Below are 57,671 nucleotides of genomic sequence, written 5' to 3'. Positions count from 1 at the left end.
AATAGGTTATACCTTGGGAAGAGGAGTTTCCATCTTAATGCATTTATTGAATCCGAGTACCATTATTTTAAGTGGGAGAGGTGCTAGTTTAAGCAAGCTTTGGACAGCTCCTATCCAACAGGCCATCAATGAGCATTGCATTCCTAAGATTGCTGAAAATATTGAAATAGTGATATCTGAACTCGGCAAAGACGCAACATTATTGGGGGCGGCAACCTTGGTGATCGAAAAGTATGATAAGCTATCAAAATTTGAATCGAGGACAAGTATCATTCAATAAATTTTATGACATCGACAAAGCGGTCTTTTGATATTATTTTTAAAATATGAAGGAAATAATGGCCGTTTTATATCCTTGTTTGTTTTCGTCTGTTGGCTTGTTAGATTCTATGTTGTGAATTGTTTTAGTTGCAATAATTGATTGGTTTTATGTCAATATGTCGTTCTTAATTTGGAATGAATCAAAGCTTTTATTTTATTAAATTCGACATCTCATCATGAATTAAAAACCAATGGCTGCCTATAAAAGATTTAAAATACTTGGAGATCTTCATCTGTATTTGGGTTTATTTCTTGGGGTTTTATTTTTTATTATATCCTTATCTGGAGCTCTTCTAACATGGAAGCCAGAGTTGAGTCGAATATTATATCAAGAGAGAGTGGTTAATGAACACAGACCTTATGCATCGATTGCCGAGATTAAATCGAACATTAAAGAGGTCTTCCCCGAGGGAGATTTTCGAACTATTGAATTTAGGGACAGTATATCTGCCGCCAAGGTATTGTTATTTGTACCGGGTACTTATTTTTATGCTTTTGTTAATCCCTATTCAGGTGAGGTTGTCCATATCCAAGATATGAAAAAAGGTTGGCTCAATAAGTTAGTCCCTCTGCATCGAAATCTATTATTGGATAAATTGGGCAGGGAAATCGTCCATTGGGCTACCTTGTTGTTTTTAATTATGATGATTAGTGGGCTGTATCTATGGTGGCCCAAAAACAAGATAGAACGCATATCGGCCACGACCATACAGTGGCGTTGGTTACCGGTGAAGTTAAATTATGATTTGCATAAGGTGTTGGGATTTTATGCCACATGGATAGTATTTTTTACCGTAATTACAGGTTTGTTTTGGGGTTTTGATATTGTCAAAAACGGAATAAAATCGATAACTCATGAGACTGATATAAAGTACGAGATTCCTCAGTCAGATATTAGGAATAAGAACACTTCCGTCGCCACGATAGAAGTAGTAGATAGGATAGCTTCGAATTTGAGAAAGAGATTCAAAAATAAAAATATAAATATCAGTTTTCCTCATAAAGAAGATGAAGCCATTCACGCTACCATTATATCACCTTCTTCATTGGTCTATAATTTAGATCATCTTTATTTCGATCGATATACTGGTTTACCTATTGAAGGAAGGTTTGAAAATGGTCGGTATAGCCAAGCAAGTCTATATAATAAATTACATGGATTGGTCTACGATATTCACTTGGGTAATATATGGGGCTTGCCAGGTCGGTTGCTCATATTTTTTTCTTCTCTAATTATGGCGTCTTTGCCTATTACTGGTTTTCTGATATACTGGCATAAGAGGAAGTATAAACTATCATAGCATCTAGACAAGTATTAGTCGAATACACCGCTGTTTTAGCTTAATATTGATGTTGGTTTGAATCAGGAAAATTCGTCCCATGTTTTAAAACAATGGATTTACTTTTTTACTGGATAAATAATAAACGAGAATAATCCTCTGGTTATCTCTGTATTTGTCTTGTTAATTCGAATTACATTTAATAATGGTCCAATTCATCAATGGTTAAGATCAAATGATACTTGTATTTGGTATTAGGTATTTGTGGAATAAAAAAAGGGAGAAAGTTACTAAGTAACTCCTCCCTTATAAAATCGCTGTATATAAAAAGTCTTTAGTTAAAAGCGATCAACTATGTTATTAAAATGAGTAAGACAATCCCACTTGAAAGTCGGTGCCAGGTTTGTATTTTTCAAAGACTTGGTCTGCAGCTTCAAATGATTGGTATACTCTTTGTCTGGATTGATTGAGGATGTTATTGACAGAAAAACTCGCTCTCATTCTTTTTTGAAGCCCTAGCTTAACTGAAGTTTTGAAATTTAAACTGTGAAAGGGCAGATCAAATACATCTGCATTTCTACCGATTCCTACTATCGATAAACTCTTTCCTTGAACATTGTAACTAAGATTTGATTCTACAATATTTTCAGCAGACTGGAATCCTAAAAATAGATTTAATAAATAAGGAGACTGTCCGACTAATTCACGACTGGATGAAATGTCCTCTCCATCTCTGGCGTTGTCCAACCTTGACTGATATTCAGCATCGCTCATATCCACATTGGATTTGATCAAAGATACATTGGATCCGATGGTGAGTTTGTTGAAATTTTCACTTCCAAAATTAAAATTCTTTCTAGCTTCCAATTCAAGACCGAAAACAGTAGCTTCATCGATATTCCTAGGTTGTACATCATTGGGAGTAGCTTCTGAATAAGCCACCAATTCAATAGGATTGTTAAATTGTTTGAAAAATCCACTAATGGACAAGACTTGTCCAAAGTCGTAGAAATTTTCAAATCTTACGTCAAAATTATTGATTTGGGTTTCTTCCAAATCTATATTTCCGATAAAGGTTCTTCCTGAGATTAGGTCTTGAATCTGGGCTACAGATTTTTCTTTAAATGATGGTCGAGCCAATGTCCGGTTATAAGATGTTCTGATGTTGATTTTCTCAGACAATGCATAGACGATGTTTAAAGAGGGGAGAAGGTCAAATTCATCCAAGACTTTGGCATTGTCATATACCTCATCACCCAAATTGTTTTGTCCAGTATAGAAGTTTGCTGATTGCTCAACTCGTAAACCGTAAATCGTTCTTAAACGGTTGGAAAGCGGCAATTCATTCATTACATATCCTGCAATAACTACTTGTTCGGCATCAAAAGTATTAGCTGGTTCGAAGTTTCCTCTTACATAGGTTCCTGCTCTAGCAGAAGGATCCCAGCTAAATTCATTGGAGAACAATTGATTGGGATCGCCAGTGATGTCAAATTGACCAGCTTGTTCTACTCTGAATAGATAATTGGAGATAGAATAATCTCTTTTTTTCTGAGTATACATGGCGCCAAATTTAAACTTAGATTCTAAATCGTTCCACTGATTGAACTTCCACGTTGCCCCAATTTTTCCACTGATATTGTTTTCTTCCAAATTTCTCCATACTCTAGTAATCCCTGCGCCTACGCTGGCATTTAATTCATAGGATATTTGCTCGCCTTGGTTTACAACTTCAAAGGCGGTAACGCGATTGTCCGGCTCCGTAATTTTGGAGTGCGTAGGAGATACTCTCCAATCCACTTCAAAATCACCTTCATTGAATGAGTGTTTACCAAATACCAATAGATTTTGAATCGATCTTTCTGTATATTCTAGATTACTTTTCAGCAAAGTAGATGGATTGGTTTCATAGACTATTTGTTCCAGTAATGCCGTGTTAGCTGATCCATTCTGGATGGCTAAGGCATTAACCCCTATTTTATGGTTTTTGCTTTTGTACGCAAGTCCAGCCATACCACTGATCAATACATTTTCCTCACTTTGACCTCCTCGGATACTTCGGTCTACATAAAGTTCATTATTCGATTTATTACTTTCTTTGATATAGGTTCCATATTCTACATCATCATAAAAAGTAAAATCAGTCTTGTAATTGATTGAAGCGTTGTATCCGATGGAACCACTGCCCACTTTGTTTTGGTTGCCATAGGAGATGCCATAGGACTGATTCAAGAACTTGGAAGAGCGCTGAGTACTCATTGTCTTACCAAATTTATTGGTAATGTTTGTTAAGTCGGGATTTCGCTCCGATGGATCTGGAATATAATCGTTGATATTGATAGGCTCATCTCTGGCGCCGTTATCAAAACCCAATTTGTCGGTCGATGATCCCTCATACGTTACAAATTCGTTATTGAGGTTCATTTTGGGATTGTATCCCAATGAAGCAGATACGTTAAAAGTTTGACTTTCTGGAAAATCTTTCGTGATAATGTTGACTAGCCCTCCGGTGAAATCACCGGGTTGGTCGGGGGTGAAAGACTTTAAAACAATAATATTGTCGATTAAGTTGGTGGGAAAAATATCCATTTGAATTGAATTGCGATCAGGGTCCAATCCCGGAATATCTAAACCGTTGAGTATGGTTTTAGTATATCTATCTCCTAACCCTCTAACATATACGTGTTTTCCATCTTCAATGGATACCCCTGTAACTCTTTTAATAGCTGAAGCAGCATCGCCATCACCTATTTTTCTAAAGGATTCACTAGATACACCATCGATTACATTGGGAGATTTTCTTTGTAGTGTTAAGATGGCTGATTCTGTATTTCTAGCTTGTGTTGCCGTGATAACAACTTCCGTAAGCATTTCGGCCGCTTCCTGTATTTTGGCATCTAACAATACTACTTTGTCAGCTTCTACAGCCACTCCACTAATGGTTTGCTCAGCATAACCTAGGTATGAAAATTTAATATCTTGACTACCGGCAGGAACGGATAGTTCATATACTCCGTCCAAATCGGTAGTTGTTCCTACACCAGGGTCTGATGCGAGTAATACGGTGGCAAAGGGAATGGTTTCTCCAGTTTCACCGTCAAATACGGTTCCGCGAATGGTTCCCGTTTGAGAAAAGCCTGTAACGAGACCAGCAGATATTATAATTATAGTTAATAATAGGTTTTTCATATACATACGATTTTAAAACAAAAACCAAAAGGGCTGTGATAAAGCAGCCCTCTCGATTATTTAATTTTTAGATAAGATTAATCAAGTAATCCTTGATCTTTACTCCAAGTCCATCCTTCAAATGCTGAGAAGTCTGCACCAAGACCAGCGGTTTCTTGCGTTACCACCTTGTTGTTGTCTGTGTCCAATATAGTTGCTGCTTGCAATAACATTTCATTGGTAATGCTTCCAGCACAAGCTGCTACTCCAGTGTATAGTTTAAATAGTGTTTCAACCGTTTCAGAAGCTACGATTTCATTGTTCTTTAGTACCAATCTAGGATTGTCTTGTACCAAATATGAATAAGCATCTGATTTAGGAGCACAACCGTTTTCACTATCAAAGTTCGCTCTCAATTGGAATGCATCACTACCATATCCTTTGAATACACAGTTTTCAATTGTACCTTGAGTTTTAGATTTAAAGTCAGCAGCAGATCCCTGTCCACCTGTTTTAATGAAAGTCCCATTCTTAAGTGTAAACAATCCATCTTGAGCCGTATTTTCAGGTCCATCCAATTCCAATGCTTCATCAGAATCATCACCACCGTGAATAACCACAACATTTTCAATAGTTCCAGAATAATTCATGTCGATGTCAATGGCGTCATCACCTTGGTAACTAACTAATATATTTTTGGCGTTTACTGTTCCTCCAAAAAACTCAACACCATCATCTAGGTTAGCGATTATTTCTATATTTTCTATAGTAGTACCACTACCTACACCACCTAAAGTCAGACCGTTGATTTCGTTACCATCACCGATAAGGGCTCCACCGTGTCTGATAGAGATATATTTCAATGAACCAGAATTGTCTTCAGGATCAGTACCTCCGAATTTTCCAAAATCTTCGTCACCTGGGATACCTTCGATCTGAGCTACATCATCTCCATCTTCAGCAGAAATAATACTTTTACCCAATACAATAAGTCCACCCCATTTTTCTCTGTCGATTTCAGTAAGGTTGGTACCAAATTTTTCTCCTACTGTGATATTGTCCAATACAGAAGTGAAAATAATTGGTTTTTCAGCCGTACCTTCAGCCATCAATTTTCCACCTCTAGCTACTATAAAAGCAGAAGCAACAGATCCAGTTCCCTGTGCGCCTTTAAGGATAGTCCCTGGCTCGATAGTAACTGTATGTCCGTCGGAAACGACAAATTTTTGATTGATTTGATAAATTTTGTCTGCGGTCAATGTCATGTCGCCAGTAGTTAAACCAGATAAAATAACGGTTTCTACTTCCATAGCTTCAGGTGTCAATTGAATATCGATAGTAGTTGAATTGTTGACATCTTGTACTTTTGATACATAACCTTGCTTAGAAAAAGACAAAAGTCCTTCTTTGGGAGCTACTATAGAATAGCTTCCATCATTGCCACTAGTAGCACTTGTACTACCTGCGTCTATACTTACACCCGCTATAGCACTGGCATCTTCTGAGTCAGTTATTTTTCCTGTAACTGTAATGGTTGTAGGAACTACAGGATCATCTTCTTTGTCATCGTCACAAGAAACGAAAATCATGGAAGTCATTGCTAACATAAGAGCAACTAATAATTTAGTGAACTTCATAAGTAAAATCATTTTAGTTTATTAATTTGCGACAAAAATATATTCCGCCTATTATCGATATATTAACTCAGTATTAACTTTGTGTAAAGTGTTGAATTGGCATGGTTGAGGTTTTTAGTGTTAATGTGTTGTTTTTTAATTATTTAGATATATAAATCTCGCTAATTTGAATTCTTTTTTATTTGTAGTAATGTTTAAATTAAAACAAGAATGGCGTTCCATTAGTGATTGGTTGTCTGCTTTGCAGTTCTTGTTGGCCTCAGTGTTTATCGTTTATCTGATATTCGATAGTCTAAATTCCAAAATGTGGTTGTCTCTGTATTGGGTTATTGCTGTTTTTTCTCTAATTCATGCTTCGTCGCGAGGATTGAAAGAAGAATTGGAAGAAGAATACCAAATGCTTTATCAATTGTTGTCTGCTGAATCCGTTTTACTTTCGGGTTTACTTATTGGTTTTATTCAAAATCTGTTTCTACTTTCCATTCTCTGGGGCGCTATGTATTTTTTATTTGGAAACTTTGTGATAAATTCTTTGTCATTCGTAGTATCCTTGATTTTGGCAGCATTTAATTTTTCGGCCATTACTCACTTGATGAATGGGATTGCTATCCGCAGTAATAAGTCACAATCCCTATATCCAGTATTGACCATTCCATTGATCATACCTATTATTTTAGAATTGTATAATATCGGAGCTATATCTGTTGGGATAAATCCAGTAGCCAATAATTGGGCTTCAGATGCATTTATTTTATCAGGCCTGGGCCTCTGTTTTTCGGTAGCCTCTGTTTTTCTATTTCCCTATATTTGGAGCGATTAGCAGATCTTAATGTAAGCCTTTTCGTATCTCCCCGATTACTCATTGACCTTATTGGAGGTAATCTATATACTAATACAAGAGTGATTTTACTATAATTTTCTTCTCGTGAAAAAATATATTGAAATATATGCTGTATATTATAAAATGATTTGCTGTCCATCTATCATCTATTTCGATGATAAAAATATTTGACCGGACTTTACTTTTGAAATAAAAATATAGTATGTTAGATTTTGGAATCTATGTCAACATTGTCTAAGTCGGTTTGTTAAGCATTGATTGGCCATTATACTTAAAAATTTATAATATATGAAGTGGTGGAAAATATTAGGAGTTGTTATCGTAATCGCAGTACATGTAGCTGGACTTCTTATTCCTATTGGAATCGGTATAACAGGAGTATCTCCATATCAACTGTCGGGAGGAAATAACATCACCTTAAATGTACAAACCTATAATGCCGACTTAAGCCATAAGGCAGATGATATTCGAGCTTGGTTAAAATACGACAATGATCATTTAATTCAAGCTGGTTCGATTTCGGTTTCAACAGAATCTAGTATCGATGCTGCTTTTGAAATACCAAATAATCTACCCAAGGACAAGTTAAAGAGTGATTTAACACTTATAGTAGATTTCCCCGATCAAGGGACGGCTATATTGCCGGGAGCAGTTTATATAATGGAATCAGGTAATAATGTTTCTAATAATGCAGCGTGGACTAATCTTACTTTGTCCGATTTGAATGTCAAGACAATTTTGCACTTTCCCTATCGTTCCATCTTACTAGAGACTATTCGAAATACTTATTTCCATGTTAGTTTATGGATGGCCATGATGTTGTTGTTAATGATAGCTGTATATTATAGTGTTAGAGTATTGAGGTCTAATCATTTGTTGGATGATGCCAAATCAAATGGATATACTGAAGTCGGATTTCTATTTGGGATCTTGGGATTGCTTACTGGTATGGTTTGGGCGAAATACACTTGGGGACGACCTTGGTCTTGGGACATTAAACAGATAACCACAGCAATTGCATTGTTGATTTATGCAGCTTATTTTCTTTTGCGAACCGCCTTAGATGATCCATATAAGAGAGCTCGCATCTCGGCTATATTTAATATTTTTGCTTTTATAGCATTGATTCCTCTATTGTATATTTTACCGAGAATGTCAGAAAGTTTGCATCCAGGTAATGGTGGTAATCCAGCAATGGGAGGGGAGGATCTTGACAATACCATGAGAATGATATTTTATCCTGCCATCATTGGTTGGGCTCTGGTTGGAGCTTGGATAGCGCAACTTAGATATCGTGTGAAAAACTTAGAAAATATTTCTAATAAGATATAAATTAACCCTGTTTTATAAAAAAAACTTTTATTTAAATTTAAAAATAAGATAAAATGATTCAATTGATAACTCTATCCGGTGATTTTATGCATAGTATGGGAAAAATGTATGTAGTAGTCGCAGTAATTTTAGTTATTCTCTTGGGATTGTTTTATTATCTCTACTCACTTGAAAAGAAGATTTCTAAACTTGAAAAAAAGATTAATCATGGGAAAGGAAGGCAATAATAAGTTTTTTGAAAGTGTAAGCGCTAATTTTGATAAAGCTGCAGCTTATACTCACGTCAGTCAGGGAATACTACAACAGATAAAAGCATCGAATGCGGTGTATAAAATGAATTTTCCCGTAAAAATAGGAGGGAAGTACGAAGTCTTAGAAGCATATCGGGTTCAGCATTCCCACCATAGATTGCCGACCAAAGGGGGAATTCGATACAGCTCAAAAGTAAACCAAGAAGAAGTCATGGCCCTCGCCGCTTTAATGACTTATAAATGTGCCCTAGTAGATGTGCCATTTGGGGGTGCTAAAGGGGGAGTTAAAATTAGCCCTAGGGAATATACCCCATCCCAACTAGAAAGAATTACCAGAAGATATACTACCGAGCTTGTAAAGAAAAATTTCATCGGGCCCGGACTCGATGTTCCAGCCCCAGATTATGGTACTGGACCTAGGGAAATGGGATGGATATTGGATACATATAGAATCTTAGCGGGAGACGATATCAACGCCAATGCCTGTGTAACTGGAAAGCCAGTGCAATTGAACGGTATCAATGGTCGGACAGAAGCCACTGGCCGCGGTGTTTATTATGCCATTCGCTGTTTGTTGGAGGACAAGGCAATGGTTAAAAAAGTGGGATTGGAGCCAGGCACTGAAAACAAAAAGATCATTGTCCAAGGATTGGGTAATGTGGGAAGCTACAGTGCTAGTATCTGTCAAGATGAAGGAAAGATGATGGTCATTGCCGTTTCGGAATTTGAAGGAGGAATATACAATCCCGAAGGGATAGATATACACAGTCTTTTGCAGCACAAAGCGAAAACGGGATCAATTATGGATTTTCCCAATGCCCAAAATTTAAAAGATCGCAACGAAGCGCTTTACTTGCCTTGTGATGTCTTAATACCCGCTGCCTTGGAGAATCAAATTCATGAAGATAATGTAGACCGCATTCAGGCCAAAATAATAGCAGAAGCTGCCAATGGTCCGATTACCTCGGAAGCAGAAAAAATATTGTTGGAAAAAAATATTTTAGTGATTCCAGATTTTTATGCCAATGCCGGTGGGGTGACGGTGTCGTATTTTGAATGGTTAAAAAATTTAGATCACGTTAGGTTTGGAAGAGTAGATAAACGGTTTAATGAACAATCTTATTCCAATATTGTAGATTATATGGAGAAGTTGACGGGGAAAACTGTTACAAAAATGGAACGATCCTTGTTAACAAAAGGGGGGGACGAAATTGATTTAGTTCGTTCAGGATTAGAGGAAACCATGATCAATGCTTACGATCAGATCCGAATACAAATGAAAAAGCAGAACATTCCAGACATGAGAACTGCTGCTTTTGTTGTGGCAATTAATAAAGTGGCTATGGACTACACTCAGTTAGGTGTTTTTCCGTAATCTGGTGTTATTGTGCTAGTTTCTTATGATATTATTATGAAATTCCTAATTTTGTTTCTTTTAGACTGTTAAATTTTAATATTATTAACAATATATTATTCTTATAATTTATCAAATACTAAATATTATTCTATATTTGCAGCGCTAATTATAAAACCTTTTAATTATTAAAATTGAGAAAATGTCTGAAGTAAAATTAGATGCAATTGACAAAAAGATTATAAAAATTTTGCAAGAGAATTGTAAGATTACAAATTTAGATCTATCTAAAAGAATTGGATTGTCACCAGCACCCACATTGGAGAGGGTGAAAAAGTTGGAGAATTTAAATGTATTGTCTAGTTACCATGCCAAGGTAAACAATGCGACCATAGGATTGAGTGTTCAAACTTATTTGTTGGTTGATATTGCATGGCATAAAGAAAATGCATTGGACAACTTTCTTAAAAAGATTAATGAAATCGATGAAGTAGTAGAATGTTATATTATCACAGGGGAAGCCGATGCTTTGATGAAGATAGTATGTAAAGATATTCCTAACTACGAAGAATTGTTGTTTAGAACACTATCAAAAATTGACGAAATCGAACGATTGAAAACTTTGATGACTTTGTCTCAAGTTAAAGATTCTAAGGTTTTGCCTTTCGATTACGGTTCTAACTAAAAATTTAAACCAGTAACCATTGAATAATTCTTTGTTGTGGGAAGTAACTTCCAGTAGTGGCATTTCTTCCTTTGTATTTGGAACAATGCATGTGCGAAATGACAGTGCTTTCCACGACATAGAATGGTTACACAACACCATCCTTTCTCAAGATTATTACTATTCCGAAATGGATCTGTCCAGCAGTGATTCTGAACTGTTACAGCAAAGCCATTTTTTACCTCCTGGAATGGATATCCAGCAATTACTGGGTGACAAAAAATACGAAAAGTTACGCCGCATAATATTGAAATCATTTGGAGTGGATATGAATCAATTGATTCATTTTTATCCCATGATAGCTATACATATTTTGTTGGAATCGAGTTTTCACAATTCATCTAGCCTTATTTTGGATCAAGCTCTATACGAATATGCAAAGAGTCGAAATAAAGAAATGAAATACTTGGAAACCAAGGAAGAACAAATGGGGTTATTTCGAAATATTCCAGTCGAAATTCAACTTAAGCAATTAGTTCAATTGGGTAGAAATCCATCAAAAGTCAAAAAAAAATACGCCGATCTCTGTCGTCATTATTCCGAGAAGAATACCAGATTATTGTATCGCAATTCACTTCATCAAATGGGGATATTGAGGAAGCCATTACTGTATAATAGAAATATTAAAATGGCTGATTTATTAGCGGAAAATTTACTTGGTGAAAAAGCATTTATTGCTGTCGGTGCGGCTCATTTATTCGGTAAATATGGGATTTTGAGATTGCTTAAACACCGAGATTTTTCAATAAAAGTAGCGCAACCTTCATTACAAGCCTACTAACCTTTTCTGTAGGTCAAATTTTTGCCTATCTTCTTATTGAATGACATTCGAGGTTTTTCTTTGTCCTGTACACATCAATAGTTAAATAGGAAGGCGGTAAATACTCCATTGGTCATTTGTTTATATTTTATTTTCCCTATCCTAGAAATTTTAATAATTTATCGTTGTCGGTTAATGATCTCATTGTCAAAGAATAATGACATCTGAGATATTTACTATATTTTTTATCCCTGTTTTACAGGATAATTTTTGCGTTTTAGCGCTGTGATTTCACTAATTATTATTACTTTTGCCGTTCGAGAACCATGCGTCCAGCTCCTGCTGAACTCCCCCAGGGTGGAAACGCAGCAAGGGTAGGCGGTTGTAGCGGACGGCATGCGTTCTCGTTTTTACCTTTCAATCTATTAAAATCCAATAAATATGAAGTTTTTCATTGATACTGCTAATTTAGATCAAATTAAAGAAGCAAAAGATCTAGGTGTATTAGATGGTGTAACTACCAATCCTTCCCTAATGGCTAAAGAAGGTATTAGCGGAGAAAAAAATATTCGAAATCATTATGCAGCTATTTGTGATATAGTAGATGGCGATGTAAGTGCTGAAGTTATCAGCGTTGATTTTGATGGCATGGTTGCTGAAGGTAAAGAATTGGCAACTATAGCTGAAAATATTGTGGTTAAGGTGCCGATGATCAAAGATGGTGTCAAAGCATTGAGATGGTTTTCTGACCATGGTATTCGAACCAATTGTACATTGGTATTTAGCGCAGGTCAAGCCATTTTGGCTGCAAAAGCTGGTGCTGATTATGTGTCGCCTTTTATCGGAAGAATCGATGATATCAACTGGGAAGGTATGGATCTTATAGGCCAAATAGCTGAGATATATGCCATCCAAGATTTCGATACTGAAATCCTTGCTGCATCTATTCGTTCTTCTAAGCAAATCGTAGATGCTGCGATCTCTGGAGCAGATGTTGTTACTTGTCCATTGAATTCAATCATGGGATTGTTGAAACATCCTTTAACAGACATCGGTTTGGAGAAATTCCTTGCTGATTACAATAAAAATAATGGATAATCTATCTTTTTAAGATATTTTATTGAAAATATTGAAGCGTAGGTCTTATAAAGATTTACGCTTTTTTTTATGTTAGAATATCTGATATGGTTTCAAAGATTGGGCCTGTGAATAATTCTTCTATATCTAAGCTCGGTCTTCTCTAATGTTAGATTCAATGTATAGATTTTTTTCTATCTCACCATTTGATGGTATTATACTTTCTCTATCCTGAATGAGGTTAGTATTTCAGATTGTAGTTGCTCAGTCATAAATTTCAATTTCTCCAAAATAACTAATACTCTGTCTAATAAAAGTATGAGCTAGCAAAAAAAAATCCTATGCCTTACATGAGAAGACATAGGAATCAATAATGTGATACCGTTCATTGGAATTATACCAAATGCATTTGGTATTACATAGTATCAAAGTTTAAAGTAATCCCACCATTGAAATAATTGGTAATGCTGATGTTCCTTCCACTGGTTACACTACCAAAACCTACACTTACACCTAGCGCTTTGGTGATCGGTACATAGGCTGTAGCACCAAAACGAGTATAGTTTACCTTGGTTTCAGGAAAATTGCCATCAAATCCTGTTCCCATGATATCTACTCCATCAGATGAGGATTGATGATCCATCCAACCTTCAATATAGAAATGCGCGCCTGCATATCCTATTTTGGCCGCAAAGAGAAATGCATTTGGTACATCAAATTTGTTTCCATGTGCTGTTTTAAAAGTGTTTTCTGCTTCACCTCTAAAACTATACCCTGCCATAGCAGTAGCAAATAAGCCCATGTTAAAGTTGTATTGTGCTCCCACATGAAGATCAGTCGAGAAAGCACCATTACCATTAGAAAGGATGCCGTTGGCTTCATACCCTGTAGGGATGCCTATAGTCAATGAAGTAATCCCATCTAGGCTCCCAGCTCCAGCATCTACACTAAAAGGTCTGAGTTTGGCAGCAAGGCTTATGTCTTGAAATCCTGACACCTTGGTTTCCCCGTTTACTGGATCCGCATCGGCTCCACTTTTTGAGGAGATAAATGGAGCATTGACAATAAGTGAAAGATTGTCCATTAATGCATATTTGGCATATAGGGAAACTATGCTTTGTTCAATGGTATTTAGAGCGGGAACTGGACTGGCCTTCGTCGTCCCTACATAGAAGTCTTCTACCTTTGATCCCGTATAGGATGCTGTTAAAGAAAGCTGACCCTTAGTATTGTAAAAACCATCGATCATGCCTTGACTATGAGCTTTCTGTACAGCAAAAAAAGTCATTACCAGCAATCCTAAAATAACATTTTTTAAATTCATAATGAATAATTTTTTTAATTTAAATAATTGATCTTTTCGTAACTAATTTAATACATTATCTGGTTAAGATGCATAGTTTTGACTCTAAATTATAGGTTAGGTAACAAATATTTTTTAATAATTAATTTAAAAACTTATGTTTATATTATGTTGTTTGTGATAATATGTGTTTTAGATATAACAAATGGCTTACTTGTAATTTTTAGTTTATTTCTATATTGTGTAAACTTATTTTAATATTAGTGTTCTATGATTGATTACTTGTATAAGATAGAATTCTTTATTTAAGTACTGTTTGCTGTTATTATTTAACAGTGTTTTAGTCTTTTATTTTGTTATTTCTGACCTGTCATCGTAATATTTGAAGAAAATAAGGTCTTGTAATGAAGATGTCATCATCAGTCATTAATTTTTCATGATTAACAGAGATATGGATTTGTTAAAACTTTTAGACTGACTATTTCCTTAGATCGTTAAAATATATGTTAAATTCATTTTTATAAAAGATTGATTAGGTGTGTCTATTGATGTGTTTGTATTTTAATGCTATGTGTTAAATTTGTTTTTGTTAAATTATGATTTTGTTAGACATAAATTCCATAATTGTATTAATTTGGAGATTGTTTAAGGTATAACAACACATCATGTGATAGATCTTGGAATAATTCATATCATAGCTGTTATGAATTATTTACTTGCAATGATAGAACTTTTGAATAAACGTCCATCATCTATTAATATCCTTTTCAACTAATGTAAGGTGAACTGAATCTTAGTCATTCAATATGAATAGAAGTAGTTTTAAAAATATAAAATAATTAATTATGAGTAATCCAGTAGTTTGGTTTGAAATCGCCACAACAAATCTTGAAAGAGCCAAAAATTTTTATACCGCTGTATTTAAGCGAAATCTGCAGTACATGGAAATGCCAGATACGCAAATGTATATGTTTGAAGGAGATGAAAAGGAGACTGGTGCAATGGGAGCACTAGTACATGCTAAGGAATGTAAACCCAGTTCTGAAGGAACAGTAATTTACTTTAATTCAGATGACGTAAGTGTCGAAATAGCTAGAGTAAAAGCTGCTGGGGGCCAGGTAATATTTCCTAAAATGTCTATTGGAGAATTTGGCTTTATCGCTCAATTTATAGACACTGAGGGCAATACCATTGGATTGCATTCCACTAAATAGGAAATGGTATATTAAATAGGGTAGGGCCAGCGAAAAATTAGACTGCCTTGTTTTTATAATAATATTTGTTTTTCTATTGTGACTGTTATATCTCTATGGTATAAAAGATTGAAGGTCTTATTATTGATCTAATATTTTACGGGATATCTAGGTCGGCTATTCCATATATTTATACTCTTCTTATATAGTAAGTATAAAGAGGAAGGGTTTGTATATCCCAAACTAGTCAATAAATACATGATGACTAGATATATTTGGTATAAGATGATTATAGTTGTTTGCTTAATACCCACGACCTTTGTTTCTATGTATATGGTTGAATACGGTTTCTCCCTTGTTTACTTGAATTTTTTAGATGTATTTTAACCTAAACTAAAGGTTTGTTATTGCTTTGATATTTTTAATTTGAAATATTTTTAATCTTTATCGGACAAATTTGTCCAAGTTTAAAAATAACCCATTATATTTGTATTCAATAAAATAGAAAATTATGTTTTCTAAAGCTTGTGAATATGGCATTAGAGCGACAATATTGATAGCAGTAGAGTCACAAAAGGGGAGAAGAATATCGCTAAAAGATATAGCTAAAGAAATTGATTCTCCAGTTGCTTTTACTGCAAAAATACTACAGGCATTAGCCAAAGAAGATATTGTTCAATCTGTTCAAGGTGCCTATGGCGGCTATGAAATGGATAGTCAACGCCTTCAAAATGTCAATTTAGGCGATATAGTGAGGGCAATCGATGGAGATATTATTTTTAACGGATGCGGGTTAGGGCTTCGAAAATGCAACGATTTGAAGCCTTGTCCTGTTCACTTTAGATACAAGGTTATTCGAGAAAATTTAAAATCTATGTTACAAAATACGACGGTTGAAAATTTGACCTCTGAATTGGAAACAGGGCTTACTTTTTTAAAACTCTAAAAAATTTGACTATTAATCGGATAAATAGGTCGCATTTATAAATGATGAATACAAAATATTAAAATCAATTTCAATGAAAACACAGGCTTTACAACATCATCACGGTTTGTTTTTATGCTGGAATATTAAGACTGGCTTACTAAAGAATATTGATTTATATCGTATTAAAAAGTATGCAGATTGGTTTTACAACCATCAACTAAATGACCATTTTAGATTAGAAGAAGAGTTGTTATTTCCTATTCTAGGTTTAGATAATAAATGGGTGATTCAAGCCCTAGATGAGCATAGTAGATTGCGTTCATTGTTTGAATCTGAGGATCAATTGGATTTAAACCTTAATTTGATAGTCAAGGAATTAGATAGACATATTCAAATGGAGGAAGATGTGTTGTTCCCAGAAATACAAAAAAATGGTACAGTTGAACAGTTGCAAGTTTTAGAGGACATCCATAAGATATGTCCGGAGGCGGATGAATGGGAAGATCGATTTTGGGAATTGGAATATTAACATAAGGAATACATCATGAAATCTCTATCTCTTATTCTAGTAATTCTTCTATGGTTTTCTGGCTGTAAGAATCAAGATCAGCTTGAATTGATCTCTATTTTAAACGAAGAAAGATCAATCTTTTGCCAATTGACAAAGATGAAGGAAAGCATCGCTACGGATTGGGATCAAATGAATATGTTGCTTGAGCAATCACTTTCACCAGATATGCCCGAGGCTGAAAAAAACAATATTTTAAAAGTTCGAAATGCAAGTCTGATAAGAATGTTTGAATCTTTCAAAGAAGTCGATACATCGGTTCAAATGGCCTTGTTAAGTTTAGAAGAGAAAGATCGTAAGATGGTTGAAAAAATCGTGGAATTAAAGGCTCAATTATCCGATCTGTCAAAAAGGAAAAATGTGTTATTAAAGAAAATGGGGGGAAATTTTATGACCGAATTGGCAATTGAACAGACCACTCCTTGCCTTGAATAATCGAAAAATATATGACCAAATTGTAACTAACTCATGAAAACACTTTTACCGATTTTATTACTTTTTTTATGGGTATCCTGTGAGAAGGATGAATTAGTCTATGAAACGAGTTTACCTGCTTCCAATTATTCTCATAAAATTCCCATGTTGTGGAATCAAATGTATTTGGAAATTGAGCGCTATTGTCCAGGGTATAAACCTCCGGTTTCAGCTAGAAATAATGCCTATATCAATCTTATTGTGTACGAGGCTATAGTAGAAGGTAGTGGTTCTAAATACAAGAGCCTTTCTTCCTATTATCCCAATATAGATATTGATCGTCCCAAGCCTAGCTTGGAATACAATTGGGAAGTAGTAGCCAATGCTGCTTATAGTAGAGCATTTGAAATGTTTTTTCCAACTGCGCCTGCTGAACAGCAATTTCAAATGCTAGCGATCGGACACCAGTTGGATGCGGAATTACGACAAGACACTGACCCCGATGTATATGCCCGTTCGAAAGCACATGGAGAAGCTGTAGCCAATGTGATATACCAATGGTCCATTGAGGATGAAATGGGTCATGAGGCGTATTTAAGCAATATTGATCCCAGTTATGTGCCTCCCCAGCGCGAAGGTCTTTGGAAACCTACCTATCCCGATTATCAACCTGCTTTATTGCCCAATTGGGGAAAGGTACGCACCTTCGCGGCTCGGGGATCTGATGGTATCCTTCCACCTCCTCCTTTTCGCACAGATACCAGTTCTGTATTGTATAAAGAAGCTCGGTTTACCTACAATATGGTAAATGAAATTAAATTAGGCCAGCATCAAGAAGATTATTGGATTGCTGAATTTTGGAGTGATGATTGTCCAATTCTTACCTTTAGTCCTGCTGGTAGATGGGTTAGTATTACCAATCAATTAATTTCCATCGAACGCTTGGATTTATTGGAAACAGTAGTGGCCTATACAAAAGTGGGAATGGCCTTGGCCGACGCGGGAATTAAATGTTGGGAAAATAAGTATCGCTATAACTGTTTGCGCCCTATAGATTATATACATGAATATATGGGGGATCGGGAATGGAATACCATTATGTGTCCCGATGGCTCTGGTGGCTTTTATACCCCAAATTTTCCAACCTACCCTTCAGGTCATGCCACCTTTTCTGCCGCGGCTGCTGTGGTCTTGGAAGATATATTTGGAAAAAATTATTCATTTACTGATAGGAGTCATGAAGGAAGGACTGAATTTAAGTCTACACCCCGAAGTTTTTCATCCATTTGGGATATGGCTATAGAAAATGCCTATTCTAGAGTGCCGCTTGGCGTTCATTTTATGTCTGATTCCGAAGCCGGAACAGATTTAGGCTATAAAGTAGGGCATAGAGTTATTCAGTTGCCTTGGCAATAATTCAATAGATAGATTTCAATAAAAACTATTGTTGTGGATTCATGGCAGAATAGTAAATGAGGTACCATTCGTCATTAAACTTGGCAAATCTGCGTTTGATACCGATATTGGTCTTGATATCTATTATCTTTTCAGTGACCAAGGTCGAATCAAAAGTTTGCCTTTCGATCTGGTATTGATCGGGATCGAAGTTGTCAAATGAATGAAATTTCCAATCTTCTTTTGACCATGTAAATTCATCGGGGTCGATCTCTTTACTGATAAGTGCGGGAATACCCTGTAATGGAAAGGTGATATGATTGAGCTGGAATACAGAATCGGAATGAAATTTCAAATAAAAACTTGAAAAATCTTCTGGCACTTGAGTCATTTCTTCAATACCCAATGTATTTTCTTCTTGCTTGGTATTATTGCAGTTTGAAAATAAAAGGATGGAAAGTAATATGGTAAGTTTATAGAGAATTTGCATGAATATTTTTTCTTTCTTTAGTCCAAACGAATAAGAAATCTTTGTGGTATGTATATTCGCCGTAGAAATATAGTTTATCACAGTTTAATGACCCTATGGACCCAGTGAAATCCCCTGATTGAGGATGCCATAGAATAGGATCTATATCAATATCGCGCAACCAATCGATATTCTTCTTCCCCCATGTTTTGTAAGCACTTTCCTTAATTCCCCAGACCAATTGCGTTTTTAAACTAATATCTTCTCCTCTTACCCAGGATTCTTCAGCCTTGCCTATGATTCTGGGTGCAATCCTTAAGATCTTCTCAGGTTGGTATATTTCAATGTCACAGCCCACTTTTTCACTACTGGTGATGGCTGCAATGTAGCTGCTACTATGACTAATTCCGCAGTGTATATCATAGGTTGGAAAGTGAGGACAACCGCAGCTGTCTTTTTTCAATTCACTAATGAAATGCTGATGGGGTAAGCCTAATTGAATTAAATATCTAGAGACCAAATATTCCATTTGTCGCTTGGGGTTAAAATGACGCCAAGGTGAATCCGGGTACTGATGTCCTATTTTAGAAATAAAAAAATCGATTTCCTCGGTTACTTGCCAAATAAGTATCTTGGTATCTAAAGGAAACTGTTCTACATTTACAATGGGCAAACTTATTGGATTTTATTAACTGATTATTATAACCATAGATGATTAAAAGTACAAAGATACTACAAGGACATAATAGTTCTATTTATAAATTATTTTTTGATGAGGAATCAAATGAATTATTTTCTGTAGGAGGAGATGGTTGGTTGGTAAGTTGGGATTGGCAAGATAGTTTAGATGGTCAGTTAGTAGCCAAGGTTGAGGATCAAATTTTTGCCTTGGCCGTTAATTCTCAATATTTTTTCTTGGGTACATTTTCTGGTAATCTATATATATTAGATCGAAAGTCAAGGCAGGAGGTTTTTGCAAAAAAGATTCACCATAAAGGGATTTATGATGTAGTAATTACCGATGAGTATTTCTATACTTTAGGAGGAGATGGCAAGGTTAGAAAATGGAAGATGGATACCCATGACTTTGTTCAAGAAGTTCATTTAACTGCCAAGCCATTGCGCTGTGGTAAAATCGATACCGAGAACTTTCAAATGGCCATCGGTAGTTCTGATGGCAATATCTACATCCTGGATCTTCATAATCTATACCTCAATAAGGTGGTGAATGAAGCCCATGAACGATCGGTTTTTTCATTGGCTTATATTTCAGGTCAGTTAATCTCAGGTGGTATGGATGCCTTGTTAAGGGTTTGGGATTCCAAACTATGGACTCTTCAACACAGTCTACCAGCACATTGGTATACCATTAATGATATTATTGATTTGGGCTCGGTAATGGCCACAGCAAGTAGAGATAAATCTATTCGATTCTGGTCCAAGCAAGATTTTCAACCCATTACTTCTATCAAATGGGGACAGACTACCGAAGCTCATGTCAATTCAGTGAATAGTTTGGCATATTGTCAAAAGGCTAAGGTTTTGTTTTCAGCTAGCGATGATCGAAGTATACGACTTTGGTTTCTATAACTAGTATCAAAATCAGGTGAATCATAGATTATTCAATACTTTAGAACACGAGGGTATTAAATGAATATTCCGAACTAAAGTTGTTCTAGCGCTTGGTCTAAATCTTGAATAATATCGTCTAAGTATTCTATACCTACCGACATTCTAATCAGTCCGTCGGTTATACCCAATTCCATTCTGTTTTCGACCTTCATGTTGAGGTGAGACATGGAAGCAGGATGTAAGACGATGGTGTCTACATCTCCCAGTGTGGGGGCCATGGTGATAAAATCCAATTTTTTCATTAACTGTTTCCCTCGGTCTAGACTGCCGAGATCAAAACTAATCATAGCGCCAAAACCACCATTCATCGTCTTTTTGGCGTTGGAATGAGTAGAGTGACTGATTAAACCGGGGTAGAATACCTTTTCTATTTCTGTATGGTGGTCCAAATAGGAGGCAATAGAAGCAGCATTACTACTTTGTTGATTTACTCTGAGAGACATGGTTTTCATACCTTGGTAACACAGCCAAGCTTCGAATGGACTGCAATTACTTCCATTTAATTTCATAGACATTTCTACATTATCTGATTTTATCATTTCTGTAGGTCCCACAATAACGCCACTAATGCCATTGCCATGTCCGTTGATATATTTGGTATTACTGTGAATAACGTAGTCTATGCCGTGTTTCAGTGGCTGTTGAAGTATAAATGTGGCAAAAGTATTGTCGACAATAGATCTCACATTGTAATGCTTACAGACCTTGGCCAATCCCTCTAGATCGTAACAGGTCAGGGTAGGGTTGGCTGGGGTTTCTATAAGCAAAACAGCTTTTTGAGAAACCTCTTTAATGGCCTGTTCAACGCCTGGGATATCTAGTAGATCGAGGTATAAAACATCAATACCCTTGGTTGCAAAATATTGATCTATTAGACTCATACTTCCCCCGTACAATGCGGGTTGAGTAATTATGGTATCGCCTGGTTGTGTCAATGATGCCAATAAGGTAGATAGGGCAGACATACCAGAGTTGGTGACTACTGCACTTATGTCGGAATCTAATTGGTAGCCTTCAAGTCGGGCTATTTTGTTTTCTAAAAGTTCCACATTGGGATTGGAAAATCGACTGTACACATAACCCTTGCTCGAACCGTTAAAAATATTAATGCCTTCTTCTAGTGTTTCAAACTGAAAGGAAGAAGAAGCGTATATCGGGTTGATGTGAGGGGGATTATATGAAGTTAATTTTTCCTCTTTACTACAGATTGATGGTATTTTCATAGCTCGTGATGTATAGGTATAATATTCTATCAAATATAGATTATCTTTGTGCAAAGATCAATTTAATTTAAACGATTATAGTAAAAAAGGACTTAATGGATTTTGAGGAAAAAATTATTGTGGTAGACGAGGGACAGAGTCCTATGCGAATTGATAAATTTTTAGCCAACAAGTTGTTTCAGGTCACCAGAAATAAAATTCAAAACGGTATAAAAAACGAATGGGTAACCGTCAATGGTAGTTTGGTCAAAGCCAATTACAAGGTACAACCCAGCGATGAAATAATTATGCAAATACCGTTGAATGCAGAATACGATGGCGTGGTTCTGCCAGAAGATATCCCATTGGATGTAGTTTATGAAGACGAGTATTTATTGGTGATTGACAAGGCTCCGGGTTTGGTAGTCCACCCAGGGACTGGCAATTATACGGGGACCTTAGTTAATGCTTTAGTTCATCATCTTCAAAATTCAGATTTACCGGTATTACCTGGCAATAGTATGGATCGTCCCGGATTGGTACACAGAATAGATAAAGATACCAGTGGTTTATTAGTGATTGCTAAGACAGAAGCCGTTCTAAGTCATTTGGCGGCCCAGTTTCACGAACACAGTGTTCAGCGCAGGTATCAGGCCATCGTATGGGGCCAGCCCGATCCAGCTGACGGGACGATAGATGCTCCTATCGGCCGACATCTCAAGAATAGGACAATGTATGCTACCTATGATCAAGAAGAAGCAGAATTGGCCAAAAATGCAGTGACCCATTATTCTACGATCCAGTCCTATTACTATGTATCTTTAATTGAATGCCGATTGGAGACAGGGCGAACCCATCAAATAAGGGTTCATATGGATTCCATCGGTCATACGATATTTAACGATGAAAAATATGGTGGAGATCAAATATTAAAAGGTACCGTATTCAATAAATACAAACAGTTTGTGGAGAATTGTATAAAGATTTGTCCGCGACAGGCTCTTCATGCCAAATCTTTGGGATTTGTTCATCCAGTAACGGAGAAGCCTATGTATTTTGAATCTCCATTGCCTGCAGATATGCAAGGAGTATTGGATAAATGGGATAAGTACGTAGAAGACAGAATTGATAAATTTGAAAACTAAACCAAGAATTTCTTTATGAAATTGAAATCATTACAATATCTTTCACAGTGTATAGCAGATCGAAGTGATTTTTTAGAGGCATATATTCATCAGACCGCTGCCAATAATCTATGGTTCCCCAAAGACAATTATTGGAAGAGTTTAGATGCGATTCGTCAATATATGTTAAATCCAGATGATATAGAAAAATGGTTGTCATACTACCATCTACCGGTAAATGCAGATCAACAGCGGCAAGTGGGTTTGGTTTTTGCTGGAAATATTCCATTGGTCGGGTTTCACGATTTTTTAATGGTTTATCTTTCTGGGCATAAAGCAGAAATTAAATTGTCTTCTAAGGACAAATATGTATTTCCAGCTATCTTGAAATTGATGAGTGAGAAAGATCCTACTATCCTAGATGATTTCAAGGTGGTAGAACGACTAAGTAATTTCGAAGCGGTAATGGCGACGGGATCGAACAATACTTTTCGATATTTTGAAAAGTATTTTGAAAAGGTGCCTAAAATATTGAGAAAAAATCGGACTTCTGTAGCCATTCTTACAGGACGAGAAACAGAGGAAGATTTAAAGTTACTCGGCAGAGATATACTGAGTTATTTTGGATTGGGATGTAGAAATGTAACCAAGGTATATGTGCCGACGGGCTATGATTTCAAACCTTTTATCGATTCCATTGACTGTATGAGAGATGTAGTAATGAACGCTAAATACAAAAATAATTTTGATTACAATCTGTCTATGGAGTTGCTCAATCGCACCGATCACATCAGTACACCGTTTATGGTGATTAAAAAGGCTGAAAGTCTTTTTTCCCCCATCAGTATGTTGCATTATGAGGAGTATTCATCTTTGGATGAATTGGGTTCGGAATTGGGCCAGAAGGCAGAAGATATTCAGTGCATTGTCGGTCATACCTCAGTAGATTCGATTCCTCTCATAGGATTTGGCAAGACCCAACAACCGAGTTTGTTTGACTATGCTGACGGAGTAGACATTGGACAATTCTTAGTATCTATAGCTTAGCATTATGACCAGGAAAGAAAAAGCCGATAGGATTGGTATTATATTGGATGAATTGTATCAGGAGTGGCCGATACCCTTGGATCACAAGGATAGTTATACCTTGCTTATCGCTGTACTACTGTCTGCCCAATGTACAGACAAACGAGTGAATACAGTGACGCCGGAATTGTTCGCTTTGGCGGACAATGCATTCGACATGGCGGTCCAGGACCAAGCCGAAGTTCAACGCATCATACGCCCATGTGGTTTGTCACCCCAAAAATCAAAGGCTATTATTGGCCTGTCCAAGATTTTGGTGGACAAATACCAAGGTGAAGTGCCGGCCGATATGGAGATATTGGAGACATTGCCTGGAGTAGGCCATAAAACAGCTTCTGTTGTCATGGTACAGGCCTTTGGCGTACCAGCATTTCCTGTAGATACCCATATTCATCGATTGGCTTACCGATGGATGTTGAGCAACGGAAAATCGGTGGCGCAGACTGAAAAAGATCTTAAAAAAGTATTCCCAAAAGAAGAATGGAATCGAAGGCATTTACAAATCATCTATTTTGGCAGAGAATACTGTCCAGCTAGGGGACATCGCCGCGAAAACTGTCCAATTTGTAAACAATACGGCCGTAAATCTATGGATTAATTAGAACGGCATGCTAATGGCCAAGTTAAGATTTGATTCTGTGAAGTATTGACCAAATTTGGAAAAGGCCCAATAACTGCCATTTTCTCTTTGATAGGGTAGTTTCAATTTTATACCCCAATCCAATCGGAGGATAAAGAAAGTCATATCTATACGCAATCCAGTTCCGGTTCCCACAGCCAATTCTTTCCAAAAATTATTGGATAATAATGCATTGGGGCTATCGGAGTTGCCCAGAGACCAGATATTACCAACATCCATAAATACAGCACTGTTCAGACGCCAAAACAGAGGGAAACGGTATTCTGCATTCATTTCTAGTTTGAAATCACCCACTTGTGCATAGGGCTGATTGAAGTCGGGATCTAAGGTGCTTTCATTAACAGATGAACCCGGCCCCAATTCTCTTATTTTCCATGCCCTCATACTAGAGGGACCTCCTAAGTAAAACTGTTTGGTAAATGGGATTGATTCTGACCCGGGCAAAGGAACCGCTATCCCGACATTGATTCGGGAAGCAAAAGAGGTAGAAGGGGTGAAGTCCTTGGAAAACCTCCCGTCGAGGTCGAGTTTTACAAACTTGGCAAATTCAAATTTGTCAAAGAGTTGAAATGTATCTCTGAGTTGATTGATAGCGTAATTGGCCAACATCACTTCTAGACCAGACACTTCAAAAGTTCCATTGAAGGTATATTGTCGTTTGGCGTAATCCTTTTGACTTACATGGGTAAACAAAGCACTGTTAAAAAATAGACCAGTAAAAATTTGGGGATCTAGAGATTTTCGGACGAATTCTTGATCGGCAATTTGTTCTTCGAAACTTTGGGCCAGATCAGGAAGAAATACATTGATTCCCAAATTATTCACCCTTAAATTGTTTCTACCCGCTGCCCAGTTAAAGTTATTTCCCAGAGAAAAATTAAAGGAGTGATAGGTATAGAAGCTATCGATCAACACATAGTCGTAGTTGACGTTTACAGAACTTAGTCCATTTTCTTTCAGTGTATTGTGTAAGGTTGGGAAAGGTTTTTTAAGTAGAGAATAGGAGTGGAAATAATCCACAAATTTCTGAATGGTTAAGTTGTTGTGAAAACCGAAGATAAAGGTTTGAAAAACATTTCTATCCTTATCCCAGGGGTTAAACTCTGATAGTAGTTCTATCCCAGTAGTAAAATTTTCCCCTTTGCCCAAAAAATTGCGATTGGTTATTTCTGGCCCCAAAGAAGCACCGATGAGACTTCTCGATGAATATGTAGTATTGTTAAAATCAAAGTTGGAATTGAATTCGTACTTCAGTGATGGAGTAAGTATTAAATATATATTGAGTCGATCGGGATTCTCTGGAGAGGGTATTTCTTGAATAATTACTGAGGAATACACGTTGTAACGCAGGATTTCTGATCGAGCTTGTTCCAATTTACTTCTGCTGAATACTTCACCGGGTCGACAGGGTATAATAGAATTCATAGTTAATCGATCCAGGGACTTTCCCGCATCAAAATTTAAGTGTTGAATATTGTCAATCGTTGCGGTATCTACTACCTGTTGAAATGCAAAAGGAATGTGGTCGTGATTAACTACGATTTCCCCAAAGTAAAATTTTCTCATCGCCACGCTATCGGCATCGTCTTGAATTTCAAATCGAATGTCTACTTCATTGATGTTTTTTATTGCATCTGGACGTTTACTTATATTTAATGAAGAAAAATAGGGATAGCCATTGTCTTGCATAATCTTCACTATCCGTGCTTTTTCCTTTTCATATGCCGTGGTCGACAAGACATCACCTTTTTTTAGAAACGATTGATGATCGTATTTTTTAATTAGAGTTTCTACTTCTTCAGAAGGATAGTTTATGGTTTTGTTGTTGATTTCATATAGAGGTCCAGTAGATATATCGTAAATTATGGTGGCTTTTTTATTTTTTAATTTTTCCGAAAAATATGTCTCGGCATCGTAATAGCCTTTGTCCATTAGATAACGACTAATTTGATCTTTGATGTTCAATCCTTCACCTTCTTGATATATATAAGGCCGACTACCTACCCGTCGATATATGAAATTTTTAATGGTACCTGTATCAGCAGATCCGTATTTATAATGGACCCACACCTTCCAGTTTTGTTTTTCGATTTGTTGTAAGGTATCTAGATAGTAAATTTCATTGGCCAACTTGGTCTCTTCTCTAGCGGATAGGGGACCATTTACATTAATTTCATAGTTTGTGAGTAGAAATTCATCATCTGCTATAAATTTGCTAACATTACACGCCGTAAACAGCACGGTAATTAATAGATAAAAAATACTTTTCGAAATGAATTTGTTCATAAATTTCTAATCGCTCCTAAATTAACAAGGTCATGGATCAAATATTGTCTAAGAATCAAATAAAACTGATTCGTTCATTAAAACAAAAGAAAAATAGATATAAATTAAAAAAATACTTAGTTGAGGGTGAAAAAATGATTTTAGAACTTCTCGAAAAATCGCCTGAAACCATCCAATACATTGTTTTAAATCATTCTGATCCCCTTCCTTTTACTACTCCCATCTATCGAACAGATTCAGTGACTTTTAATTCCCTGTCCAATCTTCAAAATCCTCAAGGTTTTTTGGCAGTATGTGATATGCCGGCGGAATATTTCGGAGAAATGAAGAGTGACCAATCTTTTTACATTTATACCGATGCCGTTCAAGATCCAGGCAACCTGGGTACGATTTTGCGAACTGCAGATTGGTTTGGAGTCAGTACTGTATGGATAGGAGAAGGCAGTGTAGATCCATTTGGATCAAAATGTATTCAGGCAAGTATGGGTAGTGTTTTCAATGTACAGTTAATTCAAGTAAGTCAGGAAGAATTGTTGAAATGTTCTCTCCCGCTTTGGGTTACTGATATGGAAGGACAATCGGTCTACGATTTGGATTGGGATCAACCCGGTGTGTTGGTTTTAGGGAATGAAGGCAACGGAGTATCTCAATATTTAAAAGAAAATGCCGGTCGTGTTTTGACTATTCCCGGTTCTCCCAATCGCATGGTAGAATCCCTCAATGTAGCAATGACTACTGTGTCCATTCTCACATTGAGGGATAAATCCATTCGCAACCTATAGTTAAAGTAATTCTTTAATTGAGGCTTCTAAATTATTTCTTGGATTTATTTTTCTAATGATGCCATTTCTATCCAATAAATATGTGGCCGGTATAGCCCGTACTCCATAGGTCTGAGCTGGTGCTGATTGCCAATATTTCAAATCACTTACGTGGCTTTCCCATGCGAGTTTATCTTGTTCAATAGCGGCTACCCATTTATCCTTTTGACCATTGCGATCTAAGGATACTGAGTATACGGTAAAGCCCTTGTCTTTGTATTTATTATATAGGGAGACTACATGTGGATTGGCCCTTCTACAAGGTGCACACCAACTCGCCCAAAAATCAAGTAAAACGACCTTCCCTCTGAGATCGGACAATTTCATAATTTTGCCATCGGGATTGGGTTGAGCTATTTCAGGAGCTTGATCTCCAATATTGAGTAAACTAGCTTGTTGAGCTCCTTCAACATTCTCTCTCACTTTGCCATCGTAATATTTTACGAATTCTTTAAATTCATTGGCATAGGGAGTATGGCTTAAATCTTCTTCAACTCTAGGAGCCAATGCTCTAACGTTTTTGTACTCATCCGGTGTTTTCATTAAAAACGCTATTCCAGTTTGTAAGGCTACCAAGGTGTTTTCCATATTATTGAAATAATCTAGGACCATTACTTCGGGCCAGTCTTCAGATATTATCTTATGATATGACAATACCTGAGATCCGGTCAATGAGGAACCGGAAAGATCGAAATTGTATTTCTCGAAATCACCGTAATTTCCTTTAATGGTTAGATCCTTGTCTTCGCCATTTAACACAAAAGAAACTTTTTTATGTCCAATGGACAACTGATATATAGCTTCGGCAATGGACTTATTCGTTACCAGTTGAAAATTGCCTCGGGCATCGGTCTGGGTAGAGGCTATTAAAGTTCTTTGGCCCTGCAGTGAAATTTGATTAAGTTGTACTTCCTTATTGGGGGCATCAAAAAGTTGACCAGATAATTTGAATTCTTCACCCGTTGGTTGTTCGCTACATGCTGCAATAAAAAATAGCCCTAGAACGAAATATAAAAATTTACTCATTAATCTAATTTTTGTTCAATTACTTCATTATATAATGTCTTCCATTTACCGACGTTTCCAAAATCTATGTTATCGATTTGAATATTGGTATCTGTGACTTTTCCTAATTCAACTAATTCAACTGAATTTGATTGACAAATGTTTTTTAAGGCCTGTAAATTATTTTTATCAATTGATACTACAATTCTAGACTGGGCCTCTCCAAACAAGAAACTGTCAAGTCGGATATCTTGGTTGCGATGAATGTCAACTCCCAATTCATTTTCATGACAACTCTCTAAAAGGTTGTTCAGCAGTCCACCTTCAGATATATCATGGGCGGACTCAAGAAGTTTATCTTCATTCGCTTTGATGATACATTGTTGAACTCGGTACTCTTGATCTAGTGAAAAACTAGGGGCTTTGGAATTGCTGATTTTATGATTCCATTGCAAGTATTCTGAGCTGTTGAGATCGAATTTGTTTTCGCCAATTAGGACAATAATGTCGCCAGGTTTTTGGAAACTCAATGTTAGAAAATCATTTACATCGTCCAAAATTCCCAACATTCCAATGGTTGGAGTAGGATAGATGGGTTCTACAGAATCCGGCAATACAGTTTGGTTGTAAAAACTGACATTCCCACCTGTTACAGGGGTGTTAAATTTGCGACAGGCCTCACCCATCCCTTTAATCGCATTGACAAATTGCCAGTAAACTTCTTTATTATAAGGATTACCAAAATTGAGACAATTGGTAATAGCCACTGGTTTTCCTCCAGTACAAACAATATTTCTAGCGGACTCAGCCACTGCGATCATACTACCTACATAAGGATCGGCATAAACAAAGGTAGAATTGCAATCTACATTCATGGCCAGTGCCTTGTCTGTACCTTTCACTCTAATCGTCGCACTATCTGCATGGCGGTTGGTCTTCATGGTATTCACCCTTACGGTGTGATCGTATTGTTCATAGATCCACTTTTTGGACGCTAAATTTGGGGAAGACATTAACTTTTCGGCGGCAGCTATATAGTCCTCTGGTTCAGTTATTTGAGATTCAGTATAGTCTATTAATTGACTGTAGTATTTGGCCTCTTCATAAGGTCTGTCATATACAGGAGCTCCTCCTCCCAAAACCAACGGTTCTGCGGGAACATCGGCTACTACTTCACCTTCACTAATAAATTCAAGTCGACCGGTATCCGTTACTTCGCCGATCAATTCACATTCGAGATCCCATTTGTCAAATACTTTTAACAACTTATCTTCTTCACCTTTTTTACATACGATCAACATCCGTTCTTGGGATTCTGAAAGCAAAATCTCAAAAGGCAACATATTACTTTGTCTGGTAGGTACTTTGTCCAGATCAATACGCATACCAGTACCAGATTTGGCACTCATTTCCGATGTGGAACAAGTGATACCTGCTGCCCCCATATCTTGCATACCGATGACAGCGCCAGTAGTATAGGCTTCTAAACTAGCTTCAAGCAATAATTTTTCTTGAAATGGATCCCCTACTTGAACGGCAGGTAAATCTTTGGCACTATCCTCAGTCAAATCTGCTGATGCAAATGTTGCACCGTGAATACCATCTTTCCCTGTAGCAGAACCTACGATAAATACGGGATTACCAGGTCCATCAGCTACAGCTGACATGGTTTCTCCAACTTTAACCACTCCTACCGACATGGCATTGACCAATATGTTTTGGTTGTAACAGTCTCTAAAATATACTTCACCACCTACTGTAGGTACGCCGAGACAGTTGCCATAATCGCCAATTCCTTTGACGACACCTTTGATTAAATGTTTGGTATGAGGACGATCGATATCTCCAAACCGAAGAGAATTTAAAGCGGCGATAGGCCGTGCTCCCATGGTGAAAATATCTCTGTGGATTCCACCCACTCCTGTGGCAGCACCTTGATAGGGCTCTATGGCTGATGGGTGATTATGTGATTCTATCTTAAAGGCACATGCCCAACCATCGCCAATATCGACGAGTCCAGCATTTTCTTCACCTGCTCCTACCAAAAGTTTGCCCCCATCGCGAGGTAGGGTCTTAAGGTATTTTATGGAGTTCTTATACGAACAATGTTCCGACCACATAACAGAGAAAATACTGAGTTCCGTAAAGTTGGGAACCCGACCTAAAATTTCAATTATTTTTTGAAATTCATCTTCGGTAAGTCCAAGTTTTTGGGCGACTGAAAAATCGGGCAATGATACTTTGTCCTTCATATTTTGCTTTTTGTTTTATAAGCGTACAAATATAATACAATTTATATCCATCATCAATCTTCCATTGAGTTTATCACATTAAACAATATGAAATTTATTATCTATTTCTACTATATTGGACTAAAATGCAATAATGGCTATTCTCAATTATATAAATACGGTGATATATTCTGAAAATAAAAGGATTTTGTATATTTGAATTTATTTTAATATATAGGTTTTAACATCGTATCTGAGACTGTTTATCAGTCTGCAGTATATTAAGATTAAAATACATTTACAATTTTTTTATTTTAAAATATATAAATACAATATTTGTAGTTAGAATTCACGTTGTTTTTGTATTAATCAGATCCAAAACATATTTTGATGCGTATATACTCATTTCTCTTTTTGTTATTTTTCGGAATCCAGCAAGGTTATACCCTTAGTGTATTACCCGATAATGGGAAGGCTGATTCAACAGAGCAAAAGGAAGAAAAATTTTGGTCGTACAGCAATCAAGCAACTCTGTATTTATCTCAAATAGCCTATAGTGAATATTGGAAAGGTAGTGGTTATAACAATATCACTCTTGGTGGAGATCTTGGTTGGAAGGCGATATACAAGAAGGATAAAAGTAACTTTACTTTTGCTTCCAGTCTCCAGTATGGTTTGATGAAAAGAGATAAACAAGATTGGGTAAAAAACAGGGATAAATTGGAATTGAATGGTAATTATGGCTATAAATTTTCCGATAAAATGTTTTTGTCAGCTATTGGTAATATGAGAACCTTTATGACTAAAACATATAAAATTAATGCTGATGGCATGAGGGGAAATTTTTTAGGTAGTTTTGCATCGCCCTTGACTATTGATATCGGTACCGGTCTCAATATTAAGAGTTTAGCTGGTAGTGATAGTAAAAATACCTTTGATATTTATTATACCCCAATCAATAGTAAGATAACTATAACGCGAGATTCTACTTCGGCTGCTCAGTATTTGCCAGAAAAATTTAGAGAGGATAGGTATCGGGTGGAGCTGGGTAGTTTGGTTAAATTTGTAATGAGTTTTACCATTATGAAAAATGTAACCCTGCAAAGTAAAGCGGACTTTTTTACTAATCATCTCTCTAACTTTGGAAATTTTGATGTCAATATTGAAAGTAAATTAAAGATGAAGGTCAATTCAAAATTGTCTGTTGATATCTTAGGCAATTTAGTTTATGATGAAGATATCAAGTTTGATATTCTCGATGAGGAAGGAAGTCCTACTGGACGGAGTGGACCTAGAGTGCAGTTAAGTGAATCTATAAACCTTGGTTTAACACATTCCTTTTGAACATCTAGGACTATATAAACTCGGTATTACTGGGTTAATTTTTCTGTTTTTTAATGTTACTAGAAATCGACTGTAGATTGTGATCTATTTGCTGATAATTATTCGTCATCATCTCAATTTCTTTTCTTTCTGTTTCCAATAATTGATCAAAATCAATAAATTGTTCGTCAATTTTTAAACGAATATTGCCTATATATTCTGTCAATTTATCGGTAATCTCTTGCTTTATACGTTGTCGACTGGATGTGATTTCTGCATTGAATTGCTTTAATATTTTATTTCTTTTAATCCCTGTAGTAATCCCAGCAAACAGTAATCCTACGGTAGTTATAAGACCTCCTGTTACATCGAATACTGCTCCATTGGTCACAGCAGTTAGAATAATTCCTATAACCGCTATTCCACTCCCAGTAGCAATACTTGGACTGATGGCTTGGCCGTGAGATATAAGATCTCTGTCTCCAAAATTATCGGTATCCTTTATGAATTTTTGAAATGAAGTTTTTAATTCATCAATGACTAATCGTCTTTTTTCTGCGATATGACCAAATAAACTATGATTATCCTTGAGGATGGTCTTGTTCTTAAGAATTTTCAGTTCCACAACTTTTGCCATGTTTTGTACATTATCAGCCAAATCATTGACCCCATCATGTAATCGATCAGTCATCTCAATTTTCAAATTTGATTCAAGTTCATTGCGGATATCTTCCAACCAAACTTTAGGTGATTCTTTTTTATTGAAAATAGATTTAAATGATTTGCCAATTAAACGCATAAATGACAGTCCTTCTTTAAGAGATCGCTCGCTGATTAGGGTTGCTTTGTCATATCCTGTTAAAAGGTTGTCAATAAGGACTTGAACTTGATTGTCAGTAGATACTACGTGTTCATCTAAAGTAATTTGGATTTCTTTTCGAAATTGTGAATCGTTTTCATATTGAGCTTTGCGAGCTTCTAATCCCGTATTTATTTTATTATTTAGGGTAGATATTAAAGTGATTAAGTTCTCAATTTTTAATATCAGAACTTGGTCACCAGTTATATTGTCATTGATATAAGTTCGCAGCGGTATAAAACCACTTTCTTCTTTTTTATCATTGATTTCTTGTAGGGCAGATACGGCAAATACTTTGGGATCTTCTACATTTTTTTCTTTGGCTTGCTTGATTACTCCTTCAATGTTGATCTTTAAATCAGCCTCAGTCATAATATCTTTTTGTTGTAAGATAAATATGACTTTCTTTTTCCATTCTTCGTTGATAAAGTCCAGAAAAGCCCATGCACTCCTTCTATAGGGATTTTTGGCTTCAAATACAAAGACGACTAAATCAGATATAGGGACAAAACGTTCCGTTATTTCTTGGTGATTGTCCACTATGGTATTTGTACCCGGGGTATCAACTATGGATATTTCTTTTAGAATTTCTGCTGGATGATAAATCTGTTTTAAATAGGGATTGATCACTATTTCTTCCATTTTCTCACCGTATTTAATCTGTTGAATGGTGTCGGTTTTTGGATCTGGAGCCACTCCACAAATCTCTGTCTTACTGTCCAATAATGCATTGACAAAACTACTCTTACCCGCTTTGACTTCTCCGACAATGACAAAGAGAAAAGGCTCAGTCATTCGCATTCTCAATTCGTGAACTATGTTCTCTGTTTCTATATTATTGACCATTTTGGCTTGATCGATCAATTGGGGAATCAAAGCATTGATTTGCTCAAAATAGGGGAGAAGACGGTGATTGGTAAATGATGACATATATACTTGGTATTAAAGTCAATAAAGAAATTTAATTCACAATATGAATGTAACAAATTCACAGTATTCTTTAATTTTAATTATCAAATATAAAAATACTCAATTTGACCTTAACTTCATTAGGCAAACCAAAATTAAAAAATATGTGTCGATTTCAGCTTAAATGGGGGGTTAGCTGTTTTAAAATAGACCGGTTCTAACCAAAAAGAGAATCCACAAATGCTTTTTTATTAAATATTTGGAGTTGTTCTATACCTTCTCCTACGCCGATGTATTGAATAGGAATCTTAAATTGATCAGAAATCCCCAATACCACTCCGCCTTTGGCCGTGCCATCTAATTTGGTTAAAGCTAGGGCAGAGACTTCGGTAGCCTCTGAAAATTTTGAACATTGTTCGAAGGCGTTCTGACCGGTAGAGGCATCCAATACCAACAACACTTCATGAGGGGCATCTCCTTTGGCTTTACTGACAGAACGTTTGATTTTAGATAGCTCCCTCATCAAATTGATTTTGGTATGCAATCGTCCAGCGGTATCGATAATGGCTATATCTTTTTTGTGTTCTATGGCGTAGTTCACAGTTTCATAAGCAACAGCGGCAGGATCGGCGTGCATTCCTTTAGAATAAAAATCGCATCCCACACGTTTAGACCAGATTTCTAATTGATCTACTGCGGCAGCTCTAAAAGTATCAGCAGCTCCTAAGACAATGTCATAACCCTGTTTTTTGTATTGATGGGCGAGTTTTCCGATGGTCGTTGTTTTACCAACACCATTGACTCCTACTACGAGGATAACATATGGGGGTTTACTATTATCTACAGTATAGTCTTCTAGATCAACGGTATTGTTTTCCGACAACAATTGCACGATTTCAGATTTTAAGATCTGATTTAATTCCGATGTATTGATGTATTTGTCAACCGCTACTCGTTCTTCCAATCTCTCGATAATCTTTACCGTAGTATCTAATCCCACATCAGCCGAGACCAATATTTCTTCTAATTCATCTAAAAAACTTTCATCCACTGTATTTTTTCCAGCGACGGCTTTGGTAATCTTAGAAAATATATTGGACTTTGTCTTTTCTAGGCCTTTATCTAAATCTTCTTCTTTCTCTTTGGTAAAAAACTTTTTAAAAAAACTCATGTCTAATCGCTTATTATTCGTTTGGCAAAGTGATAATCAATTTGTGACTTTTCTTGGGTATATCTATTCTATTACTGCAGAAGAAGTCCATCTAAAAAGAAAGGTTTTTAAGTATATATTGTTGCTTAACCGATGAAAAAATATCAGTTTTTACGATTTGCTATACATAAAAAAAGGCCTTTCGTATGAAAAGCCTCAATATAATGATTCAGTATTATGTTTCATTATTTGTTTGCAAAAAATTCTTTTGCTTTGTCCTTGTGAATAATCATTTCTTTGAATGAATATTTACCTGTAACAGGATCTTTCACACTTTTGATCACTTTTACGTGATCTCTTCCTGACCCTGCATTTGCAGCTCTCTGAGCTACCCTTGCGTTTTTTGAAACTTTCTTAGCCATAGTTATTTAATTTCTCTGTGAACAGTGTATTTTCTCAAAATAGGATTATATTTCTTCAATTCCAATCTTTCAGGAGTATTTTTTCTGTTCTTTTGTGTTACATATCGAGAAGTTCCTGGTTGTCCCGATTCTTTATGTTCTGTACATTCAAGTATAACCTGAATTCTATTACCTTTTGATTTCTTTGCCATAGTGCTTTACATTTATAGTTTAACCGGGATACTTTTTCCTTGCTTCTGTAGTTTCTTCAAATAAGCATAGAGACCCAATTTATCAATCGTTCTCAAAGCCTTGGTGCTCACCTTGAGCGTTACTGTTTTATCCAATTCAGGAATATAGAATTTCTTCTTTATTAGATTGGGCAAAAAACGTCTCTTTGTTTTTCTATTTGAGTGCGACACATTATTACCTACAATGGGTCTTTTACCAGTCAACTCACATACCTTAGACATAGCGCTTTATTTTAATATAATTAATGCAACAAAATATTACGTAGTGACCTCGGCAGGATTCGAACCTGCAACCTCCTGATTCGTAGTCAGGTGCTCTATCCAGTTAAGCTACGAAGCCATTCTTTTTCATAACTGATTATGAAATCGGATGCAAAAATAATAAAATATTTTAAATTTTATAGAATTAAGTGAATTAGTTGTCTGTAAGCTGCTTACATTTTAATAAATTTCCAACTACTTTGTGATTTTCCCTGCTCAATTCGAAGAAAGTATCCTCCTGCAGGAAGTGTTTTTATATCAATTTGTTGATAGTCGTTGTTCACTGTTCCCAATTCGTCTTGAATGATAATTTTCCCAATATAATCAATTACTGAATAGGTTATTTTATCAGAACTATTGCCACCAGAAAAGGTGAATTTTAAATATTCGTTGGCGACATTGGGATATAGATTAGTGATTTTTAATTCATTGCTACTGCTTTCTCTTTTATATTTTTCACTAACACATGCTAGGCAGGCAGCCGCATCTAAGATTCCACCCGAAGAAGATCTCAGCTCTAATTCAGCTGAGGGTTGGACAGTGGAGAGTATGCAGTCCTTGATCTCATCAGCAGTCGCAATGGGTGAATTCATATAAGCTGACTGTAAACTATCCAGAGGTAGACTATAAGCCAAACTAATGATGGCGGCAACTTGAGGGGCAGAAAAAGAAGTTCCTGCGTCCAATAAAAATTCGTCGTCTTTGTAGACTGTAGGAATTTCTGTTCCCGGTGCTCCTAAGTCGACATTTATCTTTCCAAATCCACCTCTTATATCTTCTGTCTGGTCTATTGATGTTACGATGACCAATTGATCTGACGGACAATCACTGGGAATATCACCAAAATTGTCCACATTGGATTCACTGTTGGTAGTGGCTCCGACACTTAAAATCCCTACAGAACCCATTTTATTGTACATTTCACAAAATAAGGGTACATCGCTAGCAAACAGACCTTCTTCTCCAAATGAACTGTTAGAAACCACTACAAAGGCTCCTTGTTGACCATTGGTTTCATTAAATCTTTTACGAGCTTGGTACAAATATTCGTAGGCTTGAATGGTTAATGCATTGGTAGCCCTATCTTCCAGTGACACCAACATAATCTGCGGATCCCAATTTATACCAGCGATGCCTGTATTGTTATTGGATTTGGCAGCCATTACTCCGATGACGGCATCACCGTGATAGCTGTAGTCAATGGCGTGTTGTGGTATATTGGCGTTGAAATTCCATCCAGATATATCATCGATCCATCCATTCTGGTCGTCATCTATGCCATTATTAATGATTTCATGAGGATTGATGTAAAAAATTCCTTCAAATTCTGGTTGAGTCGTGGTAACTCCAGCTTCAATTACCCCAATGACGGGGTGGTGCTGGGTAGAGTTTATTTCACCAGTGGTAAATTCCCAAGCATCTGGCATTTTGATTTTCTCTAAATACCATTGCTCATCGTATTTGGCATCATTAGGAGTTACTTTTCGATTAGACATTCGGTAGTTTCGTTGCCATTGATCTATTACAGAACATTCAGATAATATTGTTTCAATTGTAGAGTCAGATTTTTTACGAAGACTCAATTCCCCGGAGTCCAAATGATAGGCGCGAATACTATTGGCTATCAGTTGGGGGCGTATATTAATATTCTTTTTTTGTAAATAGGATTCTACCTCATTGATATTATGGCCTGGACTCAGGGTAAATAAATAACCCTCCCATGTTTGGGCTGAAAGAGGAATAGAAAAGACGATAAATAGAAATAGTAATGGTTTCAATAGCTTCACAAATTGATGTTTAATGATTAATGATGACCATTTGATTTTTATTGTATTTGGCTATCCTTTTTATATTATTTATTGAAAAATTTGATAGATCAAATCCAGGTTTCCATCTGTTTTCTGTGCCTTGTAAATTCATATAATAAATAAATGAACCTTGGGCCATCCATATTTTTTGGTCTTCAATGTCAAGACAAAAGTCCTCACTGGTAGGCAGAGTTTTTTGAACGATAGAGGTTCTCTGGGTTTCTGGATCGTATTTTTTAATATACCAGTCCCTGTCATTGTATTTATGAATAAAATATATTTCACTATTCTGTCCAATTTCAAGACCTCTACCCACAGATTTCGAAACAAGTGTCTCCGTTTCAGTTTGAAGATTATAGATGTATAAATTCAATTTTTGATCTTCTATTAATATAATAGCTACTTCGTTTTGATTTATTATGCGATAATAGGCCACATTGGAGTGGTAACTTATGTTCTCTACCTCAGTATTGGATTTTCTCCATATCCCTTGTTGATGATCGCTTAGACTCTGTCTTACAAAATAGAGTTGACCCTGATAGACAGATGTAGAAAATTCTGAATAATCCCTGGTAGATATAATTTCTTCAGAGGTTTTCGATGTTGGGTTAAGGGCGATTACATCCATGGTCCCATTGTCGGATGAAGTGGTCAAATAAATCTTTGAACCCTCGACGAAAGGTTGGTTATTGTAACCTTCTTTATTAAATCCAGTAAGCCATTTAATTTCAGAGATATCGGTTAACCCATCTTGCATAGGGAGGTCATATTTTATAATATAAGCCTGTGATTGATCTTGTGACCAGATCAATATAGGTGGTAGGAAAAAAAGGAATAAACCAATAATTCGAACTATTGACATAAATTATTTTTTATTGGCGGATTGAAAAATTCTCGACCATCGAATACCGTCAGCTAATCTGCTGTTTTTTAATGACATCCATATAAACAATGGCTTGCCAACTATATGGGTTTCGGGTACAAAACCCCAAACTCTAGAATCTTCAGAGTTGTGACGATTGTCTCCCATAAGCCAGTAATAGTCGTATTTAAATTGATAACTAGTTTGGATTTCGCCATCGATATATATCCCATTGGGTGTGATTTTTAAGTCGTGACCTTCATACACACTGATGACGCGACCATACATGGACAGATTTTCAGGGCTGAGTTCTATGGTCTCTCCCTTAGCTGGAATATGTATAGGACCGAAATTGTCGAAAGTCCAATTGGGGAAATGTTCTTCATCGTGGGGATATAGATAGTTGTCCATATGACTGGGTTCTATATATTCTACAGTTATGTCATTGCCCATTTGTTTAATGGCTTCTACTTCGTTGGCACTCAAATTGTAATACCCTTCATTTGCTTGTTGATTGTCGTGAATATCTACCCCAATTTTATCTAAGGTATTGGTATTAATTGGTCCTTGAGTTGAAGTAATTTTATAAGTAAATTGAGCCATTTCGGGGAGGTCAATGGCTTGTTCATCGATAAATACTTGCCCTTTTTTAATTTGCAGTGTTTCTCCGGGAAGTCCGATGGTTCTTTTGATATAGTGATCCATCTTGTCCATCGGTCGCGATATTATATCTGAGGGAGGAACTTGATTCAACATCCCTCTGCGTCGTAAATCGTATACGCTGAATGTTCTACCTGGAGTAAGTACTACAGAATCACCTTCAGGATAATTGAATACCATATTGTCGAACCTTTTAACAGGCGTTATTTTTGGCAATCTGTAATAGGGGAGACTGGGTTTTTCTAAATATGATTCACTATTGAAAAATCCAATTCTATTGTGTAAAAGTGGAACCATGGCTACCGTCATCGGTGTACGGATACCGTAATGTACCTTGGAAACAAATAGAAAATCCCCAACTTTCAGTGAGCCTTCCATCGATGAGGTAGGAATAATATAGGCTTCAATGAGAAACATTCGAATAAAGGCTGCAGCAAACACTGCAAATATCAGTGAGTCTACCCATTCTCTGGTCGGACTTTTTCGATAGGGATTCTTGGCGATTAGGCGCTGTACTTTTAAATTGTCTCCAGCGCTTTTTGCCTCAGCTATTTGTGCGTTGTACTCTTTTTCTAATTTGGCTACAGGGCCTTTATAGGTTGCATTACTTCTATCGATTAAAAAATAGGACAATGGAGTGTAAACCACAGATAGAAAGGCATCCCAAAAACTTGTCTTTCCAAAGGACCTTGCCAAATCTATAGCGAGGGTAGCGTAGATGAAAAAGTTGACGATAGGAAATAGCATCCACCACGCAAAGTGTTTAGAACGACCAGTTAATGCTGACCAATGTCCAAAGTTAACTCCTGGGATCCAAGCCAATTTACCGTCTTTACCCGCTTTGACAAATAATTTCTGAAGACTAAAACATAGCAATAGATAGGAGATTAGAATAAAAATAAGTATTTCCACTGTATTTATTTTTGCTTCAAAAGTAAATAAAAAAGTAAATAAAGAATGCCGACTTTCCTTTTTTTATACCAAGGCTTTGTATTTGGTGATGAATACCGGTATTTATAAATCCAACCATTAATTAGAATCCATTTTTTTCTTTCTTTATTTTTTTGAATTCAGAATTTTCTAATTTACTTAAAATTGTCAAATTATCAATGTAGGCCCAGGCCTAATAGATGGATTAATCTTTCATAGAAAACTTGACCTAATCGGCGATAATATTATTTATCTAGAACCGATATTTTCACCACCTTGCTTTGAAACGTCTCTAAATCTATTTAATTACCTGTATAATGGTAAAGAAATGAAAGTTTATTAATCTGATATCCATTGCTTTATTATTCAAAATAAAAGAGGAGGTTACCTTTATTATGGGATAACCTCCGTCTCGTTTTATCTGTTGATCAAGTGATAATGGATTTGTCTTTTAAAAAGACAGCTAATTATCTCAATTTAAAAGTTTCACTGGCACTTAAAAAGCCTTTGTTGTATACTTCTACTACGTAGCTACCTTCTGTGAAAGGTATTTCTGGTGCCCATTGAAAACACTCGTCACTACTGTTGCTTTTGTAATCGATCGTTCTTTGAAGACTGTATTGCAATTTGCTGTCGGTATCTGTTAATGTCATAGTTCCCGACCCAGCATCTTCAACAGAGATGGTTTCACCTTGTGGACTTATGATTCTGATATAAAATGTCTCTTTACCTTCTTTCGCAATCTCATTGACATTGGCCGTAAAACAAATTTCTAGTTTGTCCACATTACTCGCTCTTCTTCTTCTCACATCCTTTCCACCTTCTTTACTCATATACCCTTTGACATCGAGGTCTGAAACCGGAATTATGGAAGCTTTACTTACGGTTTTGCTCAATTCGGTGTTGGCCGAGGTAAGCTTTTGTTTGGCTTCAGCTAATTCTGCTTTTTCTGAAGAAAGAATTTTGTTTTCAAACTGTGTTCTCTCTATTTCCTCGTTTAGTTCAGAAGCGGTATTCTTTAAGAATTGATTTTCTTCACCAAGTAATTCGTTCTGATTTTTCAACTCTGTTATTTCTTCAACATATTGTTCTAATGTAGCTTTTAACTCAGAAATCTCTGTTTTGGCAGATTGGTAATCTTTATTTCTACTAATTAATGAGCTAATTTCATTCTTTTGTCGGGCCAATTCCTCAATTTGTTCATCGATACGTTGATTGAGCAATGCATTATCGCCTTTTAAATTCAAGAGTTGCTGTTCAGCTTCCATGTATTGTGAGTCGAGTTCACGATTCACATCTTCCAACATTGTATACTCATTTTGCATACCCATTACTTCCTTTTTTAATTGAGCATTTTGATAAAATAGGTATGCGGAAATCAATAATAAAATGATCGCTATAACACTAAATATCGCGATATTTTTTGAAGATTTTTCTGTTGTCATATTTTCTTTAATTTTAAATGTTAACGACCTGTTATCGTAGAAAATTTTATATTATTAAATTATTTTGTTAAATATTGATCTTTATTTTTAGTTGAATTATTTCTCAATAGTCAGTTATATAAGGTTTACAAGTCAGTGTAATTCTATAGCTATACTCAGTTTTTTATGGTGCTGACCGGTGTTTTATCCTGAGTACAGTTCTACATAGAGTTCTTAGATAATTTCATGCAATTGATAATTCATTATAGTATAATTTTTAATATACTTCAATTTTGTTGATATGTTGTGCTAAATAGTGATTAAATATAAACCTATGTGTTGATTCATGTACAATTAGGAATTGCTAAGTTGTTATGTATTTGTTAAATTTCGCTTCGTTGTTGTATGAATAATGGAATTTCAACTCATGTAAATCTGAATAATTTTTATTGAATTTATATTTGAGTTCAAAAAAGTCAAAATCCTTAAGCACCATAATATGTGACTATAGGACTTGAGTCAGAAGGGGGATTACATTGATGGAGTGAATAAGAATTTTTAAAATATTTCTAAAAGTGTGATTGGACAAGGGTAAAAAATTATCTTCGTCTTTTCAATTTATCTCTTGATTATACAGTTAATGTATTAACAAATAATTGATATGAAAAAAAATCCAATTGTTGCACCATCCTTGCTCGCAGCAGATTTTACAGATTTGAAGTCCGAAATGGATATGATTAATAGGAGTGAAGCAGACTGGTTGCACCTAGATATAATGGATGGTCGATTTGTTCCCAATATTTCTTTTGGAATGATGATGGTTGAGGCTGTATCACCATTGTGTAATAAGGTATTAGATGTTCATTTAATGATTGAAGAACCAGAGAAATATGTTGCAGATTTCCAAAAGGCAGGTGCAGAATACATCACCGTACATGCTGAGGCTTGTAAACACTTGCATCGAAATATCCAACAAATACATCAGTTGGGGATTAAGGCTGGGGTGGCCTTGAATCCACATACCCCTATACAAGTTTTAGAACACGTGGTTGATGATTTGGACTTGGTTTTGATTATGTCGGTGAATCCAGGATTTGGGGGACAAAAATTTATTTTTGAGACTCTATATAAGATTCGTCAGCTCAAAGAAATGCTGGAGAGTAGAAATTCTAAAGCACTTATCGAAGTAGATGGAGGTGTGGGTTTGCAGAATGCCGAAAAAATCATGGCCGCAGGTGCCGATGTTTTGGTGGCCGGATCCGCAGTTTTTAAAGCTTCTGATCCCGAATCTGTTATACAATCACTCAAAGCCATTGGCAACATACCTAGATATGAAGTTTAAATATTTACTTATTTTCTGTTTTTGTAGTATTACATCGACTTTGTGGTCTCAAGGTCAGGTAACCGTAGACGGATTGATAATAGACGGAAGTACCAAGGAAAAAGTGTCTAATGTATTGGTGTATTTAAAAGGAAGTACAAAGGCTATAGAATCCAATTCCTCTGGAAATTATGTCTTGCAATTTTTGTCTACACAAGACACGGTGTTAATGGCACAAAGACTGGGGTTTAAGATAGTAGAAATACCGATAACTCATGCCAAAGAGGATGTTCATTTAAATATTAATATAGAAATTGTTCCTTCAATTTCAGAATTAGATGTAGTGATTCAAAGTTCTGTGTCCAATCAGCCAGGCATGATCATAGAAGATATGTCGGAAATTAAACTACTTCCGTCAGTATCAGGGAATTTAGAGACTATTTTACCTCATATAGCTATGGGAGTAAGTGGAGGAACTGGTGGTGAATTGAGTTCGCAATACAATGTGCGTGGAGGTAATTACGATGAAAATTTGGTCTATGTAAATGGATTTCAGATATATAGACCTCAATTGGTACGAAGTGGACAGCAAGAAGGATTGTCATTTCCCAATCCCGATATGGTTAGAGATATTTCTTTTTCTTCTGGTGGGTTTGCGGCAAAATATGGTGATAAGATGAGTTCTGTATTGGATATCAATTACAAACGGCCAGATTCATCGGCCTACAGTGCAGAAATCAGTTTACTCGGTGCTACAGCTCATGCTGAAGGATCAGTTCAGCTGGGGAAATCCAATTATAAGAAATTTAGATATTTATTGGGTGGACGTTATAAATCCACTTCATATTTGCTCAATACGCTAGATGTAAAAGGGGAGTATCTGCCAAAATACTATGATGTTCAAGGTTATTTTACCTATGATATAAGTGAAGATATACAAGCTGGATTGTTGATCAATTACAATCGGGCTAATTACGATTTTACTCCGGTTTCTAGATCTACGGCTTTTGGTTTAATTGATTATACCCTGCGTTTGGATTCCGAATTTGAGGGAAGTGAAAAAGACGTTTTTGAAACAACCATGGCTGGCTTGTCGCTTACCTATTTACCGGACAGAAAGACTGATCCTTTTTTTGTAAAACTTTTAATGTCGGCCTACCAATCTGGAGAGTCGGAAAACTTTGATATTATTAGTACCTACCAATTAAATCAAATCGAAACTTCTATTGGTGCAGAAAATCAAGGAGAAATTGTAGCTACTATCGGTGATGGAATTCAACACAGTTATGCCAGAAATTTCTTGTTGTCCAATGTGTCCAATATAGCCCTCAAAGGCGGACAAGAAAAGGTAGTACGTCAAAATAAACAAGGGAGTGCATCACATTTCTTACAGTGGGGACTTAAATCTCAATACGAAAAGATTGAGGATCGTCTCAATGAATGGGAGCGCTTGGATTCAGCAGGTTATTCATTGCCATTTAACGACGATGAGGTATTACTGGATGAAGTCTATAAATTGAATCACGAATTGGAATCCTATCGGATGGAGGCCTATATTATGGATACCTATACACTGAGAGAAAATCAAAAGTATCAATGGACTTTTGAAGGAGGTCTGCGCTCCAGTTATTGGTCGTATAACAAAGAGTGGAATATTTCTCCGCGGTTCCAGATAGAGTATCACCCTTTAAAAAGTGGTAGAAATACTGTGTGGAGATTGGCATCTGGACTGTATTACCAGCCCCCTTTTTACCGAGAGTTGAGGAATATGGAGGGAGAGATAAATCCCGATATTAAATCTCAAAAATCCCTCCATGTAGTCTTGGGGTATTCCAAAGATTTTACGTGGAAGAAGATGGATGCGGCCATGAATTTTACTTCTGAAATTTATTATAAAAAACTCTGGGATCTTATTCCTTATGAAGTGGACAATGTAAGAATTAGATATTTCGGCGACAATTTGGCTACAGGACATGTAGCGGGAATTGATTTTAGGTTAAATGGTGAATTGGTACCTGGGGCTGAGAGTTGGATAAATTTTTCTTTTCTCAAAGTTTTGGAAAAATGGGATGGTGTCCAGCATCAAGATTTAAAAGAGGGTAATGGAAATATAGTAGATAGTGAATATGTACCTCGTCCTACCGATCAATTGGTGTCGGCTTCTATATTTTTCCAAGATTATTTACCCAACAATGAGAATTTTAAACTTCATTTAAGTCTAAATTTCGGTAGTGGGCTGCCATTTGGTACTCCACAAGACAATATGATACTGCGGAATCCATTTCGATATAAGCCTTATTACAGGGTAGATACCGGTTTTTCGGTTCGAATGTGGAATAAAGAATGGATAAATGAGAAGCCCAATAATCCATTTAGATTTTTTAATGATGCATGGATGAGCATTGAAGTATTCAATTTGCTTCAAGTAGAAAATGATGCCTCCATTACATGGATAAAAGCAATTAATAATGTACAATACCCAGTCAAGAATCGGTTGACATCGAGGAGGGTAAATTTAAAATTAAGATTTGAGTTTTAAAAGGCTTAAATATAAAGGAAAATTGTGTTATCTTTGCGCGCGTTAACACCTATTGTTCGCAGCGTCGAAGTAAATAGGTATTTTTAATTATAATTATATATTTAAATGGCTGTAAAAATTAGATTACAGAGAAAGGGTAGAAACAAGAGACCTTTTTATCACATCGTGATTGCTGATGCAAGAGCACCAAGAGATGGAAAATTTATTGAGAAAATCGGTTCTTATAACCCCATGACCAAACCAGCTACCATTGATTTGGATCGGGATAAGGCATTTGACTGGCTTAATAAAGGGGCACAACCTACGGATACGGTTAAGGCCATCTTGAAGTTTAAAGGAGTTTTGTACAAAAAACACCTTATGAGAGGGGTTAAAAAGGGTGCTTTTACAGAAGAGAAAGCCAATGAAATGTGGAATGATTTTGTAGCAGCCAAAGAAGATAAAGTCGCTATCAGATTTGAGCAAACCGCCCAAGAGAAAAGAGATCGTTTGATTTCTATATTTGGTGTTGCACCTGAAAAACCAGTTGCTGAGGAAGCCGAAGAGGTAGTAGAAGAAAGTGAAGAAGCAGTAGAGGAAAGTGCTGAAAATACCGAATCAACTGAAGAGGAAGAATAGACCTCATTTTCATAAAAAAATAGTATCTTTTGTCAATGGAACCTACTCTTTTTGAGTGGGTTCATTGGTATTTATAACACAACAAAAGCAATCACATGAAACCATTGGAATCATCATACTTGGAAAGGTTGAATCAATTAAAGACTTTAGTACAGGAATCCAAAGAGTTAGAAACCTATTTGGAATCAGAGGAAGAATCTGATTATAAAATCTTGGCCGACATCTTTGAACCCCAGATTCAAGATTTATACAACGATGTTGCTTCCGATCAACCTCTGCAATTGGTTTCTTTAGAAATAGAATTGTTAGATGAAGGATTTGAAGGATTATTTTTACCTAGAATTTTGGGGTATACTGTTTTGAGAGGAGGATTGACGGAACATGTAAAATATATTCGACCTCAAGAACAATTCAAAAGAGTGTTGAGTACCATCTGTGATTCAGTTCACTTTGACTACATAAAAAATAGAATAGGACAGACTGTTCAAATGGGTTTTGCTCTCAACAGTGATATTTGGACAACGGCATTTATCAATGAAATTAGCAATAAACGAGTCGTCAACTATTTGCGAAGTATGAAATCGCAAAAATTGTGGTTAGAAAACGATCGTTCAATAGCTTATAATAAGTATAAAAGACAGTTTGATGAACATAATTTCTATACCGTTGATTTTCCAGAAAATGAAATTGAACTAAAGGCAAGCTATGGTCAGTTTATTAATTTTCTAAAATTTAGAATCCAAAAAGATCTCGACAATGCTTCTATCCTCGAAGATTTAATTTTGCTTATTGAAGACAAGAATGTTCAAGGCAATCAAGAATACAGTGATATTCTCGGTCTATGTATGCATTTTGTTAAATTTGACGATAAGCAAAACCTGCGTTTGAGTAAGGTAGTCAATGATATTAGAAAAAATGATGAAGCGTCTTATTTGGAATATCATTTTAGTTTTATTGAGCGTCTATTGAAAAGCGATATTAAAGTCAGTCCCGAATCTTATGGAAAAGTATATCAGCTGTTGTCCGATCAAATAAAGGATGATATGCTGGCCTTTTACTATGTGATGAGTGTGATTAATGACAATGGTTTGGCTGGAGAAGAAAGTATTGAACAGGTAAAATTGGCTTACAACAGTCACGAGGGCTTATCTGACTTCAATGAATCTATTCGATTGTCTATCTACAATTATTTTCATGAAGAACTCAAAACTCTCTTGCCGAGTAGCTATCCAGAATATTTTGAGTTAAGCAAACTAATGTCAATCTACATTTATTTGTTCGACAATCAATTGTTTAGCCAAAACCTAAAAGACAGTTGCTATACTTATCTTCAAAAATGTCTAAAACTCTATACTGATAAAAGAGGTAAAGATTATCAAGAGATCAAAAAATTCGTAGTTCACCAATTTCAAGCTTCCTTTAATATGTCAGAAAAAGAAGTGTTGGAAATATTTAAAACAAGAAAGCGAAAGAAACCCACCTCCCTATAAGTGGGATATCAATGAATTGATAATTGAGATAAAATATTGGCCCCATTCTATATTAGAATGGGGTTTATTTTTTAGTATCGAATCTTATCTAAAATGGTATTAAGCGTCTCTATCTCTTCTTTCGTTATGTGGGAAAATTGGCTCAATAGAAACCTATCTAGAATTTCATTAATCTGAAGTAGAATAAATTCTCCTTTAGACGTCATGGTTATCCATACTTCTCTCTTGTCGGTCTGAGAGATTTCCCGATGTATCAATTCTTTCTCCACTAAGGTATGTACAATTCTCGATGTATTGGCCATCTTGTGAATCATTCTATTCTGAGTATCTTTTATACTTATAGGGTTGCCATTTTGCCCCTTGACAATTCTTAGGATATTAAATTGTGCTAGATTAATATCGTATTTTTTCATCTTTTTTTCTAATCTACTACTAAGGTAGTAAGCCGTATAAACAATATTTATATGAGCTTTTTGCTCCGGGCTAGAAAAGTGGCTTTGTTGGATTTCATCTTCAATTTTTCTCATGATTCGGTATAATTTCAATGTGAATAATACAAAATTTAATTAATAATGTTTACAATTAAATTTGTAGGGGCTGTAACAAGAAAACAATGAGTATGCATAACTCATTGTTGTTTTAAATGGGGGAGCTTTTATGACAATTTGATCTTTCACGTAGGAATATTGTTTAATTTAACTTGCTAATTTGGGTGTAAAGTATTTATTATAGTATAAATATTTACTTTTTTTTATGAAATATTTAGTTCTAAATTTTTGTCTCGTTATTTTAAAGTATGATACTTTGGATCTATTGGGGGGAATAGCGTTAAATTAATATAGTCTTTTGACTGAAAAAGTTGAATTTGGTCACTATGTTTTTATAAATTAAAATTATATTTTATTTCGAAAAATGGATTTTGCCGTCAAAAACCTTGCAATGGCTGCATCTCAAAATAATTAAATTCTATGAATTATGCAAATTTAATAGTCATGGCAATTTATCTACCAATATTTTTTTTATAATGTAAATACTTGGTCGTTTGCGTGATTTTGTATCGACTTATATGGGGTTTTTAAATTTGTTCTGTAATTATGGCTTGAATTTGATTTTATTCTAAAGTAAAACTGTCTTGGTCGTTGACTAGTGTGTGTATTATATTATATTGGATCAGAGCCTCAAACTATTCAATTATGGATAATCAAATGACTAGTGAAATAATTAATTATTATTCCAAATCAATATCCTTATTAATTAATTATGTTTATAATTAATTGGGTTAATTGAAGATATTTTTAAATTTTTATTTTTTACTGTAAGACTGCTGGAATTTTACTGTTTCCCTACTACTTATTGCTTATTTCTTTAATACCAGCTCCGATAATTTTACCAGCTTTGATGAGAATGTCTTCTGTATGTGCGGAGGATATAAACCCTACTTCATAACCAGATGGTCCCCAATAAATACCGTTATCCAGTAAAAACCGGTGTAACTCCTTGTATAGATCCATGGAGGAAGAATCAATTTGATCAGCTCTAAAAATTCTAGTGTTAGAAAAAGTTAACCAAAATATTGACCCAATAGATTGAAAGTGAATATCTATATCAGTACTTTGAATTTCTTGTGTTATGGTATCTATGAGTAAATTTTTCTTGTCTTCTAAGGTCGTATAGAATCCATCCTCTAAGCAGGTCTGTAATGTCGCTAAGCCTGCAGCCATACTAATTGGATTGGCGGATAAGGTTCCGGCTTGATATACAGGGCCGTCTGGTGCCACACACTTCATTATTTCAGATGAAGCAGCATATGCACCTACAGGCATTCCTCCACCTATGATTTTGCCAAATGTAATAATATCGGGTTGGATGTTATATAGACCAGCGGCACCTTCAAAACCAACTCTAAATCCGGAAATAACTTCGTCCCAGATTAATAATACACCATATCGATGACATAAGTCTCGTAATCCGCGATGATATTCTATGTCTTGCAAAAGTAAGCCATTGTTGGCGGGAATGGGTTCTATTATAATTGCTGCTACACTGTCGCCTACTTTTTGTAGGGTTTCTTCCACTACATTTAAGTCTCCTAAAGGAAGAACTAGGGTTTCCTTAATAAAGGATTCTGGGATGCCCGCTGATGTCGAAGTGCCAAAGGTAGCCAATCCCGAACCAGCTTGAACCATTAAAGAATCTACGTGACCGTGATAACAACCTTCGAATTTTATTATCTTGTCCTTACCCGTGTATCCTCTGGCCAAACGAATTGCCGACATAACGGCCTCTGTACCTGAACTAACAAATCGAATCTTATCTATAAATCGGTGATTGCTAAGTATGATTTCTCCCAATTGGTTGGATATGGCATTGGGAGCACCGAAGGTCAATCCTTTGTCAATGGCCTTCTTTACAGCTTCAATAACCCTTTGGTGTTTATGTCCCAAGATTAACGGCCCCCAACTATTACAAAAATCAATAAATTCATTGCCATCTACATCGTATAAATAACAGGATTCGCCTCTGTCAATAAATAATGGTGGACCATATACTGATTTAAAGGCTCTAACCGGACTATGCACTCCTCCAGGAAACATTTTTTTTGCTGCTTCAAATAATTCTGCCGATTTTTGTTTATTTAATCCCATTTTATCTTTTTCTTGCAAAGATAAATTTCTAACAACAAGAAAAAACCCTTATCTTATAAAATATTTTATGGAGTTACAGAAGAGAATTACAGGTTTAGCTATTATTGTATTTGAGGAAAATCAAAGAATGAGTCTGTCGGGACTGGGTATTTTAAAACATAATTTTCTAAATGCATATTATTCGGATACTGAATCGGTAATCATCCCTCCAAAAAAGCAGGTATATTTTCGAAAAAATATTCATGCCCCTGTTGATTCTTATTTATTACATAAAGTAAAAGCATTGTTTTCATGCTCTGATATCGAAGCGGAAACTCAAATTATTGAATGGCAAAATCAATGGTTGGACAATATCGAGGAATCTCCTTTTGTGTTTGGAGAATTTGGCTACTTTGTCAATGATAAAGGGATAAAATTTATTGAGTATCCCGTAAATTTTTATACCTATCTTCCTGAAGTCAAAACAGAATATAAAAAAGAAGTTCTTCCCCAATTGCCATTTGAGCGAGAAGAAAATATTGCTTTTGTTAGACCTTCACAGCCCAGCAAAAACAAAATAAGTTCATCTACAGTTTTGTGGAGTGTATTTGTTGTCTTGTTTGGAATTTCAATTTATTTTTGGCGTGTACCCATTATTCAAGCGTTTGTATCGAATAAGGATTTATCCTTGAGAATAGTCAATATAGCACCGGAAAATTATAGTTATGATAAGGAGATAAATAATTTTTACTCCGATACTGCTGCTGATTTTACTCAAGTAAATATGGAGAATAAAAAGGTTGACCAATCTAATACTATAATAACTAATCAATCAGATCTTGAAACCTTATCTACCGATAGAAGTGTTGTAGCGAATGAAGAAAAACCTTGTACCATGATCGTCGGAGCATTTGCCAATGATGATAATGTAAAAACAATGGTGGCCAAATTAAATCAATTTCAATATGAATCCGTTGTATTCAAAGAAAATAATTTGACTCTGGTCGGAGCTAAAATATCTTGTGGGAATGATTCTGAAGAGGAAGATATTCAAAAAAATATAGAGGCTGGGGCTTGGTTGTATAATAATTAATAAAATGGATTTTACTGAAGTTTTAAGACAGATTTCAAATTCAAAGAACTTTTTTCTTATAGCTGGTCCCTGCGCGGTGGAAAGCGAGGAAGTTTGTTTTGAAGTGGCAGATCATCTTTCTCATCTGTCGACTGTATTTAATATCCCCATTGTTTTTAAATCCTCTTTTAAAAAAGCTAATCGAAGTAGTATTCATTCATTTACAGGAATTGGAGATATTCCAGGCTTGGAAATTTTACGTGCTGTAAAGAATAAATGGAAGATGCCTGTTTTGACCGACATTCACACCGTATCAGATGCAAGTATGGCTGCGGACTACGTCGACGTTCTTCAAATACCTGCTTTTCTGTGTCGACAAACCGATCTTTTATTGGCAGCAGCAGCTACTGGTAAAACCATCAATATAAAGAAAGGTCAATTTTTAGCACCAGAATCAATGATTCACGCCGTGGAAAAATTGAAAGAAGTAGGCCATGATAAAATCTGGCTTACCGAAAGAGGTAATTCTTTTGGATACCATGATTTAGTCGTTGATTTTCGATCTATACCCATTATGCAACAAATAGGTTTACCCGTGGTAATGGACTGTACACATTCCAATCAAAAACCCAATCAAACTTCTGGTGTAACCGGTGGTGCCGCTCAATTTATCGATACTATGGCTTGCGCTGCCGTGGCCGTTGGCGTCGATGGATTGTTTATAGAAACTCACCCCAATCCCTCAGTGGCCAAATCCGATGCAGCCAATATGCTGCCCTTAAATCAATTGGAGAAATTGCTAGAGAAATTATCAAAAATCAGGCAGGCAATAAGTTGATATATCAGTTTAATATTTGTATATTAACACTATTAAAAATAAGGAAATTTTATCTATGCGTACAGTATTAATTCCCACTAATTTCTCTGCAAAAGCTCATAATGCAACACAATACGTTGTGGATATGTTTGCCAGTGAAGCGATTCACTATGTTTTATTACATGCTTATGATGTTCCCTATCAGCCCAATGAAATTATGGTGTCATCGGTTTTGGAAACTCTAAAGAACGAAGTGGAACAAAATTTGGCAAAAGAAAAATCCAATTTAGAAGCTAAAGTGTCATTCAACCACAGTATTGTATCTACGATTACCGGTATTGGGTCTGTGATGGATGTAATACGGTACAATGAAGAAATCAATCCGGATTTTATTGTTTTGGCTACTAGTGGCCGAAGGGAGGTGAATATGTTTTTAATAGGTAGCAATACCCAACAAGTATTAAAAAATACAGATATTCCACTCATTGTTGTTCCTCAGGGTAGAAAATATAAAAAATTTAAAAATATAGTATACGGATCCGATCTCAAATCGCTGTCCCAGGAATGCCTCAAACCCCTGATTCGATTACTGGATCGAACCGATGCTGATCTAACCGTTGTCCATGTCGGCGAACTCGATGATATTCAAGCTAAGGTTTCTGAAGATGAATTGAAATCTATACTCGGAGACAGGATGACAGCATTTATTCAATATGATGCACCAGAAATTAGTCAAGGACTGGAAGATTGTGTGCGTAAAGTGGACGCCGATCTATTGGTAGTCGTCGATCGGAAGAGGACGTTTTTTAAAAGGTTATTTCATCATTCCATTACCAAAACAGTTGAAAAAAACACCTTGGTTCCACTTTTAGTTTTACATGAATAATATCGTTGTCCTATCTGCATTCATTGTATATTTGCATTAAAGAAAGAGTGAATGTCAGAAATCATAGATATACGATTAGCACCGGAATTTATTTCAGATCGGGAATATATCGGTCGATTAATTAGACAAAAGCAATCCATTTCAACTGATGTTGCATTGTATTTTCGTTTGATAAAACGTTCAATCGATGCCAGACAAAAGAAGGTGGTTTATCAATTGCGGTATGAATATTCAACCGAAGAAGCCTTAGTAGAGTTAAATTGTCATAATGAGTTTAAAGCTCAAGACGTTAGTCAGTCGCGTGAAATTGCTGTAATAGGTGCTGGACCGGCAGGAATTTTTGCCGCCTTGCGATTGATTGAAAATGGATATAAGCCATTGATATTTGACAGGGGGAAAGATGTTCAGGCTCGAAGACGGGATCTCAGAGCCATACAGCAGGAATCCATTGTCAATACAGAATCTAACTATTGTTATGGAGAAGGTGGTGCTGGAACCTATTCAGATGGCAAGCTCTATACTAGATCTACGAAGAGGGGAGATCTCAATCGCGTCTTAAAGATATTGGTAGCCCATGGTGCCCAGGAAGATATTTTGATCGATGCCCATCCACATATTGGTTCGAATAAATTGCCTCAGGTGATTAAAAATATCAGAACTTCGATTGAAGATTGTGGAGGAAGGTATTTTTTTGATCATAAATTAGAAGATTTGGACCAAGTATCAAGGGATTCACTGAAATTGACCTTTGGGAACGGTTTCTCTATTCATGTTAAATCCGCTATTTTAGCTACCGGTCATAGCGCTCGGGATATTTATCGATTATTGGATCGCAAGAACTTAGCAATGGAGGCAAAGCCATTTGCTTTAGGCGTTCGGGCTGAGCACGATCAACAATTCGTGAATCAATCCCAATATCATCAAAACCAGCCTTCAACTATATTACCCCCTGCCAGCTATTCCTTGAAACATACGAGTAACACACATAGTTCGTTCTCTTTTTGCATGTGTCCAGGTGGGCTAATAGTACCTGCAGCTACCTCTCCAGGAGAAATAGTAGTCAATGGGATGTCATTGTCGAGAAGGGATTCACCCTATGCCAATTCAGGTATTGTAGTTACGGTAGACCCCAGTAAGATGAAAGATTTTGGCCACTATGGATTGTTTTCTTCATTAGAGTTTCAAAAGAAGGTAGAACGAGACATGTTTGAGTTCGGTGATGGTAGCCTAGCTGCTCCCGCTCAGCGCTTGTCAGATTTTGTAAATAGGAAAGTTTCTACCACCCTCAATCCTACTTCTTATATTCCTGGTTTAATAACAGCGCCACTACATGAGATGCTGCCTGAAAATATACAGACTGGATTGCAAGAAGGCTTTAAAGCATTTGGGAGAAAAATGCCAGGCTATATTACGGAAAATGCCAATATCGTAGGGGTGGAGAGTCGAACCAGTGCTCCTGTTCGGATAGTAAGAAATAATAAATTTTGTAATCATCCTCAATATCCAACCTTATATCCTTGTGGTGAAGGTGCTGGATATGCTGGAGGGATCATATCAGCAGCATTGGACGGCGAAAGAGTGGTGCATGGTATGATGCAATACTTTGACAAATAAAACTATATTTGTGTGCTTTTTATCTCAATACAGAATGTGCAAATAAAAAGTTATCTTATGGGTAAATGGTTTAATCCAATCAATAAATAGGATGATTTATTTGAAAAGAAAGAGAAAAGTATTGTTTTCAAACATTAGAAAATATTGCATTGTCCATAATGAATAGTGTAATAAATGATGATTTAAATAGGGTTTACTTCCTGGGTAAAAAAAATATGAATGAAAGATATTGTTGATTTGTTAGGTAGAATTTTTGTGTCGATAATGTTTCTTTACGAAGCCTACGACTCGATTTATTACTTTGATCGAACTAAGGAAACCATGACGGAATACGGTATTAATTGGTCACAGGATTTCTTACTATTTGGAGCGATAACCTTGCTCATTGTTGGGGGATTAATGTTGTTAACCGGTTATAGGGTAACTATTGCTGCTATATTATTGCTAATTTATTATTTGCCCATTACATTTATTGTACACAGTTGGTGGAATGAACCTGTAGAATTGCAGCGCAAAGACGCCATTGATTTTATGCAGAATCTAGCTATTATAGGTGGATTAATGTTGTTGATAGGACGTGGAAGTGGGCGATATAGCATCAAACGACTTTTTGCCACCACAAGAGTGCCGAGAAAGTATAGATAAATCACAAGTTTATTTAGAAAATTTTCTACATTTATACATTTTAATAAATTATAATATATAGGATGCATATAGCTGTTATTGCTGGTGGACCTTCGGAGGAAAGAGAGGTTTCGTTAAATAGTGCTCAATTAATTGTAGATCATCTCGATAAGAATAAACACAGTTTCCGACTTATAGAAATGGAGACTAAATCATTTATACATAGAGAAAGTGGACAAAGAATAGATCTCAATGATTTTTCACTAAATATAGATGGTAATAAAGAATTTTTTGATTTTGCCTTTATTATTATTCATGGAAGACCAGCAGAGAATGGAAAATTACAGGGGTATTTTGATTGGATGAATATCCCCTATAGTACAGCAGGAGTTTTATGTAGCGCCCTTACATTTAATAAACATGTGTGTAAACAATTTTTATCGGGCAGGGGTATTCCAATGGCTAGGTCAGTTTTAATAGGTCGAAGTATGGATATTCCCCGTGCCGAAGTAGCAGAATTAGGCCTTCCACTATTCGTAAAACCCAATAACAATGGTTCTAGTGTAGCCGTGACCAAAATCAGTGATTTGTCAGACTTGGATAATGCTCTTGCCAAGGTATTTGAAGTGGATGATGAAGCTTTGGTAGAGGAGTTTATAGATGGAGTTGAATATTCTGCAGGTGTTATATATGTCGATCAGCAAACTCATACTTTACCAGTGACCGAAATCCGTCCCACAAAGGAATTTTTTGATTATGAGGCCAAATATTTAGGTGCAAGTGAAGAAATTACACCAGCTCGTCTGTCTGTATCCGATACCCAAAAAATTCAAGAGTTAAGTTCTACTATATATCATTTAATGGGCTGTACTGGTGTTTGCCGTGTTGATTTCATTCACAGTAAAGGAGAGTTTTATTTTCTCGAAGTAAATACTATACCAGGTATGTCAAAAGCATCGATGATACCACAACAATCAATAGCCTATGGTTGGTCAATCACTACCTTATTGGAAAAAATAATGGCCAGTAAATTAATGTAGAGGACTACCACATTTATAACAGTGGACGGCTGATCTATAATGTCCTTCACAACCGCAATTGGGACAGGAAGTCTGTGATTGTTTTAAATTTTTGTTCTCTCTAAACATTTCTGTAGAGATAATTCCGGTAGGTACTGCAATTACAGCATAACCTAAAATCATGGCCAAGGCAGCCAAAAATTGTCCCGTACCGGTAACAGGAGCAATGTCTCCATATCCAACCGTAGTGACAGTAACTATAGCCCAGTATACACTCTTCGGTATGCTGTTGAAACCCTCGTTAATCGAAGATTCCAATAAATATAGCATTGTGCCCAATATGGTAACAACTAATAGAATGAAGGTTAGGAAAACTATTATTTTTCGAGAACTAGACCTAAGGGCAGATAATATTTTTGAACTGTCATTGACAAATCGATACAATCCCATAATTCTAAAAATACGCATCAATCTCAGTGCGCGAATAACCACCAATACTTGAGTTCCTGTTATAAACAAGGATAGGAAGGTGGGGAGAACAGAGAGAATGTCCACTATGCCAAAGAATGATCTTGCATAGTGAATGGGTTTGTGAACCGCCAATAACCTCATGATGTACTCAACGGAAAATAAAATGGTAAAAAACCATTCTATCCGATAAAGTATAATGCCGTATTTGTCGTGTAAACGGGGAACACTATCCATCATGACCACCAATACACTTGAAAGGATCATAATTAATAGGACAACGTCAAATAGTTTTCCATAGTAAGTATCAGCTTCAAATATTATTTCATGGGTTTTCTCTTGAAAACTTTGAAATTTAGTTTTTTGGCTGTTTTTTTCCTGCTCAGACATTTTATCCTAATAGATGAAAAACAAATTTTTAAATTTTTTCTTTATATATACTACAACCAATGTAATGAAAGATATGGACTATATTCCAATCAATTGTAGTTTTTATGATTTTATAGAAATATTTGCCAGTAGGAAACAGAAGATTTCTATTCATTTTGAAAGGACGAATGGAGATTCAGAATCTATTGATGCCGTAATTTTGGATACCTTAGTTAAAGACAAGGTTGAATATATTATATTATCCAATAATACTACATTGCGATGCGATCATATCATCAGTCTAAACGGAATCATTAATCCCAGTTATAC

The 57,671-nt window shown here is 35.9% G+C and carries 52 protein-coding genes, 1 tRNA gene and 1 other RNA gene (2 of these 54 running past the window's edge); 32 read left to right on the top strand and 22 right to left on the bottom strand.

Features of this window, described 5'->3' with window-relative positions:
• Both LVD51_RS04330 and LVD51_RS04325 read left to right on the top strand, forming a co-directional pair.
• Positions 1–280: the 3' end of an ROK family protein gene (locus tag LVD51_RS04330; protein ID WP_236969964.1), read on the top strand. It extends 929 nt beyond the left edge of the window; only the last 280 of its 1,209 coding nucleotides appear in the window; the start codon falls outside the window, past its left edge; it ends in the stop codon at positions 278–280.
• A 232-nt stretch (positions 281–512) separates the two neighbouring features.
• On the top strand, positions 513–1,622 hold the full coding sequence (locus tag LVD51_RS04325; protein WP_236969963.1) for a PepSY-associated TM helix domain-containing protein: 1,110 nt from the start codon (positions 513–515) through the stop codon (positions 1,620–1,622).
• A 339-nt stretch (positions 1,623–1,961) separates the two neighbouring features.
• Here the strand turns inward: LVD51_RS04325 and LVD51_RS04320 are convergent, their stop codons facing one another.
• Both LVD51_RS04320 and LVD51_RS04315 read right to left on the bottom strand, forming a co-directional pair.
• On the bottom strand, positions 1,962–4,790 hold the full coding sequence (locus tag LVD51_RS04320; RefSeq protein WP_236969962.1) for a TonB-dependent receptor: 2,829 nt from the start codon (positions 4,788–4,790) through the stop codon (positions 1,962–1,964).
• 77 nt (positions 4,791–4,867) lie between these two features.
• Positions 4,868–6,406 carry a peptidase associated/transthyretin-like domain-containing protein gene (locus LVD51_RS04315; protein WP_236969961.1) on the bottom strand — a complete coding sequence of 513 codons (1,539 nt, stop codon included), beginning with the start codon at positions 6,404–6,406 and terminating at the stop codon, positions 4,868–4,870.
• A 166-nt stretch (positions 6,407–6,572) separates the two neighbouring features.
• On the opposite strand from LVD51_RS04315, the gene LVD51_RS04310 reads away from it, so the two are divergent.
• The 8 genes from LVD51_RS04310 (at position 6,573) to fsa (ending at position 12,766) form a co-directional block, all read left to right on the top strand.
• Entirely contained in the window at positions 6,573–7,226 is a 654-nt protein-coding gene (locus LVD51_RS04310) for a hypothetical protein (RefSeq protein ID WP_236969960.1), read from the top strand.
• A gap of 309 nt (positions 7,227–7,535) precedes the next feature.
• Positions 7,536–8,579 (top strand): cytochrome c biogenesis protein CcsA, encoded by a 1,044-nt coding sequence (gene ccsA / locus LVD51_RS04305; RefSeq protein WP_236969959.1) that lies wholly within the window; start codon positions 7,536–7,538, stop codon positions 8,577–8,579.
• Positions 8,580–8,632: 53 nt separating this feature from the next.
• On the top strand, positions 8,633–8,806 hold the full coding sequence (locus LVD51_RS20190) for a CcmD family protein (protein WP_394803147.1): 174 nt from the start codon (positions 8,633–8,635) through the stop codon (positions 8,804–8,806).
• Positions 8,787–10,205 (top strand): Glu/Leu/Phe/Val family dehydrogenase, encoded by a 1,419-nt coding sequence (locus LVD51_RS04300; protein ID WP_394803146.1) that lies wholly within the window; start codon positions 8,787–8,789, stop codon positions 10,203–10,205. Before LVD51_RS20190 ends, LVD51_RS04300 begins: the two co-directional genes overlap by 20 nt.
• A gap of 181 nt (positions 10,206–10,386) precedes the next feature.
• Positions 10,387–10,869, top strand: a complete 483-nt coding sequence (locus LVD51_RS04295; RefSeq protein ID WP_236969957.1) for an Lrp/AsnC family transcriptional regulator — start codon at positions 10,387–10,389, stop codon at positions 10,867–10,869.
• A 19-nt stretch (positions 10,870–10,888) separates the two neighbouring features.
• Positions 10,889–11,689, top strand: a complete 801-nt coding sequence (locus LVD51_RS04290) for a TraB/GumN family protein (RefSeq protein WP_236969956.1) — start codon at positions 10,889–10,891, stop codon at positions 11,687–11,689.
• Between the two features lie 294 nt (positions 11,690–11,983).
• An RNA gene (ffs, locus tag LVD51_RS04285) (signal recognition particle sRNA small type) lies at positions 11,984–12,081 on the top strand.
• Positions 12,082–12,109: 28 nt separating this feature from the next.
• A complete protein-coding gene (gene fsa, locus LVD51_RS04280) occupies positions 12,110–12,766 on the top strand; it encodes a fructose-6-phosphate aldolase (RefSeq protein ID WP_236969955.1) in 657 nt (218 codons plus the stop codon).
• A 394-nt stretch (positions 12,767–13,160) separates the two neighbouring features.
• Here fsa and LVD51_RS04275 read toward each other — a convergent pair whose 3' ends face one another.
• Positions 13,161–14,069, bottom strand: a complete 909-nt coding sequence (locus LVD51_RS04275; protein ID WP_236969954.1) for a transporter — start codon at positions 14,067–14,069, stop codon at positions 13,161–13,163.
• 821 nt (positions 14,070–14,890) lie between these two features.
• Here LVD51_RS04275 and LVD51_RS04270 point away from each other — a divergent pair.
• The 5 genes from LVD51_RS04270 to LVD51_RS04250 all read left to right on the top strand — a co-directional run bounded on the left by LVD51_RS04270 (position 14,891) and on the right by LVD51_RS04250 (position 18,567).
• Positions 14,891–15,262 carry a VOC family protein gene (locus LVD51_RS04270; RefSeq protein ID WP_394803149.1) on the top strand — a complete coding sequence of 124 codons (372 nt, stop codon included), beginning with the start codon at positions 14,891–14,893 and terminating at the stop codon, positions 15,260–15,262.
• Positions 15,263–15,752: 490 nt separating this feature from the next.
• Positions 15,753–16,187, top strand: coding sequence for an RrF2 family transcriptional regulator (locus LVD51_RS04265; protein ID WP_236969952.1), 435 nt, complete (start codon positions 15,753–15,755; stop codon positions 16,185–16,187).
• 73 nt (positions 16,188–16,260) lie between these two features.
• The gene (locus LVD51_RS04260; protein ID WP_236969951.1) at positions 16,261–16,698 is read left to right on the top strand and encodes a hemerythrin domain-containing protein; all 438 of its coding nucleotides are present in this window, start codon (positions 16,261–16,263) and stop codon (positions 16,696–16,698) included.
• Positions 16,699–16,836: 138 nt separating this feature from the next.
• Entirely contained in the window at positions 16,837–17,172 is a 336-nt protein-coding gene (locus LVD51_RS04255) for a hypothetical protein (RefSeq protein WP_236969950.1), read from the top strand.
• Positions 17,173–17,205: 33 nt separating this feature from the next.
• Positions 17,206–18,567, top strand: coding sequence for a vanadium-dependent haloperoxidase (locus LVD51_RS04250; RefSeq protein WP_236969949.1), 1,362 nt, complete (start codon positions 17,206–17,208; stop codon positions 18,565–18,567).
• Between the two features lie 25 nt (positions 18,568–18,592).
• Here the strand turns inward: LVD51_RS04250 and LVD51_RS04245 are convergent, their stop codons facing one another.
• The gene (locus tag LVD51_RS04245) at positions 18,593–19,036 is read right to left on the bottom strand and encodes a DUF4348 domain-containing protein (protein WP_236969948.1); all 444 of its coding nucleotides are present in this window, start codon (positions 19,034–19,036) and stop codon (positions 18,593–18,595) included.
• Positions 19,020–19,688 carry a 4'-phosphopantetheinyl transferase family protein gene (locus tag LVD51_RS04240; protein ID WP_236969947.1) on the bottom strand — a complete coding sequence of 223 codons (669 nt, stop codon included), beginning with the start codon at positions 19,686–19,688 and terminating at the stop codon, positions 19,020–19,022. Before LVD51_RS04240 ends, LVD51_RS04245 begins: the two co-directional genes overlap by 17 nt.
• Before the next feature lie 38 nt (positions 19,689–19,726).
• Between LVD51_RS04240 and LVD51_RS04235 the strand changes: the two genes are divergently transcribed.
• A complete protein-coding gene (locus tag LVD51_RS04235) occupies positions 19,727–20,605 on the top strand; it encodes a WD40 repeat domain-containing protein (RefSeq protein ID WP_236969946.1) in 879 nt (292 codons plus the stop codon).
• Between the two features lie 74 nt (positions 20,606–20,679).
• On the opposite strand, the gene LVD51_RS04230 is transcribed toward LVD51_RS04235, so the two are convergent.
• Positions 20,680–21,870, bottom strand: coding sequence for a trans-sulfuration enzyme family protein (locus LVD51_RS04230; RefSeq protein WP_236969945.1), 1,191 nt, complete (start codon positions 21,868–21,870; stop codon positions 20,680–20,682).
• A gap of 95 nt (positions 21,871–21,965) precedes the next feature.
• Between LVD51_RS04230 and LVD51_RS04225 the strand changes: the two genes are divergently transcribed.
• From LVD51_RS04225 to LVD51_RS04215, 3 genes are read left to right on the top strand one after another with little or no spacing between them, the layout of a single operon-like run.
• Positions 21,966–22,994, top strand: a complete 1,029-nt coding sequence (locus LVD51_RS04225; RefSeq protein WP_236969944.1) for an RluA family pseudouridine synthase — start codon at positions 21,966–21,968, stop codon at positions 22,992–22,994.
• Between the two features lie 15 nt (positions 22,995–23,009).
• A complete protein-coding gene (locus LVD51_RS04220) occupies positions 23,010–24,020 on the top strand; it encodes an acyl-CoA reductase (protein ID WP_236969943.1) in 1,011 nt (336 codons plus the stop codon).
• 4 nt (positions 24,021–24,024) lie between these two features.
• Complete coding sequence (locus tag LVD51_RS04215) at positions 24,025–24,657, top strand: endonuclease III domain-containing protein (protein WP_236969942.1); 633 nt, start codon at positions 24,025–24,027, stop codon at positions 24,655–24,657.
• Here LVD51_RS04215 and tamL read toward each other — a convergent pair whose 3' ends face one another.
• Positions 24,658–26,985 carry a translocation and assembly module lipoprotein TamL gene (gene tamL / locus LVD51_RS04210; protein WP_236969941.1) on the bottom strand — a complete coding sequence of 776 codons (2,328 nt, stop codon included), beginning with the start codon at positions 26,983–26,985 and terminating at the stop codon, positions 24,658–24,660.
• Between the two features lie 32 nt (positions 26,986–27,017).
• Here tamL and LVD51_RS04205 point away from each other — a divergent pair, with 32 nt between their 5' ends.
• Positions 27,018–27,767 (top strand): TrmH family RNA methyltransferase, encoded by a 750-nt coding sequence (locus tag LVD51_RS04205; RefSeq protein ID WP_236969940.1) that lies wholly within the window; start codon positions 27,018–27,020, stop codon positions 27,765–27,767.
• On the opposite strand, the gene LVD51_RS04200 is transcribed toward LVD51_RS04205, so the two are convergent.
• Both LVD51_RS04200 and purL read right to left on the bottom strand, forming a co-directional pair.
• On the bottom strand, positions 27,768–28,832 hold the full coding sequence (locus tag LVD51_RS04200) for a peroxiredoxin family protein (RefSeq protein ID WP_236969939.1): 1,065 nt from the start codon (positions 28,830–28,832) through the stop codon (positions 27,768–27,770). It lies immediately after the preceding gene.
• Positions 28,832–31,063, bottom strand: coding sequence for a phosphoribosylformylglycinamidine synthase subunit PurL (purL, locus tag LVD51_RS04195; protein WP_236969938.1), 2,232 nt, complete (start codon positions 31,061–31,063; stop codon positions 28,832–28,834). The genes LVD51_RS04200 and purL overlap by 1 nt, the downstream gene beginning before the upstream one ends.
• 369 nt (positions 31,064–31,432) lie before the next feature.
• Here purL and LVD51_RS04190 point away from each other — a divergent pair, with 369 nt between their 5' ends.
• On the top strand, positions 31,433–32,386 hold the full coding sequence (locus tag LVD51_RS04190) for a DUF3078 domain-containing protein (RefSeq protein ID WP_236969937.1): 954 nt from the start codon (positions 31,433–31,435) through the stop codon (positions 32,384–32,386).
• A 34-nt stretch (positions 32,387–32,420) separates the two neighbouring features.
• Here the strand turns inward: LVD51_RS04190 and LVD51_RS04185 are convergent, their stop codons facing one another.
• From LVD51_RS04185 to LVD51_RS04140, 10 genes are all read right to left on the bottom strand, one after another.
• Positions 32,421–34,154 (bottom strand): dynamin family protein, encoded by a 1,734-nt coding sequence (locus tag LVD51_RS04185; protein WP_236969936.1) that lies wholly within the window; start codon positions 34,152–34,154, stop codon positions 32,421–32,423.
• Positions 34,155–34,350: 196 nt separating this feature from the next.
• Positions 34,351–35,304 (bottom strand): signal recognition particle-docking protein FtsY, encoded by a 954-nt coding sequence (gene ftsY / locus LVD51_RS04180; protein ID WP_236969935.1) that lies wholly within the window; start codon positions 35,302–35,304, stop codon positions 34,351–34,353.
• A gap of 224 nt (positions 35,305–35,528) precedes the next feature.
• Positions 35,529–35,705 (bottom strand): DUF4295 family protein, encoded by a 177-nt coding sequence (locus tag LVD51_RS04175; protein WP_236969934.1) that lies wholly within the window; start codon positions 35,703–35,705, stop codon positions 35,529–35,531.
• Between the two features lie 2 nt (positions 35,706–35,707).
• On the bottom strand, positions 35,708–35,896 hold the full coding sequence (rpmG, locus tag LVD51_RS04170) for a 50S ribosomal protein L33 (protein ID WP_236969933.1): 189 nt from the start codon (positions 35,894–35,896) through the stop codon (positions 35,708–35,710).
• 12 nt (positions 35,897–35,908) lie between these two features.
• Entirely contained in the window at positions 35,909–36,157 is a 249-nt protein-coding gene (gene rpmB / locus LVD51_RS04165) for a 50S ribosomal protein L28 (RefSeq protein WP_236969932.1), read from the bottom strand.
• A 44-nt stretch (positions 36,158–36,201) separates the two neighbouring features.
• Positions 36,202–36,275: transfer RNA gene (locus tag LVD51_RS04160), tRNA-Arg, on the bottom strand.
• Between the two features lie 94 nt (positions 36,276–36,369).
• Positions 36,370–37,983 (bottom strand): S8 family serine peptidase, encoded by a 1,614-nt coding sequence (locus LVD51_RS04155; RefSeq protein WP_236969931.1) that lies wholly within the window; start codon positions 37,981–37,983, stop codon positions 36,370–36,372.
• A 10-nt stretch (positions 37,984–37,993) separates the two neighbouring features.
• Positions 37,994–38,866 carry a hypothetical protein gene (locus tag LVD51_RS04150; RefSeq protein WP_236969930.1) on the bottom strand — a complete coding sequence of 291 codons (873 nt, stop codon included), beginning with the start codon at positions 38,864–38,866 and terminating at the stop codon, positions 37,994–37,996.
• A 3-nt stretch (positions 38,867–38,869) separates the two neighbouring features.
• Positions 38,870–40,438, bottom strand: coding sequence for a signal peptidase I (lepB, locus tag LVD51_RS04145; RefSeq protein WP_236969929.1), 1,569 nt, complete (start codon positions 40,436–40,438; stop codon positions 38,870–38,872).
• 485 nt (positions 40,439–40,923) lie between these two features.
• Entirely contained in the window at positions 40,924–41,901 is a 978-nt protein-coding gene (locus LVD51_RS04140; protein WP_236969928.1) for a hypothetical protein, read from the bottom strand.
• Between the two features lie 640 nt (positions 41,902–42,541).
• Between LVD51_RS04140 and rpe the strand changes: the two genes are divergently transcribed.
• From rpe to LVD51_RS04120, 4 genes are all read left to right on the top strand, one after another.
• Positions 42,542–43,222: a ribulose-phosphate 3-epimerase gene (gene rpe, locus LVD51_RS04135; protein WP_236969927.1), complete on the top strand. Its 681-nt coding sequence runs from the start codon at positions 42,542–42,544 to the stop codon at positions 43,220–43,222.
• Positions 43,212–45,740 carry a TonB-dependent receptor gene (locus LVD51_RS04130; protein WP_236969926.1) on the top strand — a complete coding sequence of 843 codons (2,529 nt, stop codon included), beginning with the start codon at positions 43,212–43,214 and terminating at the stop codon, positions 45,738–45,740. Before rpe ends, LVD51_RS04130 begins: the two co-directional genes overlap by 11 nt.
• A gap of 105 nt (positions 45,741–45,845) precedes the next feature.
• The gene (gene rpsP, locus LVD51_RS20115; protein ID WP_317207894.1) at positions 45,846–46,358 is read left to right on the top strand and encodes a 30S ribosomal protein S16; all 513 of its coding nucleotides are present in this window, start codon (positions 45,846–45,848) and stop codon (positions 46,356–46,358) included.
• A gap of 95 nt (positions 46,359–46,453) precedes the next feature.
• A complete protein-coding gene (locus LVD51_RS04120) occupies positions 46,454–47,848 on the top strand; it encodes a hypothetical protein (RefSeq protein WP_236969925.1) in 1,395 nt (464 codons plus the stop codon).
• A gap of 71 nt (positions 47,849–47,919) precedes the next feature.
• Here the strand turns inward: LVD51_RS04120 and LVD51_RS04115 are convergent, their stop codons facing one another.
• Together LVD51_RS04115 and hemL are read right to left on the bottom strand one after the other, a co-directional pair.
• On the bottom strand, positions 47,920–48,375 hold the full coding sequence (locus LVD51_RS04115) for a MarR family winged helix-turn-helix transcriptional regulator (RefSeq protein WP_236969924.1): 456 nt from the start codon (positions 48,373–48,375) through the stop codon (positions 47,920–47,922).
• 819 nt (positions 48,376–49,194) lie between these two features.
• Positions 49,195–50,493 carry a glutamate-1-semialdehyde 2,1-aminomutase gene (hemL, locus tag LVD51_RS04110; protein WP_236969923.1) on the bottom strand — a complete coding sequence of 433 codons (1,299 nt, stop codon included), beginning with the start codon at positions 50,491–50,493 and terminating at the stop codon, positions 49,195–49,197.
• 67 nt (positions 50,494–50,560) lie between these two features.
• On the opposite strand from hemL, the gene LVD51_RS04105 reads away from it, so the two are divergent.
• From LVD51_RS04105 to LVD51_RS04080, 6 genes are all read left to right on the top strand, one after another.
• Complete coding sequence (locus LVD51_RS04105) at positions 50,561–51,565, top strand: hypothetical protein (protein ID WP_236969922.1); 1,005 nt, start codon at positions 50,561–50,563, stop codon at positions 51,563–51,565.
• Positions 51,566–51,569: 4 nt separating this feature from the next.
• The gene (gene kdsA / locus LVD51_RS04100) at positions 51,570–52,382 is read left to right on the top strand and encodes a 3-deoxy-8-phosphooctulonate synthase (RefSeq protein WP_236969921.1); all 813 of its coding nucleotides are present in this window, start codon (positions 51,570–51,572) and stop codon (positions 52,380–52,382) included.
• Positions 52,383–52,437: 55 nt separating this feature from the next.
• Positions 52,438–53,247: a universal stress protein gene (locus tag LVD51_RS04095; RefSeq protein ID WP_236969920.1), complete on the top strand. Its 810-nt coding sequence runs from the start codon at positions 52,438–52,440 to the stop codon at positions 53,245–53,247.
• A gap of 51 nt (positions 53,248–53,298) precedes the next feature.
• Positions 53,299–54,861 (top strand): NAD(P)/FAD-dependent oxidoreductase, encoded by a 1,563-nt coding sequence (locus LVD51_RS04090; protein WP_236969919.1) that lies wholly within the window; start codon positions 53,299–53,301, stop codon positions 54,859–54,861.
• 219 nt (positions 54,862–55,080) lie between these two features.
• A complete protein-coding gene (locus tag LVD51_RS04085; protein WP_236969918.1) occupies positions 55,081–55,506 on the top strand; it encodes a DoxX family protein in 426 nt (141 codons plus the stop codon).
• A gap of 62 nt (positions 55,507–55,568) precedes the next feature.
• Positions 55,569–56,525, top strand: a complete 957-nt coding sequence (locus LVD51_RS04080; protein WP_236969917.1) for a D-alanine--D-alanine ligase family protein — start codon at positions 55,569–55,571, stop codon at positions 56,523–56,525.
• Here LVD51_RS04080 and LVD51_RS04075 read toward each other — a convergent pair.
• The gene (locus LVD51_RS04075) at positions 56,517–57,362 is read right to left on the bottom strand and encodes an ion transporter (protein WP_236969916.1); all 846 of its coding nucleotides are present in this window, start codon (positions 57,360–57,362) and stop codon (positions 56,517–56,519) included. The two genes, LVD51_RS04080 and LVD51_RS04075, sit on opposite strands and share 9 nt — an antisense overlap.
• A gap of 13 nt (positions 57,363–57,375) precedes the next feature.
• Here LVD51_RS04075 and LVD51_RS04070 point away from each other — a divergent pair, with 13 nt between their 5' ends.
• A protein-coding gene (locus tag LVD51_RS04070; RefSeq protein WP_236969915.1) for a Rho-binding antiterminator crosses the window boundary here: on the top strand, positions 57,376–57,671 show its 5' portion. 10 nt of this gene lie beyond the right edge of the window; only the first 296 of its 306 coding nucleotides appear in the window; it begins with the start codon at positions 57,376–57,378; its stop codon lies off the right edge, out of view.

The organism is Membranihabitans marinus (genome assembly GCF_021729155.1).
GTDB classification, from domain to species: domain Bacteria; phylum Bacteroidota; class Bacteroidia; order Chitinophagales; family Saprospiraceae; genus Membranihabitans; species Membranihabitans marinus.
Note: the sequence above shows the minus strand (reverse complement) of the source record. Positions and strands in the feature narration are given on the sequence as shown.

Excerpts from the sequence above, each read along its gene's own strand:
- LVD51_RS04175 (WP_236969934.1), bottom strand. The coding sequence starts at position 35,705 with ATGGCTAAGAAAGTTTCAAAAAACGCAAGGGTAGCTCAGAGAGCTGCA.
- LVD51_RS04260 (WP_236969951.1), top strand. The coding sequence starts at position 16,261 with ATGAAAACACAGGCTTTACAACATCATCACGGTTTGTTTTTATGCTGG.
- LVD51_RS04090 (WP_236969919.1), top strand. The coding sequence starts at position 53,299 with ATGTCAGAAATCATAGATATACGATTAGCACCGGAATTTATTTCAGAT.
- LVD51_RS04085 (WP_236969918.1), top strand. The coding sequence starts at position 55,081 with ATGAAAGATATTGTTGATTTGTTAGGTAGAATTTTTGTGTCGATAATG.
- rpmB (WP_236969932.1), bottom strand. The coding sequence starts at position 36,157 with ATGTCTAAGGTATGTGAGTTGACTGGTAAAAGACCCATTGTAGGTAAT.
- LVD51_RS04265 (WP_236969952.1), top strand. The coding sequence starts at position 15,753 with ATGTTTTCTAAAGCTTGTGAATATGGCATTAGAGCGACAATATTGATA.
- LVD51_RS04075 (WP_236969916.1), bottom strand. The coding sequence starts at position 57,362 with ATGTCTGAGCAGGAAAAAAACAGCCAAAAAACTAAATTTCAAAGTTTT.
- LVD51_RS04215 (WP_236969942.1), top strand. The coding sequence starts at position 24,025 with ATGACCAGGAAAGAAAAAGCCGATAGGATTGGTATTATATTGGATGAA.
- tamL (WP_236969941.1), bottom strand. The coding sequence starts at position 26,985 with ATGAACAAATTCATTTCGAAAAGTATTTTTTATCTATTAATTACCGTG.
- LVD51_RS04250 (WP_236969949.1), top strand. The coding sequence starts at position 17,206 with ATGAAAACACTTTTACCGATTTTATTACTTTTTTTATGGGTATCCTGT.
- LVD51_RS04245 (WP_236969948.1), bottom strand. The coding sequence starts at position 19,036 with ATGCAAATTCTCTATAAACTTACCATATTACTTTCCATCCTTTTATTT.
- LVD51_RS04300 (WP_394803146.1), top strand. The coding sequence starts at position 8,787 with ATGGGAAAGGAAGGCAATAATAAGTTTTTTGAAAGTGTAAGCGCTAAT.
- LVD51_RS04080 (WP_236969917.1), top strand. The coding sequence starts at position 55,569 with ATGCATATAGCTGTTATTGCTGGTGGACCTTCGGAGGAAAGAGAGGTT.
- rpmG (WP_236969933.1), bottom strand. The coding sequence starts at position 35,896 with ATGGCAAAGAAATCAAAAGGTAATAGAATTCAGGTTATACTTGAATGT.
- LVD51_RS04295 (WP_236969957.1), top strand. The coding sequence starts at position 10,387 with ATGTCTGAAGTAAAATTAGATGCAATTGACAAAAAGATTATAAAAATT.
- LVD51_RS04230 (WP_236969945.1), bottom strand. The coding sequence starts at position 21,870 with ATGAAAATACCATCAATCTGTAGTAAAGAGGAAAAATTAACTTCATAT.
- LVD51_RS04115 (WP_236969924.1), bottom strand. The coding sequence starts at position 48,375 with ATGAGAAAAATTGAAGATGAAATCCAACAAAGCCACTTTTCTAGCCCG.
- hemL (WP_236969923.1), bottom strand. The coding sequence starts at position 50,493 with ATGGGATTAAATAAACAAAAATCGGCAGAATTATTTGAAGCAGCAAAA.
- fsa (WP_236969955.1), top strand. The coding sequence starts at position 12,110 with ATGAAGTTTTTCATTGATACTGCTAATTTAGATCAAATTAAAGAAGCA.
- rpsP (WP_317207894.1), top strand. The coding sequence starts at position 45,846 with ATGGCTGTAAAAATTAGATTACAGAGAAAGGGTAGAAACAAGAGACCT.
- kdsA (WP_236969921.1), top strand. The coding sequence starts at position 51,570 with ATGGATTTTACTGAAGTTTTAAGACAGATTTCAAATTCAAAGAACTTT.
- LVD51_RS04105 (WP_236969922.1), top strand. The coding sequence starts at position 50,561 with ATGGAGTTACAGAAGAGAATTACAGGTTTAGCTATTATTGTATTTGAG.
- LVD51_RS04220 (WP_236969943.1), top strand. The coding sequence starts at position 23,010 with ATGAAATTGAAATCATTACAATATCTTTCACAGTGTATAGCAGATCGA.
- LVD51_RS04235 (WP_236969946.1), top strand. The coding sequence starts at position 19,727 with ATGATTAAAAGTACAAAGATACTACAAGGACATAATAGTTCTATTTAT.
- LVD51_RS04095 (WP_236969920.1), top strand. The coding sequence starts at position 52,438 with ATGCGTACAGTATTAATTCCCACTAATTTCTCTGCAAAAGCTCATAAT.
- LVD51_RS04225 (WP_236969944.1), top strand. The coding sequence starts at position 21,966 with ATGGATTTTGAGGAAAAAATTATTGTGGTAGACGAGGGACAGAGTCCT.
- LVD51_RS04205 (WP_236969940.1), top strand. The coding sequence starts at position 27,018 with ATGGATCAAATATTGTCTAAGAATCAAATAAAACTGATTCGTTCATTA.
- LVD51_RS04325 (WP_236969963.1), top strand. The coding sequence starts at position 513 with ATGGCTGCCTATAAAAGATTTAAAATACTTGGAGATCTTCATCTGTAT.
- LVD51_RS04140 (WP_236969928.1), bottom strand. The coding sequence starts at position 41,901 with ATGACAACAGAAAAATCTTCAAAAAATATCGCGATATTTAGTGTTATA.
- LVD51_RS04185 (WP_236969936.1), bottom strand. The coding sequence starts at position 34,154 with ATGTCATCATTTACCAATCACCGTCTTCTCCCCTATTTTGAGCAAATC.
- LVD51_RS04275 (WP_236969954.1), bottom strand. The coding sequence starts at position 14,069 with ATGAATTTAAAAAATGTTATTTTAGGATTGCTGGTAATGACTTTTTTT.
- LVD51_RS04255 (WP_236969950.1), top strand. The coding sequence starts at position 16,837 with ATGAAGGAAAGCATCGCTACGGATTGGGATCAAATGAATATGTTGCTT.
- LVD51_RS04315 (WP_236969961.1), bottom strand. The coding sequence starts at position 6,406 with ATGAAGTTCACTAAATTATTAGTTGCTCTTATGTTAGCAATGACTTCC.
- rpe (WP_236969927.1), top strand. The coding sequence starts at position 42,542 with ATGAAAAAAAATCCAATTGTTGCACCATCCTTGCTCGCAGCAGATTTT.
- LVD51_RS04190 (WP_236969937.1), top strand. The coding sequence starts at position 31,433 with ATGCGTATATACTCATTTCTCTTTTTGTTATTTTTCGGAATCCAGCAA.
- ftsY (WP_236969935.1), bottom strand. The coding sequence starts at position 35,304 with ATGAGTTTTTTTAAAAAGTTTTTTACCAAAGAGAAAGAAGAAGATTTA.
- LVD51_RS20190 (WP_394803147.1), top strand. The coding sequence starts at position 8,633 with ATGATTCAATTGATAACTCTATCCGGTGATTTTATGCATAGTATGGGA.
- LVD51_RS04120 (WP_236969925.1), top strand. The coding sequence starts at position 46,454 with ATGAAACCATTGGAATCATCATACTTGGAAAGGTTGAATCAATTAAAG.
- ccsA (WP_236969959.1), top strand. The coding sequence starts at position 7,536 with ATGAAGTGGTGGAAAATATTAGGAGTTGTTATCGTAATCGCAGTACAT.
- LVD51_RS04200 (WP_236969939.1), bottom strand. The coding sequence starts at position 28,832 with ATGAGTAAATTTTTATATTTCGTTCTAGGGCTATTTTTTATTGCAGCA.
- LVD51_RS04150 (WP_236969930.1), bottom strand. The coding sequence starts at position 38,866 with ATGTCAATAGTTCGAATTATTGGTTTATTCCTTTTTTTCCTACCACCT.
- purL (WP_236969938.1), bottom strand. The coding sequence starts at position 31,063 with ATGAAGGACAAAGTATCATTGCCCGATTTTTCAGTCGCCCAAAAACTT.
- LVD51_RS04320 (WP_236969962.1), bottom strand. The coding sequence starts at position 4,790 with ATGAAAAACCTATTATTAACTATAATTATAATATCTGCTGGTCTCGTT.
- LVD51_RS04130 (WP_236969926.1), top strand. The coding sequence starts at position 43,212 with ATGAAGTTTAAATATTTACTTATTTTCTGTTTTTGTAGTATTACATCG.